Source organism: Rhodococcus sp. 05-340-2, assembly GCF_002258915.1.
Lineage (GTDB): Bacteria > Actinomycetota > Actinomycetes > Mycobacteriales > Mycobacteriaceae > Rhodococcoides.
The window spans coordinates 1-54,936 of record NZ_NOYU01000032.1; the positions used below are offsets into that span (position 1 = coordinate 1).

64 protein-coding genes and 1 pseudogene (1 of these 65 only partly in view) are annotated in these 54,936 nt (G+C 64.2%); 31 read left to right on the forward strand and 34 right to left on the reverse strand.

Features of this window, described 5'->3' with window-relative positions; all coding sequences use genetic code 11:
• The first annotated feature begins 294 nt into the window (after positions 1–294).
• The 4 genes from CH271_RS28915 (at position 295) to CH271_RS19605 (ending at position 2,142) form a co-directional block, all read left to right on the forward strand.
• The gene (locus CH271_RS28915) at positions 295–468 is read left to right on the forward strand and encodes a hypothetical protein (protein ID WP_176457430.1); all 174 of its coding nucleotides are present in this window, start codon (positions 295–297) and stop codon (positions 466–468) included.
• 78 nt (positions 469–546) lie between these two features.
• Positions 547–1,401: a hypothetical protein gene (locus tag CH271_RS19595; protein ID WP_094618302.1), complete on the forward strand. Its 855-nt coding sequence runs from the start codon at positions 547–549 to the stop codon at positions 1,399–1,401.
• A complete protein-coding gene (locus CH271_RS19600) occupies positions 1,398–1,742 on the forward strand; it encodes a hypothetical protein (protein WP_094618303.1) in 345 nt (114 codons plus the stop codon). Before CH271_RS19595 ends, CH271_RS19600 begins: the two co-directional genes overlap by 4 nt.
• A gap of 46 nt (positions 1,743–1,788) precedes the next feature.
• The gene (locus CH271_RS19605; RefSeq protein WP_094618304.1) at positions 1,789–2,142 is read left to right on the forward strand and encodes a hypothetical protein; all 354 of its coding nucleotides are present in this window, start codon (positions 1,789–1,791) and stop codon (positions 2,140–2,142) included.
• A gap of 96 nt (positions 2,143–2,238) precedes the next feature.
• Here CH271_RS19605 and CH271_RS19610 read toward each other — a convergent pair whose 3' ends face one another.
• Positions 2,239–2,439, reverse strand: a complete 201-nt coding sequence (locus CH271_RS19610; RefSeq protein WP_094618305.1) for a plasmid mobilization protein — start codon at positions 2,437–2,439, stop codon at positions 2,239–2,241.
• Between the two features lie 114 nt (positions 2,440–2,553).
• Between CH271_RS19610 and CH271_RS19615 the strand changes: the two genes are divergently transcribed.
• From CH271_RS19615 to CH271_RS19655, 10 genes are all read left to right on the forward strand, one after another.
• A complete protein-coding gene (locus CH271_RS19615; RefSeq protein ID WP_094618306.1) occupies positions 2,554–3,498 on the forward strand; it encodes a hypothetical protein in 945 nt (314 codons plus the stop codon).
• 143 nt (positions 3,499–3,641) lie between these two features.
• Positions 3,642–3,962: a hypothetical protein gene (locus CH271_RS19620; protein WP_094618307.1), complete on the forward strand. Its 321-nt coding sequence runs from the start codon at positions 3,642–3,644 to the stop codon at positions 3,960–3,962.
• Positions 3,959–4,372 carry a hypothetical protein gene (locus CH271_RS19625; protein WP_094618308.1) on the forward strand — a complete coding sequence of 138 codons (414 nt, stop codon included), beginning with the start codon at positions 3,959–3,961 and terminating at the stop codon, positions 4,370–4,372. The genes CH271_RS19620 and CH271_RS19625 overlap by 4 nt, the downstream gene beginning before the upstream one ends.
• Entirely contained in the window at positions 4,369–4,701 is a 333-nt protein-coding gene (locus CH271_RS19630; protein WP_094618309.1) for a hypothetical protein, read from the forward strand. The genes CH271_RS19625 and CH271_RS19630 overlap by 4 nt, the downstream gene beginning before the upstream one ends.
• Positions 4,698–5,099: a hypothetical protein gene (locus CH271_RS19635; RefSeq protein ID WP_094618310.1), complete on the forward strand. Its 402-nt coding sequence runs from the start codon at positions 4,698–4,700 to the stop codon at positions 5,097–5,099. Before CH271_RS19630 ends, CH271_RS19635 begins: the two co-directional genes overlap by 4 nt.
• A gap of 31 nt (positions 5,100–5,130) precedes the next feature.
• On the forward strand, positions 5,131–5,652 hold the full coding sequence (locus CH271_RS19640) for a cytochrome d ubiquinol oxidase subunit II (protein ID WP_141216019.1): 522 nt from the start codon (positions 5,131–5,133) through the stop codon (positions 5,650–5,652).
• Positions 5,653–5,694: 42 nt separating this feature from the next.
• A complete protein-coding gene (locus CH271_RS19645; RefSeq protein ID WP_094618312.1) occupies positions 5,695–6,036 on the forward strand; it encodes a hypothetical protein in 342 nt (113 codons plus the stop codon).
• Between the two features lie 489 nt (positions 6,037–6,525).
• On the forward strand, positions 6,526–6,816 hold the full coding sequence (locus tag CH271_RS19650) for a hypothetical protein (RefSeq protein WP_094618313.1): 291 nt from the start codon (positions 6,526–6,528) through the stop codon (positions 6,814–6,816).
• A gap of 35 nt (positions 6,817–6,851) precedes the next feature.
• A complete protein-coding gene (locus CH271_RS28920; RefSeq protein WP_155289314.1) occupies positions 6,852–6,992 on the forward strand; it encodes a hypothetical protein in 141 nt (46 codons plus the stop codon).
• A 49-nt stretch (positions 6,993–7,041) separates the two neighbouring features.
• Complete coding sequence (locus tag CH271_RS19655; protein WP_094618314.1) at positions 7,042–8,061, forward strand: DUF4192 family protein; 1,020 nt, start codon at positions 7,042–7,044, stop codon at positions 8,059–8,061.
• 179 nt (positions 8,062–8,240) lie between these two features.
• On the opposite strand, the gene CH271_RS28925 is transcribed toward CH271_RS19655, so the two are convergent.
• Positions 8,241–8,411 carry a hypothetical protein gene (locus tag CH271_RS28925; RefSeq protein WP_176457431.1) on the reverse strand — a complete coding sequence of 57 codons (171 nt, stop codon included), beginning with the start codon at positions 8,409–8,411 and terminating at the stop codon, positions 8,241–8,243.
• Between the two features lie 496 nt (positions 8,412–8,907).
• On the opposite strand from CH271_RS28925, the gene CH271_RS19660 reads away from it, so the two are divergent.
• The 7 genes from CH271_RS19660 (at position 8,908) to CH271_RS19685 (ending at position 11,814) form a co-directional block, all read left to right on the forward strand.
• A complete protein-coding gene (locus tag CH271_RS19660; protein WP_094618315.1) occupies positions 8,908–9,141 on the forward strand; it encodes a glutaredoxin domain-containing protein in 234 nt (77 codons plus the stop codon).
• A gap of 36 nt (positions 9,142–9,177) precedes the next feature.
• The gene (locus CH271_RS29340) at positions 9,178–9,312 is read left to right on the forward strand and encodes a hypothetical protein (RefSeq protein WP_254925549.1); all 135 of its coding nucleotides are present in this window, start codon (positions 9,178–9,180) and stop codon (positions 9,310–9,312) included.
• 78 nt (positions 9,313–9,390) lie between these two features.
• Positions 9,391–9,984 carry a DnaB-like helicase N-terminal domain-containing protein gene (locus tag CH271_RS19665; protein ID WP_094618316.1) on the forward strand — a complete coding sequence of 198 codons (594 nt, stop codon included), beginning with the start codon at positions 9,391–9,393 and terminating at the stop codon, positions 9,982–9,984.
• A gap of 72 nt (positions 9,985–10,056) precedes the next feature.
• Positions 10,057–10,245, forward strand: a complete 189-nt coding sequence (locus CH271_RS19670; RefSeq protein WP_094618317.1) for a hypothetical protein — start codon at positions 10,057–10,059, stop codon at positions 10,243–10,245.
• A gap of 109 nt (positions 10,246–10,354) precedes the next feature.
• Positions 10,355–10,624 (forward strand): hypothetical protein, encoded by a 270-nt coding sequence (locus CH271_RS19675; protein ID WP_094618318.1) that lies wholly within the window; start codon positions 10,355–10,357, stop codon positions 10,622–10,624.
• Between the two features lie 60 nt (positions 10,625–10,684).
• Entirely contained in the window at positions 10,685–11,005 is a 321-nt protein-coding gene (locus tag CH271_RS19680) for a ribbon-helix-helix domain-containing protein (RefSeq protein ID WP_254925550.1), read from the forward strand.
• Positions 11,006–11,007: 2 nt separating this feature from the next.
• Positions 11,008–11,814 (forward strand): hypothetical protein, encoded by an 807-nt coding sequence (locus CH271_RS19685; RefSeq protein WP_094618333.1) that lies wholly within the window; start codon positions 11,008–11,010, stop codon positions 11,812–11,814.
• A gap of 85 nt (positions 11,815–11,899) precedes the next feature.
• On the opposite strand, the gene CH271_RS19690 is transcribed toward CH271_RS19685, so the two are convergent.
• The 6 genes from CH271_RS19690 to CH271_RS19720 all read right to left on the reverse strand — a co-directional run bounded on the left by CH271_RS19690 (position 11,900) and on the right by CH271_RS19720 (position 16,983).
• Positions 11,900–12,229 carry a hypothetical protein gene (locus CH271_RS19690; protein WP_094618320.1) on the reverse strand — a complete coding sequence of 110 codons (330 nt, stop codon included), beginning with the start codon at positions 12,227–12,229 and terminating at the stop codon, positions 11,900–11,902.
• Entirely contained in the window at positions 12,226–12,645 is a 420-nt protein-coding gene (locus CH271_RS19695; protein ID WP_094618321.1) for a hypothetical protein, read from the reverse strand. The genes CH271_RS19690 and CH271_RS19695 overlap by 4 nt, the downstream gene beginning before the upstream one ends.
• On the reverse strand, positions 12,642–13,454 hold the full coding sequence (locus CH271_RS19700; RefSeq protein ID WP_094618322.1) for a methyltransferase: 813 nt from the start codon (positions 13,452–13,454) through the stop codon (positions 12,642–12,644). Before CH271_RS19700 ends, CH271_RS19695 begins: the two co-directional genes overlap by 4 nt.
• A 258-nt stretch (positions 13,455–13,712) precedes the next feature.
• Entirely contained in the window at positions 13,713–14,135 is a 423-nt protein-coding gene (locus tag CH271_RS19710; protein WP_094618324.1) for a hypothetical protein, read from the reverse strand.
• 190 nt (positions 14,136–14,325) lie between these two features.
• Positions 14,326–15,510: a hypothetical protein gene (locus CH271_RS19715; protein ID WP_094618325.1), complete on the reverse strand. Its 1,185-nt coding sequence runs from the start codon at positions 15,508–15,510 to the stop codon at positions 14,326–14,328.
• A 219-nt stretch (positions 15,511–15,729) separates the two neighbouring features.
• Positions 15,730–16,983, reverse strand: coding sequence for a PIN-like domain-containing protein (locus tag CH271_RS19720; protein ID WP_254925553.1), 1,254 nt, complete (start codon positions 16,981–16,983; stop codon positions 15,730–15,732).
• A 446-nt stretch (positions 16,984–17,429) separates the two neighbouring features.
• On the opposite strand from CH271_RS19720, the gene CH271_RS19725 reads away from it, so the two are divergent.
• The 3 genes from CH271_RS19725 to CH271_RS19735 all read left to right on the forward strand — a co-directional run bounded on the left by CH271_RS19725 (position 17,430) and on the right by CH271_RS19735 (position 22,384).
• Entirely contained in the window at positions 17,430–17,810 is a 381-nt protein-coding gene (locus tag CH271_RS19725; protein ID WP_032393565.1) for a plasmid mobilization protein, read from the forward strand.
• Between the two features lie 26 nt (positions 17,811–17,836).
• Positions 17,837–19,525, forward strand: coding sequence for a relaxase/mobilization nuclease domain-containing protein (locus tag CH271_RS19730; RefSeq protein ID WP_176457432.1), 1,689 nt, complete (start codon positions 17,837–17,839; stop codon positions 19,523–19,525).
• 72 nt (positions 19,526–19,597) lie between these two features.
• Positions 19,598–22,384 (forward strand): hypothetical protein, encoded by a 2,787-nt coding sequence (locus CH271_RS19735; protein ID WP_032393566.1) that lies wholly within the window; start codon positions 19,598–19,600, stop codon positions 22,382–22,384.
• Positions 22,385–22,571: 187 nt separating this feature from the next.
• Here the strand turns inward: CH271_RS19735 and CH271_RS19740 are convergent, their stop codons facing one another.
• The gene (locus CH271_RS19740; RefSeq protein WP_032393567.1) at positions 22,572–24,044 is read right to left on the reverse strand and encodes a hypothetical protein; all 1,473 of its coding nucleotides are present in this window, start codon (positions 24,042–24,044) and stop codon (positions 22,572–22,574) included.
• A gap of 216 nt (positions 24,045–24,260) precedes the next feature.
• Here CH271_RS19740 and CH271_RS19745 point away from each other — a divergent pair, with 216 nt between their 5' ends.
• On the forward strand, positions 24,261–25,055 hold the full coding sequence (locus CH271_RS19745; RefSeq protein WP_143546911.1) for a hypothetical protein: 795 nt from the start codon (positions 24,261–24,263) through the stop codon (positions 25,053–25,055).
• Between the two features lie 102 nt (positions 25,056–25,157).
• Here CH271_RS19745 and CH271_RS19750 read toward each other — a convergent pair whose 3' ends face one another.
• The 19 genes from CH271_RS19750 to CH271_RS19840 form a co-directional block, all read right to left on the reverse strand.
• A complete protein-coding gene (locus CH271_RS19750; RefSeq protein ID WP_032393569.1) occupies positions 25,158–25,595 on the reverse strand; it encodes a hypothetical protein in 438 nt (145 codons plus the stop codon).
• Between the two features lie 41 nt (positions 25,596–25,636).
• A complete protein-coding gene (locus CH271_RS19755) occupies positions 25,637–26,506 on the reverse strand; it encodes a hypothetical protein (RefSeq protein WP_032393570.1) in 870 nt (289 codons plus the stop codon).
• Between the two features lie 52 nt (positions 26,507–26,558).
• Positions 26,559–27,170, reverse strand: coding sequence for a DUF4913 domain-containing protein (locus CH271_RS19760; RefSeq protein ID WP_230596587.1), 612 nt, complete (start codon positions 27,168–27,170; stop codon positions 26,559–26,561).
• Positions 27,167–29,074: a type IV secretory system conjugative DNA transfer family protein gene (locus CH271_RS19765; protein ID WP_032393571.1), complete on the reverse strand. Its 1,908-nt coding sequence runs from the start codon at positions 29,072–29,074 to the stop codon at positions 27,167–27,169. The genes CH271_RS19760 and CH271_RS19765 overlap by 4 nt, the downstream gene beginning before the upstream one ends.
• 270 nt (positions 29,075–29,344) lie before the next feature.
• Positions 29,345–29,938, reverse strand: a complete 594-nt coding sequence (locus tag CH271_RS19770) for a hypothetical protein (protein ID WP_032393685.1) — start codon at positions 29,936–29,938, stop codon at positions 29,345–29,347.
• Positions 29,935–31,593: a peptidoglycan DD-metalloendopeptidase family protein gene (locus CH271_RS19775; protein WP_094618327.1), complete on the reverse strand. Its 1,659-nt coding sequence runs from the start codon at positions 31,591–31,593 to the stop codon at positions 29,935–29,937. Before CH271_RS19775 ends, CH271_RS19770 begins: the two co-directional genes overlap by 4 nt.
• Positions 31,594–31,597: 4 nt before the next feature.
• Positions 31,598–31,906 carry a hypothetical protein gene (locus CH271_RS19780; RefSeq protein ID WP_032393572.1) on the reverse strand — a complete coding sequence of 103 codons (309 nt, stop codon included), beginning with the start codon at positions 31,904–31,906 and terminating at the stop codon, positions 31,598–31,600.
• Positions 31,903–33,612, reverse strand: coding sequence for a hypothetical protein (locus CH271_RS19785; protein WP_176457433.1), 1,710 nt, complete (start codon positions 33,610–33,612; stop codon positions 31,903–31,905). Before CH271_RS19785 ends, CH271_RS19780 begins: the two co-directional genes overlap by 4 nt.
• 28 nt (positions 33,613–33,640) lie before the next feature.
• Complete coding sequence (locus tag CH271_RS19790) at positions 33,641–35,128, reverse strand: SCO6880 family protein (protein ID WP_032393573.1); 1,488 nt, start codon at positions 35,126–35,128, stop codon at positions 33,641–33,643.
• A 65-nt stretch (positions 35,129–35,193) separates the two neighbouring features.
• Positions 35,194–36,771 carry a hypothetical protein gene (locus CH271_RS19795; protein ID WP_032393574.1) on the reverse strand — a complete coding sequence of 526 codons (1,578 nt, stop codon included), beginning with the start codon at positions 36,769–36,771 and terminating at the stop codon, positions 35,194–35,196.
• Entirely contained in the window at positions 36,756–37,625 is an 870-nt protein-coding gene (locus CH271_RS19800) for a hypothetical protein (RefSeq protein WP_082322349.1), read from the reverse strand. Before CH271_RS19800 ends, CH271_RS19795 begins: the two co-directional genes overlap by 16 nt.
• Positions 37,625–38,299, reverse strand: coding sequence for a hypothetical protein (locus CH271_RS19805; RefSeq protein ID WP_052049177.1), 675 nt, complete (start codon positions 38,297–38,299; stop codon positions 37,625–37,627). The genes CH271_RS19800 and CH271_RS19805 overlap by 1 nt, the downstream gene beginning before the upstream one ends.
• Before the next feature lie 47 nt (positions 38,300–38,346).
• The gene (locus tag CH271_RS19810; RefSeq protein ID WP_032393575.1) at positions 38,347–38,583 is read right to left on the reverse strand and encodes a hypothetical protein; all 237 of its coding nucleotides are present in this window, start codon (positions 38,581–38,583) and stop codon (positions 38,347–38,349) included.
• Positions 38,584–38,593: 10 nt separating this feature from the next.
• Positions 38,594–38,875, reverse strand: coding sequence for a hypothetical protein (locus CH271_RS19815; protein ID WP_032393576.1), 282 nt, complete (start codon positions 38,873–38,875; stop codon positions 38,594–38,596).
• Positions 38,872–39,522 carry a DUF6668 family protein gene (locus tag CH271_RS19820; RefSeq protein WP_052049178.1) on the reverse strand — a complete coding sequence of 217 codons (651 nt, stop codon included), beginning with the start codon at positions 39,520–39,522 and terminating at the stop codon, positions 38,872–38,874. Before CH271_RS19820 ends, CH271_RS19815 begins: the two co-directional genes overlap by 4 nt.
• A complete protein-coding gene (locus tag CH271_RS19825) occupies positions 39,519–40,406 on the reverse strand; it encodes a MinD/ParA family ATP-binding protein (protein WP_052049179.1) in 888 nt (295 codons plus the stop codon). The genes CH271_RS19820 and CH271_RS19825 overlap by 4 nt, the downstream gene beginning before the upstream one ends.
• A complete protein-coding gene (locus tag CH271_RS19830; protein ID WP_052049180.1) occupies positions 40,403–41,179 on the reverse strand; it encodes a hypothetical protein in 777 nt (258 codons plus the stop codon). The genes CH271_RS19825 and CH271_RS19830 overlap by 4 nt, the downstream gene beginning before the upstream one ends.
• Positions 41,180–41,237: 58 nt before the next feature.
• Positions 41,238–42,809 (reverse strand): cutinase family protein, encoded by a 1,572-nt coding sequence (locus tag CH271_RS19835; protein WP_052049181.1) that lies wholly within the window; start codon positions 42,807–42,809, stop codon positions 41,238–41,240.
• Positions 42,797–43,879, reverse strand: coding sequence for a hypothetical protein (locus CH271_RS19840; RefSeq protein ID WP_141216002.1), 1,083 nt, complete (start codon positions 43,877–43,879; stop codon positions 42,797–42,799). The genes CH271_RS19835 and CH271_RS19840 overlap by 13 nt, the downstream gene beginning before the upstream one ends.
• A 1,181-nt stretch (positions 43,880–45,060) precedes the next feature.
• Here CH271_RS19840 and CH271_RS19845 point away from each other — a divergent pair.
• The gene (locus CH271_RS19845) at positions 45,061–45,504 is read left to right on the forward strand and encodes a helix-turn-helix transcriptional regulator (RefSeq protein ID WP_176457417.1); all 444 of its coding nucleotides are present in this window, start codon (positions 45,061–45,063) and stop codon (positions 45,502–45,504) included.
• Between the two features lie 173 nt (positions 45,505–45,677).
• On the opposite strand, the gene CH271_RS19850 is transcribed toward CH271_RS19845, so the two are convergent.
• The 3 genes from CH271_RS19850 to CH271_RS29345 all read right to left on the reverse strand — a co-directional run bounded on the left by CH271_RS19850 (position 45,678) and on the right by CH271_RS29345 (position 48,608).
• Positions 45,678–46,712, reverse strand: coding sequence for a GAF domain-containing protein (locus CH271_RS19850; protein WP_230596589.1), 1,035 nt, complete (start codon positions 46,710–46,712; stop codon positions 45,678–45,680).
• 41 nt (positions 46,713–46,753) lie between these two features.
• Complete coding sequence (locus CH271_RS19855; protein ID WP_032393579.1) at positions 46,754–48,145, reverse strand: cytochrome P450; 1,392 nt, start codon at positions 48,143–48,145, stop codon at positions 46,754–46,756.
• 154 nt (positions 48,146–48,299) lie between these two features.
• Positions 48,300–48,608 carry a histidine kinase gene (locus CH271_RS29345; RefSeq protein WP_306436876.1) on the reverse strand — a complete coding sequence of 103 codons (309 nt, stop codon included), beginning with the start codon at positions 48,606–48,608 and terminating at the stop codon, positions 48,300–48,302.
• Here CH271_RS29345 and CH271_RS29350 point away from each other — a divergent pair.
• The 4 genes and pseudogenes from CH271_RS29350 (at position 48,489) to CH271_RS19880 (ending at position 50,862) form a co-directional block, all read left to right on the forward strand.
• Positions 48,489–48,764, forward strand: a complete 276-nt coding sequence (locus tag CH271_RS29350) for a hypothetical protein (protein ID WP_230596590.1) — start codon at positions 48,489–48,491, stop codon at positions 48,762–48,764. The genes CH271_RS29345 and CH271_RS29350 overlap by 120 nt on opposite strands.
• A gap of 292 nt (positions 48,765–49,056) precedes the next feature.
• Positions 49,057–50,160 (forward strand): annotated as a pseudogene (locus CH271_RS19870) (tyrosine-type recombinase/integrase).
• A complete protein-coding gene (locus tag CH271_RS19875; RefSeq protein ID WP_032393581.1) occupies positions 50,157–50,495 on the forward strand; it encodes a helix-turn-helix domain-containing protein in 339 nt (112 codons plus the stop codon). Before CH271_RS19870 ends, CH271_RS19875 begins: the two are co-directional and overlap by 4 nt.
• Positions 50,485–50,862: a hypothetical protein gene (locus tag CH271_RS19880; RefSeq protein ID WP_032393582.1), complete on the forward strand. Its 378-nt coding sequence runs from the start codon at positions 50,485–50,487 to the stop codon at positions 50,860–50,862. The genes CH271_RS19875 and CH271_RS19880 overlap by 11 nt, the downstream gene beginning before the upstream one ends.
• Positions 50,863–51,112: 250 nt before the next feature.
• Here the strand turns inward: CH271_RS19880 and CH271_RS19885 are convergent, their stop codons facing one another.
• From CH271_RS19885 to CH271_RS19895, 3 genes are read right to left on the reverse strand one after another with little or no spacing between them, the layout of a single operon-like run.
• On the reverse strand, positions 51,113–51,955 hold the full coding sequence (locus CH271_RS19885) for a fumarylacetoacetate hydrolase family protein (RefSeq protein WP_094618272.1): 843 nt from the start codon (positions 51,953–51,955) through the stop codon (positions 51,113–51,115).
• An 11-nt stretch (positions 51,956–51,966) separates the two neighbouring features.
• The gene (dapA, locus tag CH271_RS19890) at positions 51,967–52,899 is read right to left on the reverse strand and encodes a 4-hydroxy-tetrahydrodipicolinate synthase (RefSeq protein ID WP_032393584.1); all 933 of its coding nucleotides are present in this window, start codon (positions 52,897–52,899) and stop codon (positions 51,967–51,969) included.
• Positions 52,899–53,870, reverse strand: a complete 972-nt coding sequence (locus tag CH271_RS19895; protein WP_052049220.1) for an ornithine cyclodeaminase family protein — start codon at positions 53,868–53,870, stop codon at positions 52,899–52,901. The genes dapA and CH271_RS19895 overlap by 1 nt, the downstream gene beginning before the upstream one ends.
• 136 nt (positions 53,871–54,006) lie before the next feature.
• Between CH271_RS19895 and CH271_RS19900 the strand changes: the two genes are divergently transcribed.
• On the forward strand, positions 54,007–54,936 hold the 5' portion of the coding sequence (locus CH271_RS19900; RefSeq protein WP_032393585.1) for a LysR family transcriptional regulator. It continues 12 nt past the right edge of the window; only the first 930 of its 942 coding nucleotides appear in the window; its start codon is at positions 54,007–54,009; its stop codon lies beyond the right edge, outside the window.

Below are 54,936 nucleotides of genomic sequence, written 5' to 3' on the forward strand. Positions count from 1 at the left end.
GCACGGGCTGGAATACCACCGACAGCACTGTCGTTGTAGGACTCGACGGCGTTCGATCCCAATGCCCCGGGTACCAACCATCAGCCGCTACGAGCGGCCGCCTGCCGAGAGGCGCACTGGCGAACACCGTCACCCAACATCGACCAGGGCCACGCATCACGGATGCGTGGCCCTGTCTCGTTCGAGACGGCCCGTCGACGCGGCCATCGCCGCGCCTCCGAACCTTCTCGGCCAGTCATTCGAGTGAATGACTGTTGCCGGAACCGCCGCGCCACCCCGTGCGTCCAATCAGACATGGACGACGACGAGCGTGCAGCCATCCGATCGGAAGGCCACGACCCCGACCACCCGGCCGTCTCTCACGCCCTCGACCAGGTCAAACACGTCCTCCACCGGTACCGACATCTCGCCTGGACCTTCACCAAGGATGACCTCGACGGTGTCTCCGTTCCCCGCCGAACGAGCTGACCAGCACGTTCGACAGTCGAACATTCGTTCGACTATTCTGGCGGTAGTTCCTACCGGCACGGCGAAAGGTCGATCCACATGGCCACCGTCGACGCCATCCCCGACCTCACCGGACTCGACAAAGCCACCCAACTCGACGTCCTACGCAGACGGATGGCCACCGTCCCCGGCGGCCGCCGCGACCACGCACCCACCGACCTCCCCACCATCACCGCACCCGAACCAGCGGCACCCACCGCAGGTAGTACGAACCTCGCGGGCGAGGCCGACGACTCGGAACCGCTCAGTGCGGCTGTACGCGGCAAAACCCTGCGGACCATGCCCGTGCCCCCACCACTCGCGGCGCTGCTCCCACGGCGAGCCCTGGCCCGCGGAACCGCCGTCACCGTCACCGGCGCCGGGTCCATGCTCATCGCCCTCGTCGCCGAAGCATCCGCAGCCGGCCACCACGTCGCCCTCATCGGCCAACCACGCCTGAGCCTGCTCGCCGTCCACGAACACGGCGGGGATCTCGCAAAAGTCCACCTCGTCGATCCAGGGGCAGGGGACCCGCTCGACGCCGCCTCGATCTGTCTCGACGGGTTGGATTTGGTCGTCACCACCGTGCACGGCCGAGACGTACCACCAACGCGCGCAAGGGCTTTGCTCGCCAGGAATCGTCGACATGCCAGCATCCTGGTCCTGACGGATGGACACATGCCCGGTACCGATCTCACGATCGCCTCCACCGTCGCCGGCTACGGCGGAATCGAGCAGGGGAGAGGGCGCATCAAATCCATCACCCTCGAAACCACCGTCCACGGCCGCGGAACACCACACCGCACCGGCCGCTACACACTCACCGCCCCCAGCTTCGGCGAGACAGGGCTGCGCTGGACACCCGCACCCGCCGCCGACCTCACCGTCCACCGGCCCGTCGCCGTCGCGCAATGACCACCGACGACGAGGCCGGCATCTTCGATGCCTGGCCCACCACCTTCGAGCCACCCACCCGGCGCATCGTGGACCCGCCAAAATCGGTGAACGTGAATATCGCGCTTGCGATCGGACGATCCGGAGTCGGGCGATTCCGCGACACCACGGCGTTGAAAGTGAGGGCTGAGGGCTTGGCCATGGACACCATTGTCGAAGGGACCTTGTTCGCGTGGGCCCGGACCAGTGTGGGGGATTGGCTTGCGAGCGTGTCGTTTTCGATACCCACGGGCAACAAGAAGGGGCGGCTCGACCTCGATCGGCAGTGGGTTCCCGCCGATGCGGTCACGCCGATCGCTTAACCGGTCCGGTATTGCGGTACACACTGTGTACCGGCATACTGGGCGCATGACATCCACCAACGACGTCGACGCACTCACCGAACAACGCCAACGCTCCCGCTTCTTCGTTCAGCACCTCACATTCCTCGCCGACAACTACGTCGACCAGGCGCTGGTCAAAGCCGCACTCCTGAACGGCCTCAGTCAATCCGAGACCGCGAAAGCGCTCGGCATGAGCAAGAAGACCGTCAACACGCACTCCCGACGCCCCTGGGTGCCGACCGCAGCCGGGAAAGGGATCGACCTGCCCGACGCCAGGCCGTTCTACCGCTACATCTTCGGATCCGACGACGCTGCAGCCGCAGCCTTCGCCGCCTGCAAACGATACGATCGCGAACGTCTCCACATCGAATCATTCTGAGGCGCAGCGCAATCCGTATCGTTCATCGGCAAACCCGACCTCGACACAGCCGCGCAATGGTTCGCCGACGTCCGAGCCCAGCTCTAGCCGCAACTGCTACTCGTCCGCCGAATCGGCTTCACGCTTGAGGGCCCGCTTCGCCGCCGCCAGCCCGCGCGCCCGCAGATATGCACTCAACGGCACACCCTCCGCCGCCGCCGCACGAGTGACGTCGCTGTGTTCGGAATCGGTAAACCGCACCGGCACAACCCGATCCCGAAGCGGCTCCACCGACTTCGGCCTACCACGCTGACCCATGCACGCCATATTACCCGACTACGATAAATGGTTGTCACGAACTATTTATTCGACTACAGTAAATGGCGTACAGAGTCGGAGATCGGCTGCAGTAGGCAATGATTCGGGGAACTCATGCAAAGCAATTACGACGCCACGTCGAGCGATCAGTTCGTCGTCGTCCTCTCGTACGCCCTCTGGGGATGCACCATCGTCGGTCTCCTCGCCATGATCTACGGCTCGGTCAAGGTCTTCTGGCCCGGTCACTCAGGTGGTGGTACCAGGGAGGGCCTATCGATTTGCGGGGGAGGGCTCGTCGTCGCTGTCGTCGCTGTCGCTGCTGGAGCAGTCCGTGCGGTCCTCCCGGCGGTGTCCACCGAGGAGGCGACGGACGTACCTGCCGCCGACCCGCCCACGATTCCCGACTCCCCGACACCGCCCGTGGTCGATGCCGCACCCGACGCTCCGACGGACTGGACGCCCCTGGTCTGGATCTTCGCCGCAGTGCTCGCCCTCTCACTGGCCACGTACCTCATCACCCGCACCCACAGTCACCTCACAGACCGCCGCAACGCCAAGAAAGCACTCGACGCCGACTACGCCGCCGCCCACGCCGTCTACAGCGAGGTCGCGGACGCCTACGCCGTCTATCTGGCCGACCCGTACTCCATTTTCGTCAGGCCGCTGCTCGACGACCTCACCGAGCCCCGCACCGCAGCGTTCATCGACGCCTTCGCCGCAATGAACGATGTTCGGCCCGACCAGTGCCCCGACACCCCAGAGCGCGTGCAGGCCTTCGCCAGCGCAGCACAGAAAGCACGTACCGCCTGGCGCAGCGCCGACGGCTACGCCCGCACCATCGGAATGCGCGTGACCAGCGTCGATGATCAACGCACCGTGCGGCGGATCCACAGCGCCCTGGAGCTCGCCCTCGACGACGCGGCCACCGGAGAGGAGCGACAGACTGCCCTCGATACCGTCGAGCGACTCGCGGCCGGCATCGTCACCATCCCCGACCGCATCTACGACAACGTCAAGATCGCCATAGAAACCACCACACGCAAACAACTCACCAGCTGACCCCAACCCGGCCCCGGTGGCGGTCGACACCCAGCAGTATGTCGGCACCACCTGGCAACATGACCCACCAACGACACAACAACGGACACAACTGTCGATCACGACAGAACTCGATTCACACCATGCAAGGGGGGTCAGACCACATGCTCACCACCGCCGGACTAGCGGTCGTCTTCGCCGCAGCAGTCGCCACTCTCGCTCTTCGTACCAAAGGGAAGACCAAACTGGCGAACTGGGCATTCCTGCTCATGATCGTCGGCAACATCATCACCATCGCAGGTCTGTGGACCCAGCTCGACGACCCACACAACATCGTGCACTGGATCATCAAAATCGGCGGCACCGCAGCAGTGGCCATCATCGCCGCCGCAGGCGTCTACGCGGTGTGCCTCACCGGCCCCGCCGCCTTGCTCGGCCCACAACGCAACAGCGCCGCCGATCGGACCTCAGGAGAAGGACAGTGAACGTTCAGACCTCGCCTACCGAACTGACAGATCTGTTCAGCACCGCCGAACTGATCTTCGGCGCAGGTGCCCTGGCACTGTTCATGGGCTTCGCGATGATTCTCACCGGACGAAACAGTGCCGCAGTGGCAGGAGCCGCCGCCGCAGCGACCGGAATCGTAACCATCGCAGTCGGTATGACCTGGTCCGTCGTCGGCTCCTTCGACGACATCATCAACATATTCTTCGGTGGTGACCCGGCCCCCGAGTTTCCGGTGCTCGGTTTCGTCTCCGCCATCCTCCTTGGTGCCCTCGTATTCGCGGTCTGCGGAGTCGTAGTGCTCACCGCTATCGCCGTCTCCGTATCGGTCGTTCGACGCCGCATCCACGGAGACGAGCTCGTCACAGCCATGAGTGGAGAACGCCCGTGAACCTCGTCAGCACCACAGCCTTCATCGTGTTCGTGGTATTCGTCACCGGGGCCTACGCCATCAGCACCCGCTACATACGCACGCCGTCACGAACCGCACTGCACGCCACCGCACTCGCCCTCATCGGCCTCGCCGTCATCGCGTTCAGCGTCTTCGCCCTCACCTACCCCGACGTCGCCTTCGAATGGCAAGCCGCCCTCATCGCAGGCTCCATCCTGTTCGGCTACCTGACCGGACGGCAGCTCAACAGCACCCGCGCCGAGTACCAGGAACGCCAGCAACACAGCTTCACTCAAGCCACCCTCGACGACGACAGGGGCAACCGATGAACCTGCTCAATACCAAGAACACCCACGCCGCTAGAGCCGAGATGGAACGACTCAACCTCGACCTCCTCGCCAACTACACCAAAGAGGGAGCAGGTCTGTACCTCAGCGCGGCCCGCGCCTGTCGCACACAACGCGCAATACAGCTCAAACGACTACTCCATTTCAACCTCGCCCTCTCGTTCATTGCCATCATCACCAACACCGTCAACAACATCGTCGGCGGTGAACCGTCGACCATTCTGTGGATCGCCTCCTGCGCAACTGTTCTCGGTGTTCTCTACAGCGGCTACAACCTGTGGCGCAACGCAACTCACGACGAATTCGTCGACACCATCGGTGCCCAAGAAACTGTCGTCGACGCACACGAACTCCACCACAACCGCCAACGGAACACCTGACCCGCCACCCACACCACAGCGAGGGACCGACATGTCACCAGCAATGCGCTACACAATCATCAAAAACAAAGACGCCATCGCACGAAAAGCCGCCCGCCACTACAACATCAAGACCGCCGCCGCACTGACTGTCGTCCTCGCCCTCGGAATCGGACCCCTCGGCCCAACCATCGGCCACTGGCTCCTACGAACCGTCGAACACACCGACCCCGCCAACCCAGTCGCCGCAGTCCTGACATTCGCCCTCGGCATCCTCAGCCTCCTCTTTACCGTCGCCCTACTCCTCGCGCGACTCGCAACCATCTTCATCATCACGCCCGCCCTCGCGGCAGCATTCGCCGTATACACATACGACCGATTCGCCAAAGCAACCGGGCGCTGGCCCTACGACATACCACCCCTCGGAGTCGAAACACTCCGCACCAAACACGGCAACGACACCCCCATCGAATACGACCCCCACACCGGCACCAGCACCGCCTACCAACCCAACGGCCAAGTACTGCAACAAATCCAACACGACACCGACAAAAACCACCCATACCGACACTGACACCGACCACGCCACACTCCGGCCCACGATTGGTGATCGAGCATGAACCGCACAGGACCGACAACGACCACAATCGACTGGTACCAACTGGACTGCCTCATCTGCAGAGACCTCCGCAAACTCCAAGACCACCTCGAACGCGGTCTCGACAGCAGATTCCCCATCTCACCCGATGCACAACACCGCATAGTCGACGGCAAAGTCCAAATCCAGAACTGGCTGGCCGCTCTACAACACCTACGCAACGACGCCGCGCGAAACACCACACCCGAACTCATCCAAGAATGGGTGCAATTGCGACAGCAGATGGTCATGAGAGGCCCCTTCGGTATCCGCTCCTCCCTGGTCCAACACCGCAGGCGACACTACGAACTCGACCACTGACAACCACGAGCTACCGCGACACCCAGCGTCGTCACCCTCCGTCGCTGCCGCACAATCACCAACCAGCCGTACCCCACTACCGCGCCGCCGTAGAGCACCAGCTCCGGCGGCGCTTCGCGTTCCACCACCCGGGGCCGGCCACGTACACAAGCAGGCCCTAGCGGGCCACACGCACCCCTACGGGCTGCCCCGAACCGAACTCCGCTTCGCTCCGCACTCAAAAGAGCGAAAAGAATCAATTTCTTTCGACGTAGGTGGCTTCTCCGAGCATCCATCACCCGTGCCCGCCGGCTCAACCCCTCGCTCCGCTGCGCTACGGCCAAGGCTCCGAACACTTTTCGTCCCGTAGTCGCTGCGCTCCCACGAAAACTGTCCGGCCGAAGGGTTGCCCCGTCGTTCCCGTGCGCTGGTTTCTCTCCCCAGCCACCACGGCGAAAGAAATTGGCAGGGCGAAGGTCCGGCCACCAGTCGAGAGGGAAGAGGCACGTCATGCACGAGGACCACACCACAGCAAGCGACGACAACACCGACACCACCCGGCTCTACGCAGGCGCGCTCTGCGACTGCCGCGACTACAACTGCCCCGCAGGTGCCATCCCCGACCTCCCGTGCATCAACGAAGACACACGCGGCGCTCCCGACAGCTCGCCATGCGAAGACCACGACTGCCCCACCTGCTACGAGCACACCATCGACTGGTTCGACGTAACCGTCACCGGCCCGCCGTCCATCACCGAAAGAATCCGCCGCTTCCTGCGCAACCTCACCCGCACACGGTGAGACCCCGCACCAGCCAGCAACAGGAAAGGACCGTCATGCGAGCACAACACCCCACCACCGCCGACGAAATCGACATCATCGTCCACCGCAACGGCAGCCGGAAAGTTCGCCGCACCGTCAAACGCGCCAGCGCACGACGCGACCGCCGCACCGCACGGCGCGAACTGCGCCACTGAAAACCGCTCCACCCCAACTCAACCCGCACACACACTGAAAGGCATCACCATGACTCAACGTCGTATGTCCCTCGCCACCGCCGCCGACACCCTCGCCGCCATCCCCGCCCTGCTCGGTTACACCCCCGACAACTCCGTCATCGCCATCACCCTGGCCGACAACGGCAACGGCTCGCACGAGGTCGTCACCGCCGCCCGTATCGACGCCGTCCAGGCCGAGGCCGGAGCCGACAACGTCGCGACCCCACTGTCCCGGCACACCGTCCACGGACGACCGGTCACCGCCGTGATCCTCGCCGCGATCGCAGACACCGCCCATGCAGGCGCTGCCCTGATCGGGCTCGACGCGATCCGCGACGCGTTCACTGCACGCGGAATCCGCACGATCCGCGCCCTGCACACCTACAGTCTCACCGCAGGAACGACGTTCACCGACCTCGACCGCTTCACCGACGGCGTCCTTCCCGACCCTGCCACCACGGCGCTTGCGGCAGCTCTCACCGCACGCGGAGCGGTCATCGCCGCATCACGCGCCGACCTCGAGGCCCGATACGCCCCCACCGCCGAGATTCCCGAATCCCTCGCACTCGCCGCCGCTGCCACGATGGGTGCCGATTTTCTGCCCGTCACGTTCGACGAGCTCGCAGCCGTCATCCATGCCCGCGAAATCCCCAGCGTCGACCTCACCGCCCGCGTCGGCCTCGCACTGGCCACCGGGCACACCGAAGTCCGAGACGCCTTCATGGCCCTGCACGTCCACGGTGACCACGACGCCGCCGACGCGTTCACCCGCATCGCCGCCCCGCTACGTGGCACCGCCCGTGCGAACGCCCTCACCATCGCCGCCTACTTCCTGTACTGCACCGGCGACGGCGCGGCAGCGCACGCAGCCCTCGAGGCCGCCGAGCGGACCGCTCACCGCGCCGACCTCACCCTGCCGAAACTGGCGGTCCTGCTCTCGGCAGCTCTCGCTGCCGGAATGGAGCCGACCGAGGTCCGAGGGCTCGGCGAAGTCATCACCCCCGACTACGTCGCGGCCCACATCGGCAGAGTGCAGAGCTACACCTGACGCCGCTGCTGAGCGTGGCCACCGGTTCGAGGTGGCCACGCTCGGCAATCGCAGGTCGCGGGCGCGGGGCCGGTGCATCGGGCATCGAGCCCTCACACCGACAGGCGCGCCCAGCAGCGTCCTGCCTGCGCGGAGCGGGCGGCCGTCGGATCAGGGGGAGGCCGAGATCGGAACTGCGCTCAGAGGGATGTCGGATCGGCCGGCCACACCATGTCGACGTCGGCGGCGGTGGGTCTGGTGTCCTCGACCGGCACACCGGCCACGATCGCATCGAGCGCTAACTCCGACGGCGGTGGGGACGCGTTCACTACAGCTCTGGACAAGGCATGTTCGATTCGCGAGCGCTCCATACCCCAGCACCCTACCGACCAGCACGAACACAACTGCGGCTACGAGCTCGGCGCTGACGACGACAAGGGAGGGTTCTTTTCGGTCCGTCTGGCTGCGCAACGAGAATGCATCACCCGTCGTCTCCCGGATCAACCCCTGACTCCGCTCACGCTCCGGCCCATCGGGCCCAGCACGACTGTTCGCCCGACCCGTAGTCGCTGAGCTCCCCGGCGAACACTCGCACCGGTCAGGCATTGACCGTCGACACCGTGCGCCGCCGTCTCTTTTCCGCGCCAGCCGGAAGCGAAAAGAACGCAGTAACAGAAGAGGCAGGGAAGGTGCCCTATAACTGTATTTCAATTACCCTGACGAGTAAGCGGTACTGTCAGAGTGAGCAATGAAACTGCAAGTGCAGCAACATGAATGGATGATATTGAAGACTATTAACCCTGGTGTATGCGCCGCTATTGACGTAGAATGGAAGTCAACGCAAGCAATTCCGAAAAGGAGAAAGCTATGTCGATCACTGTGTACACGAAACCCAATTGCGGGCAATGCGACGCAACGAAACGACGACTCGACAAACATGGTCTCGTATACCGGACCGTCGATATCACGCAAGACGACACCGCTCGCCACTTCGTGAGTTGCGAACTCGGCTACCTCCAGGCCCCCGTCGTGTATGTCGACGAGGACACCCACTGGAGCGGATTCCGGATCGACGCCCTAGACGAGCTCGCCGCCGCCTGAAACCCACAAACCCACAAACACAGAAGAGGCCCCACCATGCGACTCGTACCCGCCTACACCCCAGACCCCGACTACATCGACCGCCAGATCGACGCCGAGCTCACCGCAGAACACCCCACATCACGCCAGACCGACAGTGAGCACCCCGAGATCGACAAAGCCGCATCCTGACCACCGACGCGATGCATCACAGCCGGTAGCACCTCCCGCCGGTGCGACGTCCGACCCGACACGAACACGAGGCCCACGATGAACGCACTACGCGCAGTCCCCACACCCGGCGACGACCCGGCAGCGCAGGCACGCGCGGACCTCGCACCCGTCGAGGACCTCGACACAGCCGTCGAACCCGGATACGACCCGGCCACCGACCCCGAAGCGATGCTCCTGTGCGCCCTGATGGACGTGCGTAACCAGTCCACGGACGGTGGGGACGTCGAGCGGATCACCAGCACGCTCACCGCGGCGGACTTCGAGGATCCCGCGCACGCACGCATGTACGGGCACATCGTCGACCTCATCGCCGCCGGCCAACCCCACGACTTCGCCTCCGTCACCGGTGCACTCATCCGATCCGGAGCTGATGGCGCGAAAGACGCTCCGCTACGCAAACGCCTCATGGGTATCGTCACCGCCGGCGCGCACTCCGTCGCGGCCGTGCACTACGCCGACAACGTCCTGTCCCAGTCCTACCGCCGCAGCTTCCACATTGCCGGCCAACGACTCACGCAGGCAGCCGAGCAAGGGCCCGAGGACGAATTGTTTGACTACATGGTCGAACTCGGCACCCGGCAGCGCGCAGCGTTCAACCGGCTCAACGCTTTTCGGCAACCACAGAACTGACCGTCACCATCCCGGCGGCACATCCACTTATTCTCGGTGCCGACAGCGCACCACAACGGACGGAGACCGGCCATGCCCGCATCCTCACCAGCAGATCGCGTCAATGTCCGGGCAGGCTTGATCGCCCTGGTGCTGCTCGTGATCGCAGTCGTGCCACTGGCATTCGCCGACGTCGAATCGACGTTCTACCGAGTATGGCTACTCGTCAGCGTCGTCATCGCGCTGGCCGTGATGTACCTGCGTCAACGCCGCCGCCGATAGCCGTAACCGTTGCTCGGCAGTCGGAACACGCGCGGAGCCCGCAGGGCAGCGCCTCGAGTCAGTAGATTTTGTAGTACACAAAGCGGTAGTTTTGTAGTACAATACTTGTATGGCGATCGAATGGACCGACAGTGCCGACAAGCACGGTATCGACCACGCCGACGCGCTCCATGCGATCGAGAACGCGTACTACGTCGAGCGGGAGTTCGACGAGCCGCGCGTGCCGGGACATGCGAAACCGTGGCTGTTCATCGGTCCACCTCGCACACTGGGGGGAGCATTGTTGGAGGTGATGGTCGAGGTGATCCCACCACGAGGAATGGTCGTCTTCCACGTCATGGAAGCCCGACCCAAACACCTCGACCGCATGACCGACTGACACCACACGATCGACGTTCCAGCGGCACAACCGCACAACTCCACTACAGAGGTGAACATCATGACCGAACGCACTGACCACCAGGCCCTGTCCGAGTGGGCCGAGAACGAGATGACCCTGCCCACGCACTCGACCACCGCTCTGCGCGGTGCCGACGCGGCAGCAGCAGGGCGGGCACTGCTCGAACGCGCCGGAGGCGGGCGGCCGCCGTTGGACCCGAACGCCCAACCCGGCGAAGAGTCCCCCCGCCGCCAGGTCCGGCTCCCGAAACCACTGAGCGACAGTGTCGACGCCATCGCCGAACGGCAGGGCCGCAGGCCCGCCGACGTAATGCGCGAGGCCATCGCTGCCTACGCCGCCAGCCACAGTTCCCCCGCGTGAGCATGACCGCCGTGGACGCCGCTGTGCTCGGTGCCGGACTGCCCGCGCACGTACGGGAGCAGATCGCTGCTGTCGTCGACGCGGCCGGCGACCTCGAGCACGTCCCGCCCGGTAGCGGCGCGATGACGGTGCAGGTGTGCTCGGCATCGGCAACGTCGTACGACGCCGCGACGTGGAGCACCCTGGGCACCTACCAGGCCGCCGACGCAGCAGTCCTGGCCGAACGTCTGCTCGACGCTCTCGGGGACAGCGCGAACATCGGCACCGACCTCGGCGTCCTCATCGTCACCCACACCCATACCGACAGCCTGGAGGCACCGGCCATGACCGCACCCACCGCACACGGAATCGGCGGAACCCCCGCCCCGGCCGCGCCGCTGCTCACCCTCGACACTGCCAAAGCCGACGTGCTCGACGACGACTTCGAGTGGCCCGAACCTGGCAGCGCGCAGGCGTTGTGGACCCCGCACTGGCTGCTGCAGGCCGCGATCAACTCCGGGGCCGTCACCTACGATCGGCGACTGTGGGGCGAGCTCGCACTGTCGGCCGAGTTCACCGCCCCGAACCGGCACGAGCTCCAATTCGTGATCACCTACGAAATCGACGGCGCACCGAACATCGTCGACGGCGACACCACCGACTACCCCGCCGACTTCAACGAGCTCTCCGACGAGGAACAGAACGCCGTCCCTTCCACGCTGGTCCCGAACCCGGAGACCGCCACGTCGTGGTTGACGTACCTCGTCGACGCCTTCAACGCCGTGCACGCGAGCACCGACAAGCTCGTCCGCGGCTGGCCCCAGCACTAGTTCCCCGGCGGACAGCAGAAAGCCCCGACCATCATGCGTGGTCGGGGCTTTCTGCTGTCTCGCGGACCGATGCAGGTGGCGTAGGTCAGTCCTGGCGGATGGTGCGTATCAGCTGTGCGAGCGCGAGCGCGGTGATCGGATCGTCGAGTGTGGGCGCGGCTGCGACGACCAACGCGAGGTCGCCCGAGTCCTGCACCGCGTCGAGCAGATCGAGCGATGCCTCGACGGCGAAGTTCGGGCCCGAGATGTCGTTGATGATCGCCAGCAGCTCGGTGAACCGCGACCCGGTCTCCACCGGAACGGCGGCGTGCAGCATCTCGAACGCGGCCACCGCTTCCGGGGAGCGCAGTTCGGCAAGGATGTCGAGCTCCACGGCGTCGAGGTCGGAGAGGGCGGGGGAGTCGGGTGTGCTCATGGTGTGGGTCCTTCGGTCGGTATGTCGCCGGTGGGCGGCGAGGTGGGAGGGACGAGAAGCAGTCGGGACACCGCGGCTTCGGTGGTCCCGAGATGCCCGGCGACGGTGGCCACGGAGTCGGTGGCCACCAACTCGGTGACCAGATCGTGTTGGATCAGGGCGGCGAGGTGGTGCTGATGGGCAAGGTAGGCGAGCAGCTCGGAGGTGAGCAGTGCAGCGCCGATCGGTCCGCCGTACTCCTGCGCCCAGTCCTCGCCCCCGCGCTCGGGGGCGTACAGCAGCGATTCCGGCGCGCAGAGAACCTTGTCGAGGATCTCCGCAGTGATCCCGCACGCCTGCAGGCGCTCGATCACACCGGGGATCTCGTCGGCCGTCCGGTGCCCGACAAGGCTGAGATACCACCCGACGTCGATCACGCCACTGCGCCCGATTCGTCGTCGAACGACCGGCGGGTATGGCTCTCCAGGACGTGGAGCTCGGCAGTGAGGCCGACTGCGCATTCGGCGTCGGTCACCGGATCGAGGGCCGCGATGTTCGCCCGTAGTTGCGTGATCCTGGTGTACCGGATGACAGCTGCGGCGTCGGTGTCGGAGAGCTCCGCCGGGTGTTCGACGACGAGCCTGCGTTGTCCGGGGACTGTTTTCACGGTCGCCTCGCTGTGGCCACCGCTGCGCATCGTGATCTCGCGGGCGAGAGCGCCGGCGAAGATGTGCGCCGAGTGAGCGGGGAAGTCGCCGGCCACCGTGTTCGAGTCCGGCAACGGATCGGGCCGGGTCGAGCGCACGGCGACGTCGATCAGGTCGGACGGGTCGACCCCGGGAAGCGGCTCGATCGGTGTGGCGGTCCAGACCCCGATCGAGGTGGTGACGTAGCCCGGCGGCGGCAGTTCCGCCGAGCGGACACCCGGTGCGTAGGCCGACATCGATGCGAGGGCGCACGCGATCTCACCGGGTGTCCCGATGAAGCAAAGGGAGTCGTCGACGGTCTGGATGAATGTCGCGGCGACGGTATCGACCTGGTGGAGGTCCGCGACGGTTTCGGCTTGGCTCACCGCGAACCGTGCCGCGGTCGAGGGCGAGTAGAAGTGGCCGCGGGTGTGTACGAACCCGGGGTCGCCGTGTTGGTCGAGGGTGGAGATCTCGACTTCGATCAGCGTACGAGTCGCGGGCGCGGCCGAGTGCGGATCTGCGGCCGGCGGGACTGATTGGGGATCTGTGGTGTCCATGTTGGATGCCTTCGAATAGGGCGAGACAGGTCAGAGGGCAGGGCCGAGAAAGACCATGCTCGGCAGGAGTGAGACGACGATCGAGAGCACAGCGCACACACCAGCAATCCACATCAGGTATCGACTGGTGCGGTCCTCCGTGGGACCACAAACGGTGCGCGAGAAGAGCAAGAGACAGAAACGAAAACCCAGGGTTGCTATTGCAACGCCGGATGCGATCGCCAGTGCAAAGTTCAGCCAGTACAGGAACGTCATCGGTCAGCTCGCGTTCGCGTAGCTCTCACCGGACGAGTTCTGCTCAGCCTCCGAGCCGCCCGAGTCGGGAGTGTCGTTCTCGTTCTTCGTCGGTGTCGATGACGGTTGGAGTCGCGGCGGCCGTGTCGACGTTTTGGTGGACGCCCCACTGTTGGTCTTCTTGCCGGCCGCGGCGGAGGTGGGGACTTTGAGTCCGGCCTTGCGGAGTTCGGCGGCGGACCAGCCACCGTCTATCGCAGCTTTGATGGCGGCGAGCTCTGTCGCGGCGGCGGCCCGTTCGGCGGCCTGTGCTTCGGCGACCTTCGTCGCGGCGAGGGTGCGTTCGTTCTGGGCGGCGACGATGGCGTCGATGAGTCCGAGTCGGGCATCGAGGGCGGCCTGAGCGGCGGCGCGAACGGTGGTCGGATCGAGAGCAGTGCTGGACATGTGCGGACCTTTCGGAGACGGCGTGCAGCGCACACGCAAACCGATGCGTGGCGCTGTTGTTGACGCGGTCTCGGGCGGCCCGCACGGCTGCCCGATATCCAGTGATGACAATAGACGAGGTCGGGCGGCGAGCGCACGTGCTGGCGCGCTCACCGCCCGAACTCGTTGTGCGCCCGGCGGGCGCGTGGTGTCAGGAGATGTGGAGCTCGAAGGACCAAAGGTCGGCCGAGTCCGAGGACGAGGTGCACGACCCGACGAGCCCGGAGCGTTCGTTTTCTCCGGCGGTCGGTGTCGAGCAGTGCCAGATGCCGTTGTCGCGGTGGACGGCGTTGCCGCCGGCGGGAAGATCGCTGGTGTCGTATTCGTTGCGGTATCTCTGTGCGTCGGCGCAGGAGAGTGTGCCCGCGACGATGTCGATGGTGGTCGGTGTCCCATCACGTAGCGGCGGCCCAGGGCACACCGCAGGAGTGGCGGGCGGCGCGGTGCTCCCTCCGACGAACGGATCGTTCTTGTCGCTCGCTGTGCGGTCGATCCGTCGTCCGATGTCGGTGCACTCCCATCCGCTTGTCGGGCTGGTGGCCAGGCCAGGTTGCACGTAGCCGGTGTCGCTGCCCGCGTCGGTCCACTGGCCGGTGTCGGACCAGCGGTAGCTGTTGGTTTGGATGCGCGTGCCGTCGACGTTGGTCACCGATTCCAGTGGTGCGGGTGGTGTGACGCCACGCTGGGTCGGGGCGGGGCAACGGTAGTACCCGGTGTCTCCGCCGTCGCCGGTGTAGGTGGCCCACACGTCGTATCCGGTCCACATGCTGGCGATCGGGGAATCGATGACGTTCAGGTTGGTTCCGTCGAAGCCGAGGACCCGGAACTCGTTGTGACTGGGGAACTGACCGGTCGCGAGGATCAGCTCCGGTCGTCCGTCGCCGGTGACGTCGGCGACGGCGGTCAGATACTTGTCCTGCCTGCCAGCGAAGCTGGTGTCGTCGGGACCGAGTCCGCCCTGTCCGCTGGTCGCCCCGGGGTAGAGGGAGTGGACTGCGACGCCTCCGCCGGCGAGCCCGACCCGAACGTCTATCCGTGGGGAGGTGGTGATCGCGACTGCGATGGGGTTGGCGACTCCGCTGGCGGGATCGAGTGGTGCGGTGGCCACGACTCGGCACATCTCGTAGCCGTCTCGGACCGGCTGGCACGGGTCGGTGTCGATCACATTCAGTTCCGCTGCCGGCGCGGAGGAGGTGGTCTCAGGTGGACTTGCCAGCGAGGTGGTCGCAGCCGGTTCACCGGCCTCCGGGGTCGGCGCGTCGTTGGTGGACGAGCAGCCCACCAACGTCAGTGCCGCCAGGGCGGTGGCTGCGAGGTATCGGGCGTGTGTGCGCATGTGAGGGCAGACCTTTCAGGGGAATGCACGCCGAGAGGTAGTGCGAAATTTGGGCATGCCGATGGCTGCCCGGCGGCAGGAATGGGTCATCGGATGATGCCCGCACGACGCACCCGATGGCGTCACTGTAGGAGAGCTCGCTAGCGGCTGCAACGGGGTCGTCTCGCTGGATCGTGCAGCCGCATGCCCATAAGCGGATCGGGCCATCGGCCTACGCGCTCAGTCGTTGTTCAACTGGTCGTCGTTGCCGTCGTTCGATTCCGGCTGGTCGTCGAGATCTTCGGCGTCGGTCGGTGATTCCGGCTGGTCGACAGGCTGCTGCGCGCTGCGCGAAGTGTTCGACCATTGGACCGCGTCGAAGACGTTCCCGGACATGAGTGGGTTGTTGCGCCGCAGCTCATCCCACCAGTTTGTTGTATTGACGTTTGCAATGGCGGCAAGTAGATCGGCATTTAGCGGTGGGACACCCAAATTGCCGATGTTCTCGCGCAGGTAAAAATTGTGGGCTATGCCGTTGGTGTCTGCCCACAAACGGGCATTGAGAACGGCGCTCAGAAAATCGGCGTTCTGATCTTTGAAAGCGGCGAGGGCACCCAATCCCTCCGAGGCCGCGATGATGTCTTGAATAGTGGCCTTGGGTTGCTCGCTGACGCTCTCGATTGTTTCGTCGGTGATCTCGGCGGAGAGGTGCTTCTGCGCGAGCCGGAGGAAGGTCTTGAGTGTGATGTGGTGGTACTCGGCGTCGGCCTTCGATCGCATCTCGTGCACCAGCTCGCGGCGCGGGTTCCCTCTCCATGACCAGTCGTCCTTGAGATCCTCTGTCACGAACAGCAGGGGTTGCTGGGACGCGCGGGCCTTGTCGAGTAGTTCGCACCAGATGAAGTAGTCGCCGTACATCTTGGGAGCGCCTTTGACTACATCGCAGTATCCGGGCGGCATCTGCTGCCGCGCACGTTCCTCGAACGCGGCGGCTCGTTTACGGGATTGTCGGGAGGTTGGTTCGGAACCGAGTCGGTCCGGGGTGAGGAGGGCGTCGAGACCGTCGCGAACGTCATCGTCATCGTGGGTCAGGTCGTACTCGTCGATCAATTCCGCTTCGAGTTCGCCGACCGCGTGGCGGGCGGTCTCCCATGTCGTCCGAACACGCGCCTTCACCGCCTTGTCGTTGAATGCGCGTGCAGCGTTGGTCTGCGCTGACTCGAAAGTCGAGACGACGCTCGTGATGAGGTCGCGTTGGTCTTTGATCGCTCCCTCGCGTCGTCGCTGGTATTCCAACGCCGCCTGATATGGGACGAAGAGCCTGTCGCCGAGCAGGGTGAGGGCCCCGAGGATCTGGGCACGCTCCGATGCGTCCGAGCGGTAGAGCTCGAGCAGAGCGCTCGCGTCGAAGGCAACCGTCGCCTCCGTGATGAGCCTGACCAACGCATCGTTCCCGTCGCCGTCATCCGAGGTTCGGTACCACTCGGGAAACATCGACTTCACAGGCCTTGGTCCTCTGCTCGTACCGGACTTTCTGACGTCAACTCAAGCACATCGAGGTTTCACGTCCGAGTCTGCGCGCGGTTGCCCCCAATTGTGGATCGGACTGTGTCCTCATGTGGATGTCCGAGAGTTCCCAGGCCGCTCCGCTCGGTCTCAGGCACCCACAATCGGGTCCGGATCCACAACCGGGGACAACCGCCGTCCGCGCACCTGGGGTGCGCGGAATCGGAACTCGCGGCGCTCGTCCTGAGCGTCTTTTCTGGTGACCCACTGCGCAGGCTCCGCGAGCCACCAGCGTGCCCCTGGCGGAGCAAGCTATAACTTAGGTGCCCTAAGTGTGGATTTCCTGACGGAAATCTGACACGCTGATCGCGTGCTCCCCAGGTCTGGGGTCGCTGCGCTGGGCCGAAGTGAGGTACGGACGGGAGGAGCGGGTGATGGCAGAACGCAAAGCGGGGTGGCTGCGCACCCGTCAGTCGAACGTCGTCGGCGGCCGTGAGTACCGGCACGTGGTGAAGCTGACCGCCGAGCAGGAGATGGCGGTCCAGGCCGCTGCCCGCGTCCAGGGCGTGACGGTGGCAAGGCTGTTGATCGACTCCGCGCTCAAAGCCCCGCGTTCGACGGTCTCGCGTGAAGATCTGACGGAGTTGTTCGCCGCGACGAAGCTCATCGCGGCACTCGGGCGGAACCTGAATCAGCTCGCGAAAGTGGCGAACGCGACGGGTGAAGTTCCACCGGAAACGACGGCAGCGATTGCGGCGGTGCGGCAGGTCTTCGATCGGGTGAACCGGTTGCCGCGTGATCTGGTGGGACGTTGATACCGAACATCACTCGGGGCGCGAAGATGACCGGGCTGGTGGTGTATCTCGCCGGTCCGGGTAAGTCGAACGAGCACGAGAATCCGCACGTCGTCGCCGGGCACGAGAGCATCGTGTTCGCGGCCCCGGCGGGCGAGCTGTCGCACGAGGACGCCATTGCGTTGGCGGGTGAACTGGACACTGCGCGTGTGGTGTTCGGTACCGAGGTGTCGGTGACGAGTCGACGCAAGATGAACGCTGCCATCGACGACGGTGTCCCGCGATCGGTGGCGTTGGCCGACGCCACGTCGGATCAGAACGTGTGGCACTGCTCGCTCTCGCTCAAGCCAGAGGAGGGTGAGCTGTCGGACGTGAAGTGGGCGACGATCGCGGTCGACTTCATGAAGGAAATGGACTTCGACGACGCGGACTCACCACGAGCCCCGGCTCGCTGGGTGGCGATCCGGCACGGCAAGACCAAGGCCGGCGGCGACCACATTCACATCGCGGCATCCGCTGTCCGCGAGGACGGTACGAAGGTCAACACGTTCAACGACCGGAAGCGGGCGCAGGCCGCGTGCAACACCCTCGAACACCGGTACGGTCTGGAAGTTCTGCAGTCCCGCGAACAGCAACTCGGCGGCCGCGGAACCAAGCCCGCCGAGCAGGGCCGTGCTGACCGAGCGCACCTGCCGGAGACCGGTCGAGATGTGTTGGAGCGTCGCGTGCGTGCTGCAGCTACCGCCTCGAAGACCGAAGCAGAATTCGTGCGTCGACTACGGGGCAGTGGAGTGTTGGTGCGGCCACGATTCACCAAGGGAACCACCGACACTGTCGAGGGCTACTCGGTGGCGTTGCGACCCAATCAAGGTGAGGGCACGGTCGCCGCTGTTTGGTACGGCGGAGGAAAACTGTCGAAGGACCTGACGCTGCCGCGACTGCGCAGCGAATGGGATTCCTCCGCAGAGGAATCGGCGCGCGCCGTCGACGAATGGACTGCAGCCAAAGCAGGGAAGCCCGCCAAGCGGAGCGGGCCGGAAGCTGTTGTGGCCGATCCGAAATTGCTCGCGCGAGCAGCGGAAGATCTCGAACGGTGGAACGACTACCTCACGAGAATTCCGGTTACTGATCGCGCGCAATGGGCGCGCGCGGCAGGCCGGACCGCTGGCGTGTTCGCAGCGTGGTCGGCGAAGGTCGAGAATCGTCCGGGGCCGCTCGCACATGCGTCGAAGCAGCTCGCCCGCGCGGCGCAGTTGCCGGCGCACCAACGCGCCGCAAAGTCGGCCGGTGTGGTGTCGGCCGGCGGCGCGGCATTGATCGTCATGGCGTGCAAACCAGGACTCGACGCCACCACCGGATACATCCTGCTGCTGCGGCAGTTGATGAAGGCAACCGAAGCGATCGCGGCGGCGTCACGTGCGGCCGGTGACGCGGCGTACGCACGCGACCTCGAGGTCGTCACCCGGGAACGGCTCACCGCGATGCATACTCGGCTGGAAGTTATGCAGTCGACCGTAGATCGGACCGCGGTTGACGTTGTTGCGAGCGGGAGTACCCCTGTCTCGGGTTACACCGCTGCTGAGCTCGCGGACGCCGAAGAGGCGGCACGCTTCACGCAGAGCGCAATCTCCACGTCAACCTCCTCTCGGCCGCACATCGCGAATGACGTTGCTCAAACTCGACCGCCTCTGTCGCGCGCGCGTAGTAGCGATCGAGACGGCAGAGACACTCGCTGAGACGGCAAATCGTTTGTGAGCGATCTGCAGTCGCCATGCACGACTGTCCGGAACTGACGACATAATGCGTTGATGCGGCCGGAGCTCACACACGTACTGTCGTTGCCGAACCCCATCATCGTGGTCAGCGGTGACACTGGCACCGGAAAATCCTCGATACTCGGCGCGCACCAAACACATCGCGCGGCCGGCGGCGTGATTGCACCGCCACCCACCACATGCTCGTGGGACGGTGGCGCGCTGCAGGTGGCACTCCTCGAGGGTCTCGTCTCTGCTCTCAGCACGTCCATCCTGGACCGTACGTTGTGGCGCAAAGTCCAACACCGGTTCGACATGGCGAGCAAGCAGATGGCTGCGGAGCTAGGAAAAAGCTTCGCGAAGGCTGTCACTCAAGAACTGATGGCCTTGGTCAAGGGTCGTCTGGGCGAGCATGTTGGCGAGGGGGCTGCCGCGTTCCTCAAAGGACTCCGGCGTGACACCACCGAGGAGATGCGGCGAGATCTTCAGACCCGCAGTGATAGCAACGTCGTAAAGCTTCTCGTCCGTCTATGCGACGAGGTGGCCAGCGTTTTGAAGCGAGATTTGATCCTCGCGATCGACGAGTGCCAACGACTGACAGATGATGATCAGCGCACATTGGCGAGTCTGGTTCTGGCACCGCCTAAACGAACGCAGCTCGTCCTAGGCTGGTCTTCTGCAGCCCACCACCCGCAGGTCGGTCTGGCACGTCTGCGCGAAGCAGGATGCGGCGAAGCGGTCGTAGACGGACTCGACCATGCAGGTGTCAGATCCATGCTGACACGAGCTGGTCTTTCGACGACTCATACAGACCGAGTTCATTTTCTCAGCAACGGATTCCCGCTCATCATCGAAGGTTTGATCGGCCAACTTCGTAGTGGAGGATCCCTCGACGAATACACACCCCCTACCGCCTTCGTCCTGTCCCTCGAACACGCACTGGCCCGACTTCCCGCAGACGCACAGGTCGCAGCCCGCCAACTAGCGGTCTACGAGCTGCCCCCAAACGAACGCACCATCGCCAGCTACCTCGACCTCACTGCGACCCAATGGGGCGTCTTACGGACAGCTCTCGAACGAGAGAGCATTCTCAGTATCGACCGCAACGGACAGATGTGGTTTCACGAGAGCCGCCGTGGTCATCTCTGGAACTTCATGCTCAGCGATACTGAACGCGAAGAGATTGGCGAACCGGCGTACCGAGCCCTCCTCGACGAGTACCGACGAGACAGTATCGAATTCAGTGGTTTGATGGTGCCGATCGCACGGACAGCCGCCTTCGCGCTCACCAGTCAAGTCGACAACCCCGCCCTCAGTACCATCCTGCGGTTGAACTCGGCGGAGCTGGCAGTTCTTGCAGCTCTGATCGAACTGGAGACCACTCATCCGGGTGGCGTGTGGACCCCTCCCGAACCAGCACTGATATATGCGCACAACAGGTTCGGGGCCGATCGTGGAGAAGCGCTTACGGCAATCCCAGTGCTACTAGAACAGGGCCTCATCGCGACAGCTGATGAAGACATTCAAATCAATCCGGACCCGCATGTTGTGGTCACTCTCGATGCAGATCCGGACGACCAAACTCGAATCGTTCTACACGGACGAATCCAAGATGTTTTGGGGAAAAGCATGGTCCCTCAGATCACCAACCGGGTCGTGCACGAACATTACGAGCAGCTGCGAGTTGAATCGACGTTGGTGCTGACCGACCCGGGACGTACCGACGCAAGCGAACTATTGGACCGAGCGAACGAGCATCCGTTGTATCGATTCAACATGCTGACTGGATCCGTCTATCCGGTCTTGGCTGTGTGGGTCGACTATGGAGGCCAACCCATCAGCATGTCGTCAATTTTCAACAACACGGTGAATCGACGAGACGCGAAAGCATCAGCGCTGACTGTCGATACCGTCGCATACGGTCGCCGCGTCAAAACGGTCAGAGTCTTCGAGGACCAGGCATCGACCATCCCGTCGCATCGGCTATTCCAAGCAGTTCACCTGGCAACAGGACGACCCATAGCGTCCGACGGCGCTGAGAAGTGGTGGATGGAGAACCCGGGACCTGCATTGCCGATGCGTGAATACGCCTACCGTCGCGCCGCACTCGTGGACATCCTTCGCAACAACGTCAGCGATGTCGAACGCGAGATCTATGCGCTGACCGAGCCCCGTGGATACGCCGTAGGACAAAGCCTCGACGAAACATACTTCTTCGTCGAACTGCGAGGAACATCTCGAGTGATCGAGCTGACGGAGTCGCAGCTCGGGATCTTGCAGGACGACGGTCCTTTCCGTTTTGCGCGGCTCGAACACCATCTCGCCTTGAGACCCGGAGAGCGAACGCATCACATCAACGAACGGGTCCAGCCTGCAGGACTGATCGACGATCCCGTCGTCGACCTTCTGGAAGACTTCTGGAACACCGCGCGGCGGTTCAACCGACTTCAGCCACCCCAGAAGATCAAGATGAAAGCTGGTGGGCTCAGCCAACTCCTACGTTCTGCACACATCAGAACAGCGGCTCTTGCTCGAACGCTGTCGGAACAACTTACGATCGGTGGAGAACGGGGACATCGGCCCCAACACGCGCTCCGGGTTGCCGTCCATCTCGGGAACACGGAAGTCCCATCACTGGTCGCATACAGCCAGCCAATCGGGGACCCCACCGACGTCCAGATCAAATTCGCGCAGCGGACATCCAACCCTAGGAATGCTGCTGACCTCTACTCGAATTTGTACGGCGACGACGAATCGGTAGACATCTACGGAGACGAAGCGCAGGCCGCCATCGCGACGCTCCTCGGGTTCAACTCCGACGAGATCGAATTGATTGCGTGAGTCTCGCCGCGCTTGAGCAGGGCCTCCGGGAAGACGGTAAAACCCTCTGGTGCAGTGGCAGCCGCACAACTGCTCGTTGCAACGTCCACGTGAACCGTCCGTTGAGGTAGCTCAGTGGCGGAATGGAAGACGTGACTGGTTCTGAAGTCTTGTAAATCGAAAGTCGGCATTGCTCTGCGCAACGTCGTCACCATCGGACCGTTCGAGCTTCGGACCCGTCGGGGCGCAGGACGTATCCACGGGTGAAGCCGTGACGCCCCGTGACTTCGTGCTCGTATTCGATCTCGATAACACGTTCAGGCTTGACCCAGGTGAAGTTCTTTCCGCCGATGTCGGATGAGGATGAGAACGGAGAATCGTCTTGCTTTATGAGATTCAAGGCAGCTATGAGGCCGCCGATCCGTTTGTCGGCCCCGGTTGCGCCTCGCGGTATGGCGTTGGCTGCACCGAGGTACTCGAATCGGGTAGCGGTGATGAATTGTCCGGTGAGAATCGTGAGTACACGACCCTCGGCGTCGGAGGTGTAGCCGCCGACTACTACTTTCTTCCGGGGGTACTCGAATTGGTCCTGGATCCATTCGGGCGCACTGTCGAGGTCCACGGCTTCGCCCCGGCCGTGATCGATCATCAGCTTTCTGGCTGCCGCTTTGAGATGGTCGACGAACTTCTTCGCATCGTCGTCCCCGGGGCGGGTAGTGGCGGAAACCCAGTACCAGAGACGTTGACCGTCTTTGTTTACGAGGGGAATCCATTTCTTCTTCTCAGCGCACCCGCCCCCGAGCAAACCGTTGGCATCGAACTGCAATGCGACGTCACTAGGTAGGACGGGGGTACCCATTCCGTGCGCGGCGGCCATCAACAGCACCTTCGACTCGAATTCGGATCGCCGCTCGGTCAGATGGACGCTGGCGGCCTTGGCAGCGGCGTTGAGCGCTTGGCGTGATCGGGTTTCCTTGGGAGCGGTGAGGATGGGGACGCCTCGCAGATCTTCGATCGGGTATTCCGATCGCTGGTCGATCTCGTCGACTTGAACTTCGAGCCAGGCCCGGTACAGGTCTTCTGTGTGGATTTTATGCCTGAGCTGTTTGTACTGGGGGGAGTCTTTCGCGTCGCGAACAAAGGGAAGTCCGACCACGACGTCGTAGTAGCCGGCGACCATCGGTCGGATGCCGCGGGCCATGAAGTGGTCTGGTGCCCGATGATGCTCACCGAGAACTTTCAGTTCGGTCCGATAGTGGCTCGGTCTGCTCCCATCGGAGGCGTTCTTCGAGACCACTTTCTCGAATGTCAGCGCGGCGGGCGCTACAGCGGGCGTGTGATGCGGGAGGTGAAGGACTCGGACGTGTTGTGCTGGCCGATTCTCGTGGAGCGAGTTCAGTTTGTCGATGATGTCAGCGAAGTCTTGACGCATCTTCTGCCCGCGTGCGGAAAGCGACAGTTCGTCACCGTCGACGTTGCGTTTGACCAATGCGAGCTCGGGGTTGCTGCTGCCGAACAGGCGCTCCACTTTCGTGATCCGGTCTTCGACTGCTTGCGTATTGATGCCGAGAGCAGATGCGACGGACGAGAGATCCTTCTTGGTGTCGATGACGTCGAGAATTGCGAGTGCCGGATCGTACAGCGACTCGGGCCTACTCCAGTCGATCGGGCGTCTTCCCATCCGCTGAACGGTAGCGGTACGGCCGGTGCGGTGCGTTAAAACGAGGGATCGGTTTTTGAAAATAAAAAAACAAGTTTACTCATTTTATTCAGCCGGCAAGCATGCATCGTCCCTGGTCAGTCGGCATTTTTGAAGGTAATAATTGACGGCACACCCCCATGGCCGGGGGTGTGCCGTCCGATTCAGCTCTCCAGCCTTCTACGACGAGGAGTAGCCATGCTTCATCCTATGCGGATTGGTTCGATTCCGATCCCCTTCAACATGTACTTTCGTGGGCGCACCGTGCGGGCTGCGGTGCGCATTCCGATCCTGTTTCCTCGAGCATCGTTCCAGGCAGCGGGGGCCGCCCACTCCATCTGGATCGCATCGAGCATGGCTGGGACCACTCTGCTGACGAATCAACTTGTTCCTGTCGTACTGGTGGGGATGATCGCAGTGATGATGGCAGCGGCTGCGAACAGGTCGCGCCTCGCGATCGTTCCGGTGTCAGCAGCGGCGGTCAACGTCGCACTCTGGGTCCACCTCGAACAACCTCTCGTCGCCCTGATCCTGGTGGTCCTGATCGCGGCGTCAGTTGGCGTCGCGGCCGCCAGGAGGCGACGCCCATCATTCGAGATCAGGGTGCCTTTCTGGTTCACCGACGCCGTGGGCGGACGCCACACCGCTGGCGATGGGAATTCCGCTGCCTTCGGCCTCACGATTCACGTCCCCAGCGCGACGTTCCAAGCCGCAGCAGCTGCCCACTCGCTGGCGATTGTCGCAGCCATGGCGGGGTTCGATCTCGGTAACGTCCAGGTGGCAGGAGCGCTCGGTGGGCTAGCACTCGCCATCGTGTGCATCGCGTACAAGACGTCGTTGCTCGCGATTCCCGCCGCGGCAACCGTCGTCAACGCTCTCCACTGGCACCTTGCAGGCTCTGACGCCCTCGCCCTCGTACTCGGTGTTCTGCTCATCGGAGCGGCGAGTATCGCGGGGGTCCGGCACACGGTGATCCGCCTGCTGGCCGAGTAGTCGCGGCGTACCGGATGTTCTAGCGCGTTCACGTACATTCGCCCCCCTTGCCCCGTGTTCCCGGAACCCTTTGAGGTCACGGAACACGGGGCTTTCGTCGTTCTACGGAGCGATCCAGATGTAGTTCGATACGGCGAATGCTCGCTGGGGGAGTACGGAGACGGTCACCCAGCTTGCGCCGAGTCCGGCGTCGACGGTGATGGTGGCGGGGCCTCCGTCGAGGGGGAGTTGTGCGGAGTGGGTGAACGGGGCGATGCCGTTGACCCAGTCGACCTGGATGGTCGTTCCGCAGCCCGGACGTGCTCCGAGGTCTCCGCGGGGTGTGGCGGTGATGGTCAGTTGGCCGGGGTGGGTGCGGTCGGTGGTGCGGTCGATGTGGATGGGTCCGTTGCAGCCGCCGTTGTCTCCGACGGTGACGATGTCGTCGCCGGTCAGGCTCGGGGTTGCAGGTGGCACGTCCGCTGCTGCGAGACCGGTCCCGCCGATCAATGCTGCGGCGGTGATGGCTGCGGTGGCGACAGTGCGGGTGATGGTGTTCATGGGTTCTCCTGTGTTGGATGGGTGTTGGGCGTGAAAGAAGGTCAGCGGCCGGAACGTTCGCGGTCGGTGTGCTTTCCGTTGCCGGGACGTCCTTTGCGTGCTCGAGGTGATTTCGTCGAAGGCACTGTGATGGCTCCGGCGGGTGCGCCCTGGCAGATGTCTGCGGAGATCCGCGCGGCGATCGCTTCGTCGTCGACGCCGGCCGCGCGCATGTCCGAGGCGAACTGCTCGCGGCGTGCGGCGCTGTCGTAGCTGTGATCGGCTTCAGCACGTCGGTCTGTCTCCTGCGACCGCTCAGTGTGCTCTGAGTTCTGGTCCCGGGCCTCACGTTCGCTCAGCGGCTGGGCCTCTTCGTTTTCTATGCCAGGGCCGGATCCGTAGCCGTCCTGTGCGTGCCGCTGCTGCGTTTCGGCGTCCTGGTGCTCGGCGTCGGCGATGAGTGCTGCGGCCTGGGCGCGATCGAGTCCTGCCGCTCTGTCGGAGTTCTGGGCGAGGGCATGTTTACGCTGGCTGTCGTCGATGAACGCTCGGGCCCCGCGGTCATCGGTGATGTCGACGCCGTATCGACGATGAACTTCGCTGCGGACCGTTGCTGCGGCTTGCGTGGCGATCTCCGACTCGCTTTCCCAGGCCTTGGCCTGCTCGTAGACGGTCGTGATGTCGTGAGGTGTCGCCCGGTCCCACCACTGAGGGTCGAGAGGCCTGCGGAGCTGGGTTTCGGCGGCGATCCGTTCGGTGCGGAGCCGTTCGCTGTATTCGCGCGCAGCTTGGTTGCTGTGCTGTTCGGCCTCGCGTGACTGCTGTTCACGTCGGCGGGCGCTCTGTTCGGCGAAACGGGATGCGAGCTGCATCCCGACGCGGAACACCATCCCCACTTCTCTACTGGCGGAGCCGAGCTCGTCATCGGACATGTGGTGTCACCTTTCAATTGGCGGTCCGGCTCGTTACCGGATCGGATGGGGGTCAGCGCTGTCGCTGGTCGGGGAACATCGCTGGCGGCGCGGGGTCCACGGGCAGCGGATGCAGCCGGTCGGAGTGTCCGGTGCGGGTATCGCAGTTCTGGAAGGGGCCGTCGGAGGCGAAGAGCTTTTCCATGTGGTGGTCGGCGTGATCGCGCAGCCACACGCTCATGCCGGTGTGTGGGTCCTTGCGCAGGTGCTCGAACGATCGCCACAGCGCTTCGAGGCGGGCGACGGCTTCGGCGTGCCGCCACCACTGCGGGCACCAGCATCGGTGCGGTACGTCTTCGACCTCGCGGCGGTAGAGGACGGCGAGGTGGTCGCGCACGAACTCCTCGACCGACCCGAACTTGAGCGGTTCGGGCTCGTTGCCGGCCGCGTCTATCGCGGCGTCGAGCTCGGCTTCCATCCGAGCCCGTGTCGCCTCGGCGAGCTGGTGGTGCAGCTCGGGGGTCAGGAGCTCCTCGAACTGTGCGGCGGCGATCGCGTCGACTTCGGCGCTCAGGCGTCGGTCGACGCCCGCCTGGACCCGGGCCCGCATCGGCTCGCTCAACGATCCCGCGGCCGCTTCGGTGGCTGTGTCGTCGAGGCCGTCGAAGCTGAAATCCTCGCTCACGCTGCACCTTCCTTGGTCAGGTCGACGCTCCCGACGAGGGTGACTGCGCCGGCGAGGGTGCGATCGGCTTCGGGGTCGTGGACTCTGATGGACGCGACGACTGCGGCCTGGTTCGGTCCTTCCCACCACGGCACGGTCCGCACGAGAACCGGTGTGTTCCCCGATGACCGGACGATGGCGCGTCCGCGGGGGAGGGCTTCGAGTTCGGCTTCGGTGAAGGTGCGTTGTTTGGTACGCGAGCGTGAGACGCTGCGGCCATGATCGCTCGTGGAGACCGATCCACTGATTTCCCAGTGATCACCGATCGCGGTGGACATGTTGCGGAGGAATTCGCCGTCGTCGATCGCGACGCCGCCGCCGTAGACGCGGACGTTGGCAGCGGACCAGAGCTTGCGCATTCCTTCTGTGCCCCAAACATTTACACCTTGGGACCAGGACTGGAGGACGGCCATGATGATGATGCCGCGGGAGCCGTAGTGGCTGTAGAGGCCGGGTAGTTTCGCCCAGCGCACGACGTTGGCGACCTCGTCGAGCGGTGCGAGGAGAGGGACGGGGAGACGACCTTTGGGGGAGGTGGTGGCGAGCTGTTCGGCGGCGTCGATGATGGCCACGGTCAAGGCGGTGACCAGGGGACCGGCGGAGCCGTTTCCTTCGCGGGAGAGGCTGTACATCGTGCCGCCCTCGGCGACGAACGCCCGCGGGTCGAAGTGCGGGCGAGTATCGCCGGGTCCGCTCGCACGGATCCACGGGTGCACTGCGGAGAGCTTGAGCGATCGAATCATCTTCTTGGCGGTGGTGAAGACGCCGGATCGCTGCTTCTCGGTCTGGTTGTACTGTGCGGCAAGGCCATCCGCTTGCAAGCGGTATCGGCCGTCGGCGGTCCCTCGGAGGATCTCGACGGGCTCCTTGTTCTTCTCCTGCGTTGCCCAGGTGTAGACGTCGGTGATCGGGCGCCCGGCCACCGCGGCGGCGAGGATCAGCCCGGCGAGCAGGTCCTGGCCCTCGGGGTCGAAGAACGGGTCCTTCTTGGCTTCGACCCCGTCGTCGCCGGAGGCGAAGTGTTCGGCGAGGTCGGCGGCCTTGACTTCGTCGGTGACCCAGGTCAGCGGGTTCCACCACCAGCTGGGCTGTTCGTCGGCGACCTGCTGCGGGTCGAACACCCACACCGGGCGCCGCTCGAGGGACTCGACGGACACCATGCCCTTGGCCGGGACGGCCTTACTGTCGCCGTAGGTGCTCCAGTCCACCGCCGCGGCCTTGACCGGTTCCCCGGTGACGCGGTCGAGAAGGCGCACGCTGCGCCAGAGCCGCGTCGCGTCGACGACGTCGCGTTTGTTGGAGGTGGTGATCACCCCGCCCGGGGCGTCGAGAATCGCCGGGATGACCCGCGAGGAGGACTTACCGGTCCGCGGCCCCCAGATGTCGCAGTGCAGATCCTCGTAACTGCCGCGCAGCATCTGCTTGGAGAGCAGGTGACGGCCGACCTGGACGCCGGGTACCTGTGTGGGTGTCAGCTCGATCGCCAGGTCCGCTGCTTTGCGTCTGCATCCTTTCTCGCTGAGCGATTCGATGTCGCGGCCACGGCCGAGGTGGCGGGCCTTGTCGTCGACGCGGGTTTTCTTGCTCCGGTAGCGACCGAGCAGCACCAGCGCTCCGACCGCCGCCGCGAGCAGCACCAGTGCGGAGAGGACGACGACGATCGTCGAGCCGGTCTGCCATACGAGATCGCCGCGGAACAGGCGTTTGGCGATGGCGATGGGATTGTCCGGGGCGGGTTGGTCGGTGCCCAGGTGAATGCCGGCCCACAGTCCGCCTCCGGCGAGGGCGGCGACGGCGGCACCGAAGCCGAGCAGGACCAGGGAGCCGTCGGTGGTGGCGGGGTCTTTGACGCTGCGAGTGCTCATGTGGGGAGTCCTTCTCGTTGGTGGGCGGGTGTGTCAGGAGACTTCGACGATGGCGGTGATGGTGACGGTGAAGCCGGGGGCGGTGCGTCGATCCCGGTGGATCGGCTACCTGGAGCGGTGTCACGGCGTGCGAATGGCCCTGTACGGCAACGAATGTGTGGCCTCGTTCGAGCTCGTCGATGTAGCCGACCATGGTGTCGGCTGCGATCTGCAGGGCGGGGGCGGGAGAAGGCCCGGCGGCGGTGCCGTGGCCGTAGAGGACCAGGAAGCTCATCGCACAGCCACCGCGTTGACGCGCCACACGCCGAGTTTGGTTGCGGTGAAGTATGCCGCGAAGGTGTTGGTTCCCAGTGTCTTTCCGTCGGGGGTCGTGGCGGTTTGGGTGACGGTGACCACGCGTGAGACTCGTCCGCTCTGATCGGCGGGATGGTCGTCGCCGCCGATCGCGGCGACCGCGATGACGCGGGCACCTGCCTGTGCCCAGTCCTGCCACTGGTTGCCGGTGATCGGGGCGAGGGCGATGAACGAGGCGGCGTTGTCGGCGTAGTAGCGCTCGTCGAACAGCGGCTGCGCCCGCTTCGCTGCGGCGAGCTGGTTGGGCTCGTCTGCCGGGGTGTAGGAGAACAGAGTGGTCGCGGCGGCCAGCATGACCTGTTCGGGATCGGTCTGGTCGACCCCGGCGAAGGCCTGTGGCAGGTCCGGGGTCGAGGGCGCGGGTAGCGAGGTCGTCGGTCCGCCGGCATCGAGAGGATGGTCGCCGGTGTCCTGACCGGAGTCGTCGCTGCCGCAGCCGCCGATGACCAAGGTGAGGGCCGCCAGCAGGGCCAAAGCGGCGCGTCGGTGGGTGCGTGGTGTGGTGTTCATCCGAATCTCCTGACGTACATGTCTTCTCCGGCCCAGCCGGAGAGCGGCATGATCGAGACGGTTTGGCCGGACTGGGGGGCGTTGAGGAGCATGTCCTGGCCGCCTTCGGTGCCGGTGTAGATACCGACGTGGTGGGTGTTGCCTCCGGAGCCGAAGTAGATGAGGTCTCCGGGTTGCTTGTCCTCGAACGGGATCGGTTGTCCCCGTGGGTCGCCCAGCTGTCCGGGGTTGGAGGTGTCGCCGGTGTAGTGCGGGAGTGTGATCTTTCCGCCCGATGCTTGGAAGACGGCGTAGAGGGTCAATCCGGAGCAGTCGAATCCGGTTTTGGAGGTGTCGCCGTTCGCGTCGGCTGCGCCTCCGCCGTCGCTGATTCCTCGGGTCGGACCGCTCGAATCTCCGCCTCCCCATGCGTAGGGTGTGCCGATCCATCTCGACGCTGCGGCAATGACATTGGCTCCGAATGGACCGCCGGGGACGAAGGTCGGTCCTCCGCTCGATCCGCCGGCAGGCGGGGTGCAGGCACCGGGGGCGGTACCGCCGTCGACGACGGCGGTGGCCACCGCGCCGGTGCCGTTGTTGGCGATCGCTGCGAGGTCGTCGGCGGTCAGGTCGGCGCGGGCACCTTTGAACTGTGCGTAGAGCTGGCGGGCGAGTGGTTCGTCGTCGGCGTAGGCCCCGGGGTGGCCAGACCCTTGCACTGATTGGGCGGCGTCGGTGACAGCCATCGACTGCCAGCCGGGGATCTTCAGCAGGGCGGTATAGAACTTGATGTTCGCGGTCACTGGATTCATCAGCTCTTCCGTCGTGCCCCAGATCGTCACTTGTTGCTGAAATTGATTGACCGACAGGTGATCCGATCCAATGCCGTCGTGGGGGTAGTTCGTGGAGTCCGGGACATTCGAGCTGGCGAGCATCCGATAGGTCGACTCCTGGCCTTCGGTGGCGAGCGCGACGACGATGCCCTGTTCGGGTACCCCCATCGCCTCGCCGATGGCGACGGTCTGTTTCGCCAGTGCGAGCTGTGCGGCATTGAGGCCGCCCGTTCCTGCACCGGGGGAGCTCGAGGTCTGTGGCTGGGCGGCGGTGCCGGGCTCGGCGGCCTTGGCGACCCACGGCGCGGGGTCGAGTGCGGTTCCAGCACCATCGGGGAGCCGCGCGCCCTCCCACACCTCGAAATGCAGGTGTGCGCCCGTCGATTCGCCGTCGTTGCCGATCTTCCCGATCTCCTGGCCGGCCGAGACGTGCTGGCCGGCAGAGACGAGGACACCGTCGGCGAACATGTGACCGTAGACGGTGGAGTAGGTCCGGCCGTCGATCTCGTGGTCAAGGATGATCCAGTGCCCGAATCCGGCGGCCTCCCCGGCTTCGGCGACACGTCCGTCTGTGAAGGCGTAGATCGGGGTGCCGACCGGGCCGGCGCGGTCGATCCCCTGGTGGACGGTGCCCCACCGGGGGCCGAAACCGGAGCTGTCGGTGGTGGTGTCGCTGGCGGTGGGCTTGACCAGCGACCCGGCCGGCGCGATCGCGCCAGCCGCGGCACCGGACGGGGGAGCGCAGGCGATGGTCGTCGACGCCGGAGCGAGGATCACCACCACGATCAGGACCAGCCCGAGAAGTGTCGCGGCGGTGGCGACGAGAAGTTTCTTGGCGTCCACGTCGCTATGCGCGCCGACCGGTGTGCGGGCCCATTCCTGCAGTCAGGGTGGCGATCAGCTCCGTCGCTGCCGCGAGCTGGACCTTGTGTTCGCGGGCGCGGCGCTCGGCTTGTTCGGTGGTGACGGGGGCGGCGTCGCGGCCGGCGGCCACGACCCAGTTGCGCAGGGTGTTCGGGTGGACCTCGAGGGTTTCGGCGACGAGCTCGATCGCTCTCCACCGGGAGGACACCTCGGTGGCGACCTTGGCGACGGTCTGTACTGCTGCTGCCCGCAGTTCGAGGGTGAGGCGCTTGTACTTTCGTTCGGCGATCATGCGGGCGCTCCTGCTTGCTCAGGGGCGGCGATGTCGGATTCGATGACCTCGCGGACGAGGTTCGCGTCGGCGAACTCACTGAACCGGGAATTGGTGTCGTGGATGCCGGCGTCGATCTCGGCGGCGGAGAAGATCAGCTGTACCGGGATGCCGGGGCTCAATTCGCTCTCGCCGATCTTGATCAGGAACTTGCCGAGTCCGGATGGGGGCTCGATCGGCTCGTCGTGTTTGCGGCGATCTCCGGTCATGGGCGGCGGCGCGGACCATCCGCTGACCATGTCGGATTCGGTGGCCGTGAACTTGACGATGCCGGCCAGGCGTTCGACTTCTTTTTCCGGGATCGGGCCGATGACCTTGACGCGGGCGCGTTCGAGGAAGCCCAGGGCTTTGTTCGCCGATCCGGTCGTGGACTGCGATTCGAGGTCGGTGATGGTGTGGGTGATCATCCACAGCGCGGTGGCAATGGCTCGGTTCAAGCGGGTGAGGGCGTTGACGCGGTCGACCATGAAATCGCCCAGACCCAGGACCTGCCAGAGCTCGTCCATGATGGCCTGGAAGTAGCGCTGCGGTCCCAGCCCCGCGTCGGCGAGGGCGTGTGCGGCTTCGATGGCGGCGAAGCCGTCGGACCAGCACACGAGCATCACGGCCGCTTTGAGTTTGGTGTCGCCTTCGGCAATGTGCGAGACATCGATGCAGATGGCGACGGCGTCGATATCGATTTCGGTGGTGGTGTGTCCGTTGAACACTTCACCGAACCGGCCTTTGATCAGCCCGCGCAGTGATTGCCGGAGGCGTTTGGTCGAGCGCCGGTACTCCTCGACGGTGTCTTCGCCGGCGTCGGCGATCAGTTCGGGGTGTCCGTCGATGACGAGGGCGAGCAGGTCACCGAGCAGGGGCGGGCGATCGGGGGTGTAGCCCATCTCGCCGTAGAGCAGGTTCAGCGAGGTCGCGAGGATCGTTTCCTCGAAGTCCTGCACCGGGCCGCCGCGGGAGAGTTCGATCAGTCCCGAGACGACCTGGACCTGGCGGCCGCGGAGCTCGGCGAGCATGCGGCGCTGCAGGTCGGGGAACGCGGAGAGCGTGGGGATCACCGATCCCAGGACCCCACCGGCGAGCGGGTTGATGCGTCCGTATCCGTAGCCGAGATCGATCACCTGGCCCCCGACGGCTTCGATTTCCTTGCGGTAGTCGGGCTTGACGTCGGCCAGCACGAGGGTGGTGACGTTCTGTGCGATACCGCCCAGGACCACGCGTCGTACGAACGAGGACTTGCCGTAACCGTTGAGTCCGAGCACGAAGCCCACCGGTGCGGTGATCAGACCTTCGATGAACCAGTTGAGCAGGTCGAAGCAGACCGCGGCGCGGGTGAGCAGGTGTTGCCCGATCGGGGTCCCGATCAGTGGTGCTCCGGCACCGACCGACCACGGCCACAGGCCGGCAGCTTGGACGGAGGTGGCGCGGTACTCGATCTGTCGGCCGACGGTGTTGGTGCGCCCGCCCCCTGGACCGGCGAATCCGCGGTCGGTCAGGCGTAGGGTCGAGCGGGCGAAGCCGTCGGCCGAGGACGAGTAGTCCGCGGCGTCGCGGTTGCGACGGCGGCGGTCGTCGGTGGCGAGCTTGTGTTTGGCCCACATGCTGCGTACGCCGGGACGGTTCGCGGCGACGACCAGGGCCGCGCGGGCGGTGTCGTCGAGGATCTTGACCATGGACGGGTCCCCTTCTCGTCTCGGGTGCTTATCCGGCGAGTGCGCCGGGGAGGGTGGCGTGTTCGGGCAGCACTGCCCCGATGCCGAGGGAGCCGTAGAACCCGGCGGCCTGCCATCGGTAGGCGCGGCGGATCTTGAGACGGCACTGCACCGACAGATCGCGGACGATGGCTTCGATGGCCGGGATGTCGCCGGTGAGGGGCTCGGTGACGGTGATCAGCACCCCGAAGCGCACCAGTCCGTGGCCACGGGCCTGCTCTTCGCGGGCGCGGGAGGTCGATTCGACCTTGATCGAGGCGGTCACCGATCCGATGCCGCGCCCGCCTTGCTCGGCGATGAGTGCGTTCTTGTAGTCGGTGTCGACGATCTTGACCGCATCCGCCGCGGTGTGCGGTCGGTAGACGATCGCGACACGTTTGCGAGGCACGTCGGGATTGGGAGCGAGAATGCGACGAAGGACGCCCTCGTCGACGGCGCTCGCGGGAGCGGAATCCATTTCCCAGGTCACCGACCGGCCACCGTCGTGGACGTACTGGTCGAACTTCTCCTCGTGCGAAACCGGTCCGGCGTCGTCCCAGTGAAGTCCGTGTCCGGCCGAGCTCGACGACGCGCGCTCGAGATCCGCCTGTGAAGCGGGATCGGTGGAGCGCCGGACGAAGGCGACGATGTCGGCCGCAGGCATGGGCCGGACCATCACCGACGCCGATTTGAGGGCCGCGCACAGCCCGGGTAGTCGACGGCTGATCTCGACGGCCTGCTCGGAGGGGTCCTTCTTGCGGGCATCGGTGGTGGCGCGGAAGGTCACTGCGATCCGGGCCTCGAGCTGGACCTGTTCGGTGGGCAGCGACTCGGCGAGGTCGTACATCGAATGCTGAGCCAGGGCAGGCGCATTCGGCGCGGTGTTGCGGCTGACTTCGGCGAGCAACCGGTTACCGGTTTCGGGGACAGTGTCGATGACCGGGACGACGGCCACGATGTCGGAGGTCTGGCCCATCGCGGCGAGTACGACTCCCCATTCGCCGACCCAGTTGTTGATCAGGGACTGATCGACTGCTTCGTCGCCCTGCGGCCAGGCGCGCAGCACCACGGTGTAGCAGTGCTTGGCGGGCATGTGGATCATCCCGAACCGGAACCCGGCGGCATCTTCGCCTTCGTAGAGTTTGGTCGGGGCCATGATGCCCGGGAGGAACGCTTTGCCTCCGGGTAGTTCGGAGAACAACCCGCCTCGGTAGATGTTCTCTTTCCTGCGTCGTGCTCGTATCCACTGCATTCTCAGCACCGTCATTTCGTATCCGGATCGACCATCTCTGCTCCACACCAGCGGTGCGGCAACAACTGTCGCGATTGATGCGACGACCACGCCTGCGCCGAAACCGGCGAACATCATGGTCACCATCACCGAGATCACCAGGACGAACCCGATGATCGTCGCTGCCCATGTCGCACCGAACAATCCGGTGTTTCGAGGCTTGGTCCACCCGTGGTAGAGCAGACCTGCTTCGGTTCTCGTCGCCATCTACTCACTCCTCGGATAGGAAAGAACACGTTGCGCCACAACCGGTGTGGCCGATGTCGGGGTGGTCATCGTGGTATCGCGTGTCGGCTACTGCTGCTGCTGTTGTTCGAGGTTCGGCCACCGGCGAGGTCGTCAGCCGAACGTCCTGCGTCCGCAGCTCCGGATCCCACCGCCTTGGCTGCCTTCGATCCCGACCCGCCGCCCGAGCTGCCGCGAGATCCGTTGGCGCTCTGACTCTGTCGGCCTGATGCCGAGGACGGCGAACCGCCTGGCGAGGGTGGGGTCAGGTTCGGTCGTGGGCTCGTGCGACTTCCACCCCCGCCGCCGCCACCACCGCCACCACCGCCGCCGCCACCGCCGGCGAGTCGTCCGGCACCACCGGCCCCTCCGGAGAACGCTGCCGCGCCTGCGCTGCCGCCACCGACTGCTTTGCCTGCGGCCATGGACTTTCCGCCCGTGGCGACCGCAGCTCCGGCCATCAGAGCTGTTCCTGCTGCGGCGGCACCGGATCCACCCGAGCCGACGGCCGCGACCGCCGGCACCAACAGGCGCATCATCGCGGGCAGAACCGCCGCGGCCATGGTGAGCATGACGATGCCCAACAGCGATTGTTGGAGCTGGTCGATGTCGGGGATCTCGCCCTCGGTGACGTTCGCCGAGTTCTGTGCGGTCAGGAACGCCATCGCGTAGACCAGCGCGCCGACGGGCTTGAAGAGCAGGAACGCAATGATCCAGGCCACGATCTTGTCGTAGGACTGTGAGCCGACCGAGGTACCTCCGGCCGCGGCCGCGAGCGGTGCGGCCGCGACAGCGGCAATGAGAAGCACCTGGCGGGCCACGAGCATCACTGCCTGCGCGATCGCGCCGAGAAGGCCGACCAATCCGATGATCAGCATCAACCCCGGGGTGGCGCTGCCGTAGGAGTTGATCGAGAGCATCGAGTCGACCATGCCCACCGGGTCACGGTTGGAGGTATCGGTGATCAGCCAGTCCGAGAACGCGTCCCCGGCACGGGTTCCCGCGGCGACGACGACGGAGAACATCGTGGCGGCAATGATGGTGCGGGAGAGGGCCTTGTAGGTTTCTTCGGCTTCGTTGAGCAGTGCGTGACGCCGCGCAGCCGCCAGACGCAAGGCCAGGAAGATGATCGTCGCGACCAGCAGTGCCAGTTGTATCCAGCCCGTGTACTCCGAGATCGTCTGCAGCGGAGTGAAATTCTGCAGATCCGGGTTCGGGATCTTGATCCACCAGGTCATCGCCATGGTCAGTACCTGCGCCATGCCGGTGAGGATCGACTGCACGATCTCCCCGAACTGCGATTCCCACATCTCCGCGAACTGACTGGTGGCGAAGTTCTTGGCTGCGTCGAGGGGGTTGCCGTCCGCTGCGCACAGTGCGCCGCTCGCGCCGCCGATCAGATCGCCGATGACCGGCAACTGCGTGCCCAACACGTCACCGACGACGTCGCCGGCGGTGTCGCACGCGGTGGTCTGCGCCGAGTCCGTCTGTGCCGTGTCGTCCGGAGTGGGTTCCTGCGCGGCCGCGATCGCACTGCCGGTCAGCATCACCGCAAGCACGATCACCAGTGCCACTGCTGTCGACCGGAGGCACCGGAGGGCGAGGGTCGTCATTTTCCGGGCCATTGCGTCCACCCCGCCAACGTCGGGGTGTTGCCGACCTTGCCCGCCTCGGCGAGCTTGAGGGACCAGTCGCCGCCGCGCCAGAGCAGCTCGATCGGCACCGTGGTCCAGCCATTGCCGGAGACGTTCTTGCCGGCGTATTCGATCACCGCATAGTCCGACGAGTAGTAGGTCAGGCGGTAGGCCTCCTGCCGAAACAATGGCTTGGCCGGCGGCGCGGTGTTGCCGGCCGCGATCTGACGTTGGGCGTTGGCGAGATTGCGGTCGAGCTCGGTCTGCAGCTCGGGGGTCGAGGCGACCGCTCGGGTACCCATCACTGCCGCTGCACCCTCGAACGTGGATTGGCTGCGGTTCACCAGCTGCAGTCCCGCCAGGGCCGCGCCTTGTGGGGTTCGAGCGAAGCCGGTGGCGAGGGCACCGTCGACTGCGGTGGGCCCGTCGGAGGCGGAGAACGGGAGGGGATAGTTCTGCACTTTCTGCCACATCACCCCGGCAGGCGGGGCGCTCTGGTAGTCGGCGGAGCTGGGATCGGGGCGAGAGCCGGGGTCTTGGTCGAGGGCGATGCCGTTCGGGTTCGGGGGCACCTCGACGCGGAAGCCGAGTTCGTCGAGGTAGGGCAGTCCCCAGTCGGCGCGGTTGCTCTGGGTCGGCTGCGGCGCGGCGGGACTGGCGGTGTCGGGTTGCGGCGCGGAGATCTCGCGGGCGCTGCGGTTGATCAGGACGGCCGCGGTGCCGCCGACGACGACGAGAACGATCACGATCACCGACAGCACCAACGTCCACCGGCGTCCGCCCAGGACCTGTCCGTCGTCATCCGGGGACGACGGGACGGGATTGTGTCGCGGTCCTGTGCTCATCACGATTTCTCCAAGGGTGTTGCCTCTTCCGGTACTTCGGTGATCGAGCGCACTCTGACGGTGGTGTCGCCGGGCTCGGGAAGCAGTAGCCGCCAGTCCTCGCCCGACCACACGACGGCGGTGTCGGATGCGGCGATCGATTCGTCGGGGAAGGTGGTGTAGATCGTCAGAGCCGCCCGCTCGACGGTGTAGTCGGTGATCCGGTACCCGGCGATCGAGGGACGCTCGTCGGCGGCAGGGGGTGCGGTGATCGAGATCAGTTGCCGGTTGACGGCGAACGAGTCACGTGCAGGTCCGGGAGCGACCGCGGCATTGACCACCGATGGCCATTGGTAGTCGGGAGCGACCGAGATCCGCACGGTCTGTTGCAGTGCTGCCAGGGCCGCACCCTGCGGGTCGTGAGTGAATCCGCCGACAGGGCCGCTTCCCGGATTGTGGGCCGGGCCCTGATCGCCGACAGGCAGTGCGATGCCTTGGTAGTCCTGCCAGCGCACCCCGGTCGGTGGTGCGGACGGATCCGGGGCCGTCGAGGTGGTCGGAGCCGCCGTATCGGTGGCTTCGGTGCCGCCGGAGCTGCAGGCCGTGGCCAGTGCCGCTGCGAGCAGCCCGACGGCTATCCATGCTCGTGCCCCGCGGATGCGGGGTGCCCCGTCGTCGGGTGTGGATGCGGTCATGGTCGGAGATACCTCTTTCGTTACGCGATGCTGGGGCGCTCGCATGGTCAGAACGTCAACAGGGCTGCGGCGATACCGGTTGCGGCAGAGGCGAACACGGCCGAGATGAGCGTGACCACGATCGATTGAGCGGCGTCGGTCTCGTGGGGGGACTCTCGTCGGGTGTAGGCCAAACGTCCTGCGGCCCAGATCAATCGGATGGTGAATATCGCGAAGGCGAACCAGAGCAGGTATTGCAGCAACTGCACCAATGGTTCGGTGACCTCGGTCGGTGGTGTCTTCACCTGTGCACGCTCATCCGGCGACGCTGGTCATGATGGTGCCGGCGCTGGTGGCGATGACACCGCCGATCAGGGCTCCGACGACGATCTTCGGCGATTCCAGTGCCCCGCCGTTGTACTTCTCCCAGCCGAATTTTCCGCCGCCGTAGACCAGTGCACACACACCGGCGAGAAGGACAAACCAACTGAGCCAGCGGCCCAGGCGTAGGAAGCCGTCGGACTTCGGTGGCGCTTCGGGGGTGAGCTCGATCTGGGCGAGGATGTCGATTCCGGTGTGCAGGCTGTGCAGGATCATGGCTTTCCTTCTGTCGGGGTGGTGGAGCGTCGAACGTCGAGGAGGATGGCCTCGCGTAGTTCCGATCCGACGGTGGCGATGTCGGCGGGAACGTCTGTGGCACTGCGCTTTTTCTCCGGTTGCGGATCGAACGGTGACCAGACCGCCAGGCCGCTGGGATCTCGCGCGAGTGGGTACTGCTCGACCCAGCCGATGCGCCAGTCGCGGCCGACGAGTGCAGTGACGACGTCGCGGGTCTGCTGGATCTGTTTGGGCAGCTTTCGACCCGGTCGGTCGGCCACGGTGATCAGGCCGATGATCGTGGAGGGTCCACCGTGGCCTGCGGTGTGTTGACGAAGCAGTTCACCTGCTTTGACCAGTCCCGAGACGGTCTCGCGGGCAACGATCGCGACGTAGGGACTTTGCTTTCCGTACCCGCCGGGCCAGCGGTCACCGCAGTCGCCGGCGGGAGCGAGAACGTGGGCGAGGGTGCTCACGCCTGCGCCGCCGTGTGCGCCGAGCAGCCAGAGCATCGGGGACGGGGAACGATCCGGTAGTGGTATCGGCCTGTCCCATATCGGGAGCTCGCGTTCGGGTAGGCGCATCGAGAGATCTCCCGCACCGCGGGGTGTCTGGTTGCCGGGGGTCGCGAGGTGGGGAATGCTCACCGGCCCTGCCCTCCGGCGGCAGCGCGCACGGTGCTTGCCCGTAGCTGCTCGTAGGCAGCGGACGTCGCTGGGTTCAGCTCGTCGGCCGTAATCGGCAGCCCGGTGGCCAGGTGAGGGTCGTAGGGGATGTCGAGGACGGCGAACACTCTGCCGTGCAGGTGGTTTCGGAGTTCGTCGAGGTCGATTCCTGGTGTTCCCGGGAGCTGGTGGGATATCGCGACGATGGTGCGCAGTGGGCCTGCATCCGTGGCGGTGTAGCGGATGGTTTCCAGTGCCGCGCGCATCCGATTGACGGCATCGGCGCGGGCATGGACGGCCAGGACTATCGCCGCCCAGGGCTCGGACCGCAGCGGATCGGCTGCGGCGCGGCCGAACCCGCGGTGTCCGAGGTCGTAGATCGAGGTGTCGACTTGGCTGCGGAGGTAGCGATCGATGCCCCGGTATGCCGGCTCGACCGACTGCAGCCAGGCGCGCCCGAGTATGTGTGCTCCTGCCGAGGTCGCGGAGGTGCAGTCGGCGACCGAGGCCGGCACGTTGTCGGGGTCGGAGCTGTCGAAGGCGGTTTCGATGACGGTGTCGCTGACCATGGAATCTGCGCCGCGTTCGACCAGATCACCGCCTGCAGGTGTGGCGTCGACGACGACCACGTCGTGGCCGCGAGCAGACCATGCGTTGCCCAGTCCGAGTGCTGTGGTGCTCGCTCCTGCGCCCCCGCAGGCACCGAGGACCAGAGTCATCGGTGGTATCGGGTCGGGGGCGGGCACCGGTTCGGGGTGAGCACGTAGGGGAAGGACCCGTGCGCCCTGGTCCGCGGTGTCGGGTAACGGGCTCTCTGGGGGCGGGGTGAGCCATTCGCTCATCCATTCGGCGCGCTCTTCGGTCACTGTGCTGCTCCGATCGAGGTGATGAAGGTGCGGCCACCGGCGTCGGTGGTGCTGATGGTCTGTTTGTCCGTGGTGCGAGTGCCGTCGCTGTAGCGCTGCTCGAGGGTCACGGCGTAGGTGTTCGGGGCGGCGGCCCGGATGCTCACGCAGTGCTCAGTACCGGCGGGGATGGTGTCGATACCGCGTTGGAGCTCGTCGGCGGTTGCAGACTTCAACTGCGCGTTCGGGGCGAGGATCTCGCGGGCGGCCGCGCCGCTGCGTTCGACGTAGTAGGCGTGCTCGAACGCCAGGATCGCTGCGCTTCCCGAGGTGGTACCGCCCGGGCCCGCGCCGGTCACCACCCCGTCGGTCACCGATTCGGGGCACCAGGATTGGGCGAGCGCAGCGGTGGTGGTCGTGGGCGCGGGCAGCTCCGATGTCGAGGCTGGGGTCGACACGGCCTCGACCTCGGGCGTGGTGTCCGGGTCGGAGGTGAAGACAGCGACCGCAAGTGCTCCGACACCGACTGTCATCGCGACGGCCGCCGCGGTGATGCCGAGCGCGCGGGCGTTGACGGAGCGGCGTCGAGCGGGTCGCGGTCGTGGCGCTGCTGGCTGTGGGGGCGCGAGAAGCCAGTGTGACCCGTCGGCGGCGGACCGGGTGTCATCGGGCTTGTCTGCTGCCGGAACGTTCTGTGGCGGTGTGGCATCGGCCGCCGGGGTGGCGTCGAGGGGATCGAAGGGTGGAAACCAAGAGTCGAGGGAGGTCGATGCTTCGTTGTTGTATGTCATCATCTTTGGTTCCTCTCTTCGAGAGTCCCTGGCGCACAGCAGGTGTGCGCCAGGGGCTTTCTCAATTCGGCAGAGCAGCCGGAGTGGTCGTCGTGGTCGGCCTGGTGCTGGCCGGTGGTGTGACGACGGCGGTGGTGATCGCAGTGCTCGGGAGCGGGGAGCTGGGGTCGGCGTCGATGCCGCCCGTATCGGTCGAACCGTTAGCCAGGTCCTTGGCGAGCGCGACGAACCAGTCGGTCACGAACGCCGTCGCCGATTCACCTGTCGGGGTGGTCGGTGTCGACCCGTAGGAGCCGTGCTGAGCGATGGTCGACGAGTACTTCGTCAGGGTCGCCAGGTTCAACAGGTCCTTGTTGTCGGTGATGTTGTCTTTGACAGCGGTGAAGGCCTGGTTGGTCAACCGCGACGTCGTGGCCGGGGGAACGAGCTTGGCGGCCGCGCCGAGGAGCTTGGTTCCGAGCAACCCGACCGCGGCGACGGGGTTGGACATCCCGACTGTGGCGAGTTCGGCGATATTCGCCGGCGTCAGGATCTCTTTCGCCACCGTTTTCACGGCGTTGAACCCGATCGTCCCCACCTTGAGCAGAGCCGAGATCGCCTGGTCGGCAGTCGGTAGCGGAGTATTGGGATCCGATGCCGCCGCGAGACGCTCGGACAGGGACTTCTTCGGAGCGATCGACAGGTTCGCCAGCGTCGTTCCCTTGATGTCCTCGTTGACCACCGTCACTGCCGTCTTGATCGAGGTCATCGCCAACGCTTCCGCGACCGAGGACAGGGACCGAACCGGGTCACCGGCCGAGAGCTCGGACTGACCGGCGATGTTGGTCACCACCCGCAGGATCGGCGAATCCGACGGTGCGTCACACGCGAGATCTCCGGACTGGCAGAAGCTCGCGACCCGGCCGGTCAACGCGCCGTAGTTGCTCACCGTGTCCGACGTGGGCGCGATACCTCCACCGGTCGGCGCGTTCTGGTCGAGGGCCTCGATCTTCGAGACCTCTGTCCCTGCGGTGCCGGGTGCAGGCTTTGGGGTCGTCTGCCCTGGTGCACCGGGAAACAGCGGTGCACCCACGGCCCGAGTCGGGTCGCCGAAGGTGGCGACCCCGACGAGCTTGGCGGCCGGAATCGACCCCTGACCGGCTCCGACTTTCTGTGCCCACGTCGAGACCGCGTGAGCGCCCTGGCTGTAGCCGGCGGCGGTGAATTTCGTCTCCGGGCATGCGGCAGCGACCTCCGCAGCCATGGCGTCGATGCTGGTCTCCGCACCCTCGACCGACTGTGTGTAGGGGACGTTGCCGCCGGGCACCGCGCCTCCGAACCCGGCGTCGTACGGCACATACGCCCGCCCAGCGAGCTCAGTACCACCGGATACGGCTTTGGCCAGCAGAGGCATGAAGACCTGCGAAAGCATCCCGGTATCGGTCGTCGGCGCGGCATCGGGGGCGGACTCCCCGGTCCCTTGCACGCCGAGGGCGAACAGCGCCGGGCACGGCCCCGTGATGAGGTCCGTGCCCGACTCGCTCGGAGCAGCCAACGCCGGCGACGTGGCATTGACCACGACCGCCACAGTGGCGGCCGCAGCCAACGCCACGCGAGCAACGCGGAGCCGAGGACGCGAGGTCACAGGTGCCATCCAGCAGGGGCAACCGAATCCAGGAACGATCCCGCCTGCGCTGCAACGGTATCGGCGGCGGCGAGTACATCGGTACCGCCCGGCTGCGCAGCGACGATCTCCCGCACCTCCAACGGAAGCGCGGGTGCGATGCTCGCTGCCTCCGGAGGAGTCCACACCGGGGCCGCGAGTGGCGCGGGAGTAGGGGCTGGCGTGGGTGCCGGGGCAGGTGCTGGGGCGGGCGAAGGTGCTTCACCGAGGTTTTCGCCCGCACCGTATGCGCCGCCGACGACACCGCCGATGACCGCTCCGGCTGCGCCGACACCGGCCGCTGGAATCAGCGCTGCAGCAGCGCCGACCGCTGCACCGATCGCTGCACCGCCCGCTGTGGCGGCGACACCCACCGGGACAGCTCCGACACCGGGAATCAGAACCGACCCGACTCCTGCGCCGGTGATGCCGCCGATGGTGCCGCCGATCAGGCCACCGGCCAAGATCGCCGCCGGTGCTACGACTGCGTAGGTCGTGACCGCGGAGGTCGTTCCTCCGATGAGCACGCCCGCCGTGGTGCCGGCCGCCATCCGGTCCGAGCGTGTCGTCGGAATGCCGAGGTTGTTGAAGTACGTCGCGCCCTGGGCTTCGAGCACAGCGGCGGTGTTGTTGACACGGTCCGCGTCGTCCTGACTCAACCAACTTGGCTTCTCACCGGAGATTGCACCGAAACGAACGGTGTTGTCCGGAGCCTGAATCGGAGCAACCGGCGTACCCGGTGCTACGACCGTCTCGTCCTTATGAGGTTCGGGTACAGCGTCGGTCGAGGGCTGTGGGGCAGGCTTCGACGGCGTCTGCTCGACGGTGGGTTCGCTGTAGTAGACCGGCGCGTTGTAGTTGGGAACCGAACGGGTCGGTGCGTTGCGGTACTCCGCCGGTGGCACGTACGGGCCGACGTACTGCCAGTCCGCTGTCGTGCCTGAATCCTGATGCAGCACCGACGGGGACGGTGTAGTGACGCTCGGCTGGCCGCCGGGAACTTCTGTGGTCACCCCGGGCTGCCCTGGCGCGGCAACGGCGAATCCAGCGGTGGTGAACATCGTGGCCACCGTCAAAGTGAGCGCTGCTGTCGCTGACGCTGCGACAGGGCGAGGGATCGTACGGTGGCGTGCTTTAGTCGAAGAGCGAGTCGGCATTGTGGTGTATCTCCTTCGAGATTTGTTGTTCTACAACAAGTTTGGGTCTTAGATCGGTCGAGCAATTCAGCTAGTGACCAGCAGGGAGGCTATGTGGGGCAATCGGATCGGCATGTGTGGATGTCGATTCGATTGCCCCACGTCCTCAGTCAGAGCCAGCCGAAGATGACGGGCCAGATCCACAGCTGCTGGAAGATCCACATGGTGGGTCGCTATCTCCTTTCTGCGAGAGATTTTTTGGGCAGCGGTGTGTTCTCCCGCCGGGTCGCGCAGTTCGGTACACGACGAGGTCGAAGCGTTGCAACTGGCCTTCGCGTCGGTCCGTCAAGTGAGTTGGCTCGGCAACAGCCCCAGGGCGGTGAGTCCGTTGGCGAGCCATCTCGCGGTTGGCGTCCGAGCGGACGCCAACCGCGATCGGGGGCTACTAAGCCACGCGGCTCAAAGAGTGGGGCTGTGAGCGCGGCTTTCGGAATGTCAGATCTGAGTCTGTCCATTCGCTGATTACTGACCCGGTCTCATCGCATAGAAAGCGGTGCCTGCTGTGGCGGGGCTCGGATGGCAGTGAGCACACGGCAAGGCCGGCGACGCGGTCACTGACCGAGCGGCATGGGGCGTAGCCGAGATTCCAACTGGGAGTCATGTGTAACGTCGGCGCTTGCACGACGGATGTCATAGGTAATCTCCGATCCGATTGCGGTTCTGCAAGATCCGCATAGGCTGGGAGAGCCACTGCGGATACAACTCTGGCCCGATATTGGGCTCGTTCCGTAGGTGGAGAGGACTCCGGATGCGTTTCGGGACGACCAATCACGGCGCATCTGGGGTCTGCTTAATCGAAGCACTCTATTCGGGAGAAACCTCACCTTCTTTGCTGCGCCATACGACGCGTAGCCGTTGCATCTTGGGGGGAATGTCTTGTTGTACGACTCGTGCCGTGGACGAGCTCGCGCGGTGGCGCATTCAACGGCCTGGAGTCAGCATGTCCAGTATCTAAACAACCAATTCTATACATTAGCAGCTAAACATGCTTTATGTGCTACCAAACTGAGACAAGTGACATCGTGTTCTCCTGTGAGGTTCCATCGGTGAGGCGTCGGTTGCGTGGGTTCGCACCTGACAAGCTGCGTGCACGGAGAATTGAACTCAAGCTGAGTGGTGCTGAGGTTGCGCGCGTTCTCGGAGTTGCTCTGACGACGTACTCACAGTGGGAGCGAGGCCAGTCCCATCCCCGTGTAGACACTCTTGCTCGATGCGCCGAGGAATTCGGGAGCGAGATCAGCGACTTCGTCTCGGTGCCGGAGGACGAGGAGTACCTCGGTGATCTGCGAATATCCAGAGGGCTGACCCAGGGAATGCTAGCGAGTGAAATCGGCGTCAGTAGCCAGTACATCGGGGCGCTTGAGCGCGGGCAGAGCAAGCTGAGCGCGCCGGCCGCCCGCCAGATAGCTGAAGCGCTGGAGTACCCGACGCAACGGGTCAACGAGGCATACGAGCGTGCGCGGAAGCGGCCGCGGGGCGAACCGGCTTGATTGCGAAGTTGACTCTGGGTCGGCATTTTGGCTCCAAGACGCATGCTTGTTAGCCACGTGAAATGTGATCCACGTGGTGCTCAAAGGCTGCGTCTGAGGGCCATGCGGCCGACAGGAAGTCTTCGACTCTCCGGGAGAGTCGAAGGTGCCGAGGGCGAAGCTATCACGATCTTTCAGGGAGTGGGAACCTCAAGCGCCTGCTCGGAAGGTTGTAGCGCGGGGAGCACCGCAAGGACCAGCCGGTCGCCAAGTTGCCCGGGGTATGGCCGCAGCTCAAGTCGGGTCTGCTGCCACTTCCAGTCGGTCGCGTCGCCGCCGTCGATTGCACGGATGCGTACATCAGCTGACACGGGAGACGTGTCGTGAGTCCACTTCTCCAGAGCGTCAGACAGTGTCGCCCGGTCGTCGTCGTGCAACACGCCGCAACCGCTTGAGAGGTCACGCCATTTCACCCAGTTTGGAGCTTCCGGTAACCACATCGTCAAAATTCCGGTTCGGCCGTCGAATACCGCGATGCGTGTTCCACCGCTCTCAAGGCCGCTCGGCATTCCCAGCTCAGCCAATGTTGGTTTGTCGGGTTCCGTTGTGTCTGTCACGTCGTGCCATAGCAGCCTGAGGCCGACGTTGGGAGGGTCAGTTCTCCCTCTGCCCCAGCAATGCCAACGCATGACTCGGCCATCTGCATGGAGAACGGACATTGGGCCCTCCCACTTCTGACCGTGGGTAGGGACCAGTGCCTGGGCGAACAACTCCTCGGACCCGTCGAATTTGACGGCTTTGGCGTTGTATTCAGCCGGGGTTCGTTCCGGTACGTGATCAGCAGCAGAGACGCCGGACATCGCGGAAGCCTCTACTGTCTGCTCGATGACGGTGCGTTCGAGCAGCCAGGCTATTCCGGAAACGGTTCGCGCAGGATCGGGTTCGACCTCCGGGTCCCCCACCCAGACCTGTATGCCGTGGGTTTCCCCAGACGGCCCCAGAACCGGTACTGCGCGAATGCGGGCTTCGCGCCGACGGCCTTTGAAGAGCACAGCTTGCTCGGCGCAAGAACGACGTGTGAGTTCCAGAAATCCATGCAGATCGAATTCGGGCCCAGGTGACAAGCGGTCGATTTTGGTCCAATCTCGGACCTTCCCCCCAGTGCTGATGACTGTCATCTGTCCTGGAACCAAGGTTTCCACCAGGTGCCAGCTGTTCACGATGTCCACAGGTTCCCCTTCCTGATTGATCTAGACAAACGACGGTACAGTCAAGAGCGTCGCGAGATCGAGAGCTTCACCCCATGCGGCCTTAAGGTCACAGCTTCGCGGACATCGAGCTGATAACTGGGATCCGCCTCCAAGTCGTATCGGCGAACGATGGATGCCAACGCCAGCACAACCTCATGCAGGGCGAATTGCCTACCTATACACGCGCGCAGGCCGGTGCCCCAAGGTTTGTAAATGCGTTGATCGGACTTACCCGCATTGCCTGCAGCGAATCTGCTGGGATCGAAGTCACGTGCGGTCGGCCCCCAAGCTGCAGAGCGATGCAGCTGCGGAAGAAGGACGAAGACCCATCCCTCCGGAACGTGATAGCCGCCGAGGGTGGTCGCGCCTCGTTCACGGGCTTTGCGGAAGTAGCCGGGTGCCGCGGGCCAAAGCCGTAGAGTTTCATCGATTACGTGGCGCGTGCGCCGGAGTTTCGGCACGTCCTGAAAGCCGATGTCGATCTCGGAGGGCGCGATCTCGTCGATTTCAGTCCGTAGTTCCTGAAATATGTCGGGTCGGCGGCTCAAGAAGTGCAGGGCGAAAGCAGTAGTAGAGGCAGTCGTCTCGTTACCAGCGACTAGAAATGTCACTATCTGATTTCGGATGTTCTCTGGCGTCAGGTACTGGCCGCTAGACGGATCCGGACTTTCAAGCATGTGCTGCAACAGATCTGGTGGCGACTGACCTGAGCTTCCGTTCGAGATTCTTCGATGTATCAACGCGTCGACGGTGCTGCGGATAAACAAAATGTCGTTCTGGTGCTGACGGAGAGCTCCTCGCCCAAGCACGGTCCGAACTGCTGGTATGTCGTTCGAAGACCGGTTGACGAACTGGAGCGCGCGGGTGACGGCGTCCGCAAACGGTACAGGCTGGCGAAACGAGCCGAAGTCGTGTGAGACGGCGCATCGTCCGATCACATCGAAGGCCAGTTTGGAGCATTCTGCGTAAGCATCGATAGGTGTTGACCCAGCGTGTCTATCCCAGGCCTTCAGCAGTTCACTCACTGACTCCTGCATCGAATCGTGGTAGCCACGCATGGACGACTTGCTGAACGCAGGCCCCAGAACAGCATGTGCACGGTGCCAGTTCGGTTCTGAGTTGAAAGCAGTGAAGAGTCCGTCTTCGCCAAGTGCCCGTAGCTTTCGGTGAGGCAGAGCCAGAAACCTCGCCCAGTTCTCCTCGTCGTTGACTTGCGACACGAGCTCTGGATCCGAAACCACGACGAGTCGGTGGCCAAAGATCTTCCGCTCGTAGATTCCGCCGAGTTGGTCGGCCATCGCCATCTCTTTTTGCACCGGCTTGGCAGCATCAAGGCCAAGCACGTCTCCGGCAATCGGAAGCCGATACCGAGGATGCGGCAGTTTTGCTGAGGTCGCTCGAGCACCTTTCATGTGCGACAGTCTCTCGTACCTCGGTAGGCATCGGACGTTGGGCAGCCGCGTGCGACTCTGACGGGCCTAGGAGCTATTGCCTGATGGGAGCGTTCGTGCAGTGGGCGGCGGGTGCTTCTATGCAGTGGGCGAGTGGTGCGAGCGACGATTTCAGTCACCACCGTGTCTGTTCGGAGAAGTGTGGGCAAGCCGCCCTGTCAGGTGCGTAGGTGAGTCGGACGGGGATGCTCGCCCGTTCGGCCATCGTCGCGATCGCAGTGTGGAGACCGGCCCGATCGAGTGCGATCGGGTACACCCGGTTGGCGACCTCGCGCAGCTCGCTGATCGCTTCGTGGGATGCGACGTGGGCTTGGGTAAGGAGTTCGTGCACCTTGTCGGGCTTCTCGGCGCGACGTGCGCGGCCGATGAGCATTCCCAGGGCAACCAGTTGCTCTTGGACACCGTCTTGCAGGTCCCGCTCGATGCGGCGACGTTCGTTGTCGATGGCGTCGACAACGTGATCGCGGCTGCTCGTCAGCTCGGCAACCCGTTACTGCAGCAACCGGTCGGACTGCCGTCCGAGCACGTGGATGACGAACCAGCGGTCCAGCGATCCCACCCCGGCCACGTCTGTCGATAACGAAATTCGTTGCCGATAATATAGATTATGTCAGGTGGACCTATGCATGTTGCATCCGATGAATCATTCAGCTCCGGCAAACTGACTTCGTGCTTCTCTGGGTGAAGTACGAAATCTGTTCAAAATGAGGATATTACGTGCTGTTTGGCAGGTCGCCCGTTCGGACGCCCTTCTTGAGGCATCATCAGCCTGTAGTTTTCGCTGTTCAACATCACAGGCTGGCAGTGCTATTGGCAGTATTGATTCATCTGGTGAATCATTGATTCGTTGAACGAGACGAAGAATGGGTGTCATGGGGGTCGACAAGAGCGGACGCGTCGTCCTGGTCGAGTCGGTGACGGCACTGCATCCCGAGGAGCAAACGGTCAAAGACATGCTCACGGGATGGCGGAACCGGCAGCTCTGCCGAAATCTGTAGCTCGGTACCATCGAGCAACGGCAACAGGTGGTCGTGCGGTTCATCGATTACACCAACGAGTTCCCGTGGGCATGGACCCCGGCCATGGTGGAGGAATACTTCGGAGACCTCCGCTCGATTCGCCGAATCGCGGACTCGACGATCCGCAGCTATCAGACCTCGCTGAAGTTCTTCTGCTCCTACATCAGCCACCCCGACTACGGGTGGGATCGACTGTGTGAGAGCCGCTTCGGTACGCACCCCGCTCAGGTGTTCTTCGAGTGGAACACCGCAGCACACGTCCAGGACAACGAGCAGACACCGGCCAAGCGTGCCTTCACCAAGACCGAGCTGCAACTGGTGTTCGATCACGCCGACACCCAGGTCGACACGATCGCGGCGACAGGGCGCAAGGGGTGGCTGCCGGCCTACCGTGACGCGGTGATGCTCAAACTCGCCTACTCCTACGGGCTGCGCTTCAACGAAGTACGTCACCTGCAGACCGTCGACTTCGCCCGCAATCCCCACGCACGCGAGTTCGGCCGCTTCGGAGTTCTCAACGTGCGCTACGGCAAAGCCAACCGCGGGTCACCCCCGAAACGGCGCAGCGTGCTGACGGTCTTCGACTGGACCCCCGAGATCGTCGACGATTGGCTCACCCACGGCCAGCCCTATCTCGATGCGGGACTCCATCTGTTTCCATCCGAACGTGGTGCGCTGGTTGCCGAATTGACCCTGATACGCCGGTTCCGGCGCTACTGCACCGAGCTGCAGCTCTCGCCAGGGTTGGACCTGCACTCACTGCGTCGCGCGTACGCCACCCACCTGATCGAAGACGGCTGGGATCCGTTGTTCGTGCAACAGCAGATGGGTCACGAGCACGCCAGCACCACCTCCCTCTATACGTGCGTGTCGAGCGACTTCCGCACTCGCACATTGCGGCGGGCGTTGGATGCGACCGTGAGCGACGCTCTCGGTATGGAAGGAGAAATCTCGTGAAATGCACCGTCGACTACATCTGGCGCCTACCCAAGCTGATGGCCGCACACGGCATGCATAACAGCACCGACCTCATCCCCCGCCTGGTTGAACGCGGAATCTCCCTCTCCCGCCCGCAGGTCTACCGCCTCGTCACGCAACGACCCGAACGTGTCTCGCTGCAGATGATGGCGGCGCTCTGCGACATCTTCGGCTGTGGAATGCAGGACCTGGTCACCGTCACCGCAGCCGACGAACGCAAGAAGCGAACTGCGACGTCATCGGCACCGAACGTCGTGGAACTCAACAAGACAATCCGGCCGCGTCGCGCCCGGGTGATCCGCGATGACCATTGAAATCCAACCCCGCAACACCGTTCGAGGGCGACCGAGAACCGGTGGCGAATTCACCTGCGATCAATGCGGACGTGAAGCCGACAAACCGCGCGTGCGCTGGCCCGACGGCAAGATCTGCGGAACATGCTTCCACTCCGCGGTGCGCACCTACGGATACTGCACAGCATGCGGATTCGAGCGAATGCTCCCCGGACGAGTCGAGGACAGAGCGGTCTGTGTCGACTGCACCGGCATCGAGACCGATTTCCAGTGCACCGGGTGCGGCACCGAAGCCGAGCACTACCGACGCGGCATCTGCGCGCGCTGCGCACTCCGCGACGACCTCACCTCGCTACTTCTCGACAACCCGCCGATCCTGCTGCCATAAACACGCGTCAGCTGTCCGTAGGTGAGGGCATGCCCGGAGGAATGGTCGACGATTGCACGGAGGCTCTCATCTGGCGGCGCGATATCCCCGAGGATGTAATCGGCGAGATCTGTTTCAGGAATCGGTACCAGCGGAAAGGGGCTATCGAAAGGCAAAGTGTGCTCCGTGTTGATGAGAACCCGCGCCGGCACGTCTAGCTTGGCGGTCTGTGAATTGAATGTGCTTCTTGTCGAATCGAGTCCGGACAGGTTCAGGGGACAATGTCATCGTCGCTCACGTCGTTGGTCAGTTCGAGTAGCTCGGGGATCCGGACGACCAGCCGGTCACCGGGGGCGAGATACCGGGGCGGTGTCCGTCGGTGTCCGATTCCCGATGGTGTACCTGTCGCTATTACGTCGCCTGGTGCTAGTTCCGTAAAAGTGCTGACATACGCGATGATGGTTCCGATATCAGAGACTAAGTCGGCGAGCTTGCCGTGTTGGACCTGCTCGCCGTTCAGTTCGGTGACGATCTCGAGCGCCGACGGGTCCGGAATTTCATCGCGCGTGATGATCCATGGTCCCCATGAACCAGATCGGTCGAAGTTCTTCCCAGCGGTCGCTTGTTTGCTGTGCAGTTGCCATTCACGGATGCTGTTCTCCCCCATCACCGTGTACCCGGCGATGTGGTCGAGGGCTTCGTCGGCGGCGATATTACGCCCACGGGTGCCGATGACGACGGCGATCTCGCCTTCCCAATCGAGGGTATGGGAAACCCTGGGTCTTACCAACGGCTCGTGGTGGCCGACGAAGGATGTCGGGAATCGAGTAAACAAGGTCGGATGTTCACTGACCTCGGCTAGAACTTCACTGGCGTGAGTACTGAAATTCAAGCCTACGCATAGAATTTTGTTCGGTGAGGGGATCGGAGGCATCCACGATCCCCGATGCGCGTCCACTTCTGGATATGCGGACAGATCGATTCCAGTGATGTCGGCCAGATCAACCGAATCAAGAAGAGCCGCCAGCCCGTCGGGTCCGGCGTACGTCGAGATGTCGTGAACTGTGGCACCGTCGACGCTGGCCACCGTGATTTGCTGTCCGTCAATAACCATCGTGCCGAGTCTCATCGGCCCGCCCTCTCGTGTTCCATCAGACCTGCCGCCCTGGCGAGTAGGTGGTCAACTTTCGCGATACCGGAGGCTGTCGTCGAGATGAGCGGTGGGCGCACGTGCGCAGAGTCGATTCGCCCTTCGCGTTCGAGTACAAGTTTGGCTGTGGTGGGGTTGGTCTCGACGAATAACAGATCCACAAGAGGATGCAGCGCGTAGTGAATCCGTCGGGCTTCTTCGTACTTGCCATCCATCCAGTACTCGTACATTTCAGCGCATGCCCTTGGGGCGATGTTGGCGGTTGCGCTGATGAAACCGATGCCCCCGAGTGCCAGAAGAGGCAGACACAACAGTTCGATTCCCGACCAGACGAGCAACCCCTTGTCTGCTGCTTCTATCACGCGCGAAAAGTGCTCGAAATCCCTGGTCGTCTCCTTGATCCCAACGATATTGACTACGTCACGGTGTAGACGCGCGACCGTGTCGGGTGCAAGTTCGACAGCCGTTCGAGAGGGAACGTTGTACATGATGATCGGCAGATCCGGTGTCTCCGAGGCAACACGGTCGTACCATTCGTACAATGCCTGTTGGGTCGGTCGCGCGTAATAGGGGGTGATCACGAGCGCTGCATCCACGCCAGCACGATCGGCAGCCGCAGTGAGCTTGAGCGTCTCGTCGAGTTTAGCGGAACCTGTTCCAGCGATGAACGGCACGCGGCCCGCGACGGCGTCCGCTACCACCTCGATCGCTTCGATTCGTTCGTCGATCGTCTGAGAACTCGGTTCACCGGTTGAGCCGCCTATGGAAATACCGTGCGTTCCAGCATCGATCTGCCATTCCACCAACCGGCGAAGGCTGTCGGTGTCGAGTTGGCCATTGTCTTTGAACGGCGTAATCAACGGCGCGATCGACCCATTGATGTTGGAGGGATCGGTACGGAAACTCATCAGTTTTCCTTCGGGTCGAGTGTGTCGTGGGATCTCTTCCAAACCAGCGCCGCAAGAGCAAGGTCCGTCAGCCCGGAACCGAGCCCCTTGTACACAGTGAGCCGCGGATCAGTGGGCCTTTTCACGTCGCGGTCCAGGACCTCACCGAGCGAAAGGACCGAGCCAAGGTCGTTGCCGAAATGCTCCCGTAGTTCACGCGATCCGCGTGCAGCATTTTCGACGTCGTCGACTGTCGTGAAGTCGCTGAGCGGGAGTACTGAAGGGAGTAGTTCGGCCGTAGATTGCAGGATCGCGCCGACGGCATTGAGATGCGCGCCGCGTACCAGCCAGTCGCCGTCGAGAAACGGGTCGGACGCGCGGGTTACGGTCGTGACGATAGGCATGTCGCGGACCGCCGTGCGGGCGGAGTCGGCGACCTCGACTCTCAGGTCCAGCTCTGTCGCGATCCTGGACGCGAACTTGCGGCGGCTGCTTTCGGAAGGACTCCATATCCGAACCAGTCCGAGTGGCCGGATGGCGTGGATTGCGACGACCTGGTGGAAAGCTTGACGTCCGGTACCGAGTATCGCCAATTCTCCGGCTGATGGCGCGGCCATGATGTCCGTGGCCAATGCCGCAGTACCTGCTGTACGAAGCATGCCAAGCACTCCTGCGGCCATGACCGCCAGCGTTCGACCATCAGCGGAATCGAACAAGGTCAACACCGCAGAGGCTCCTCTTGGTGTATTGACCCAGCTCTTGAACGCAACGACATTGCCAGCACTATCCACCGCACCTAGAGAATGCGCAGTGCTGGTGTCGTCGAACTGCGACATAGTCTTGGGTATCGAGCGGGCCGTTCCGCGATACGCAGAGACGAGCACGCCGCGAAGTGCGGCGATTGCGTCGAGCTGATCGACAGCATCGACCACCTCGGCGTCGTTGAAGACCGAGATGGTTCCGCGGCCTGCAGCGTCGAGAGTTGAAGTCATGAGCACCTTTCGTGCTGAAGGTCGATGGCCCAAATCGGCAAGTAATGACGAGATACGTACAACGTTGATCTCACCTCTGATATAAATCAATTACGGATCTACGAATGCTGGGATAATTAAAAGGTTATGGTGCGGTATGGATACTCAGCTGTCATTTCGACGACTGGAGGTATTTCGGCTGGTCGTCGACGAACGCAGCGTCACACGGGCGGCCGAAATCCTGATGGTTGCCCAACCTGCGGTATCTGCACAGCTACGGGCGCTCGAATCGTGGGTCGGTGCAGCGCTGTTCGTTCGTCGCGGAAACCGGTTGGTGCTGACCGAAGCCGGGGAGAGGACGAACGAATGGGCAAAGAACGTACTCGCTGGCGCAGCGCAGGTACGTCGAGATGTCGGAGACCTCGCGTCGGGGGATGCCGGTCGTGTACTCGTTTCGTCAAGCATGGCTGTGGGAACCTATTTGCTTGCGCCCATCCTGGCGAAACTAGGAAAGCAACGTCCGAACGTCGACATTACAGTGTCGATCTCCCGGCCGGAGGAGTCGATTCGGGGCGTGGAGTCAGGCGAGTTCGATTTTGCTGTACTCAATTGGGACGAGCGGCACTTATCGGACTCGACAGAGTCAGAAGTGCTGCAGACGGTCAAACTGTCGGTCTATGCGACTGAGCATCTCGTGGCAATCGGCACTACCCTGACCGTTGACGAAGCGTTGGCGTTGCCTATGGTGGGGGCCCCGAGCGAAGTGGTCTATCAACGTAACTTGGTGGCCCAGCTTCGCGCCGAGGGATACGACGAACCGAGCTTCGTCATTCGGTTGGGGCATTCCGAAGCGATGGTCAGAGCAGCTATCGAGCACGATTGGGCCATTATCGCACCCTCATACGCAGTCGGCAGTGATAGTGCCCTAAGGCCCATCGATGTTCCCGATTTCTCACTCAAGGAACGTATTGTACTTGTTCATCGTAAGGATAAGCATTTCTCTCCGCTGCAGCTGGCAACGCTCGACGCAGTCCGCCACGGATTGGAGGGTGCCGCGGCGACCTCATCTCAACGACTAAATGAGGAC

Coding starts and splice junctions, on each gene's coding strand:
- CH271_RS19690 (WP_094618320.1), bottom strand. CDS start 12,229: ATGAGCACACCCGACTCCCCCGCCCTCTCCGACCTCGACGCCGTGGAG.
- CH271_RS19620 (WP_094618307.1), top strand. CDS start 3,642: ATGCTCACCACCGCCGGACTAGCGGTCGTCTTCGCCGCAGCAGTCGCC.
- CH271_RS19605 (WP_094618304.1), top strand. CDS start 1,789: ATGACATCCACCAACGACGTCGACGCACTCACCGAACAACGCCAACGC.
- CH271_RS19655 (WP_094618314.1), top strand. CDS start 7,042: ATGACTCAACGTCGTATGTCCCTCGCCACCGCCGCCGACACCCTCGCC.
- CH271_RS19830 (WP_052049180.1), bottom strand. CDS start 41,179: ATGATGACATACAACAACGAAGCATCGACCTCCCTCGACTCTTGGTTT.
- CH271_RS19835 (WP_052049181.1), bottom strand. CDS start 42,809: ATGGCACCTGTGACCTCGCGTCCTCGGCTCCGCGTTGCTCGCGTGGCG.
- CH271_RS19680 (WP_254925550.1), top strand. CDS start 10,685: ATGACCGAACGCACTGACCACCAGGCCCTGTCCGAGTGGGCCGAGAAC.
- CH271_RS19710 (WP_094618324.1), bottom strand. CDS start 14,135: ATGTCCAGCACTGCTCTCGATCCGACCACCGTTCGCGCCGCCGCTCAG.
- CH271_RS19745 (WP_143546911.1), top strand. CDS start 24,261: ATGCTTCATCCTATGCGGATTGGTTCGATTCCGATCCCCTTCAACATG.
- CH271_RS28925 (WP_176457431.1), bottom strand. CDS start 8,411: ATGGAGCGCTCGCGAATCGAACATGCCTTGTCCAGAGCTGTAGTGAAC.
- CH271_RS19840 (WP_141216002.1), bottom strand. CDS start 43,879: ATGTTCACCACCGCTGGATTCGCCGTTGCCGCGCCAGGGCAGCCCGGG.
- CH271_RS19895 (WP_052049220.1), bottom strand. CDS start 53,870: ATGACTTCAACTCTCGACGCTGCAGGCCGCGGAACCATCTCGGTCTTC.
- CH271_RS19685 (WP_094618333.1), top strand. CDS start 11,008: ATGACCGCCGTGGACGCCGCTGTGCTCGGTGCCGGACTGCCCGCGCAC.
- CH271_RS19615 (WP_094618306.1), top strand. CDS start 2,554: ATGCAAAGCAATTACGACGCCACGTCGAGCGATCAGTTCGTCGTCGTC.
- CH271_RS19700 (WP_094618322.1), bottom strand. CDS start 13,454: ATGGACACCACAGATCCCCAATCAGTCCCGCCGGCCGCAGATCCGCAC.
- CH271_RS19595 (WP_094618302.1), top strand. CDS start 547: ATGGCCACCGTCGACGCCATCCCCGACCTCACCGGACTCGACAAAGCC.
- CH271_RS19635 (WP_094618310.1), top strand. CDS start 4,698: ATGAACCTGCTCAATACCAAGAACACCCACGCCGCTAGAGCCGAGATG.
- CH271_RS19780 (WP_032393572.1), bottom strand. CDS start 31,906: ATGATCGCCGAACGAAAGTACAAGCGCCTCACCCTCGAACTGCGGGCA.
- dapA (WP_032393584.1), bottom strand. CDS start 52,899: ATGAGTTTCCGTACCGATCCCTCCAACATCAATGGGTCGATCGCGCCG.
- CH271_RS19735 (WP_032393566.1), top strand. CDS start 19,598: ATGCGGCCGGAGCTCACACACGTACTGTCGTTGCCGAACCCCATCATC.
- CH271_RS19765 (WP_032393571.1), bottom strand. CDS start 29,074: ATGAGCACTCGCAGCGTCAAAGACCCCGCCACCACCGACGGCTCCCTG.
- CH271_RS19600 (WP_094618303.1), top strand. CDS start 1,398: ATGACCACCGACGACGAGGCCGGCATCTTCGATGCCTGGCCCACCACC.
- CH271_RS19665 (WP_094618316.1), top strand. CDS start 9,391: ATGAACGCACTACGCGCAGTCCCCACACCCGGCGACGACCCGGCAGCG.
- CH271_RS19670 (WP_094618317.1), top strand. CDS start 10,057: ATGCCCGCATCCTCACCAGCAGATCGCGTCAATGTCCGGGCAGGCTTG.
- CH271_RS19770 (WP_032393685.1), bottom strand. CDS start 29,938: ATGAACACCACACCACGCACCCACCGACGCGCCGCTTTGGCCCTGCTG.
- CH271_RS19660 (WP_094618315.1), top strand. CDS start 8,908: ATGTCGATCACTGTGTACACGAAACCCAATTGCGGGCAATGCGACGCA.
- CH271_RS19740 (WP_032393567.1), bottom strand. CDS start 24,044: ATGGGAAGACGCCCGATCGACTGGAGTAGGCCCGAGTCGCTGTACGAT.
- CH271_RS19640 (WP_141216019.1), top strand. CDS start 5,131: ATGTCACCAGCAATGCGCTACACAATCATCAAAAACAAAGACGCCATC.
- CH271_RS19715 (WP_094618325.1), bottom strand. CDS start 15,510: ATGCGCACACACGCCCGATACCTCGCAGCCACCGCCCTGGCGGCACTG.
- CH271_RS19755 (WP_032393570.1), bottom strand. CDS start 26,506: ATGTCCGATGACGAGCTCGGCTCCGCCAGTAGAGAAGTGGGGATGGTG.
- CH271_RS19885 (WP_094618272.1), bottom strand. CDS start 51,955: ATGGTTATTGACGGACAGCAAATCACGGTGGCCAGCGTCGACGGTGCC.
- CH271_RS29340 (WP_254925549.1), top strand. CDS start 9,178: ATGCGACTCGTACCCGCCTACACCCCAGACCCCGACTACATCGACCGC.
- CH271_RS19645 (WP_094618312.1), top strand. CDS start 5,695: ATGAACCGCACAGGACCGACAACGACCACAATCGACTGGTACCAACTG.
- CH271_RS19805 (WP_052049177.1), bottom strand. CDS start 38,299: ATGACCGCATCCACACCCGACGACGGGGCACCCCGCATCCGCGGGGCA.
- CH271_RS19815 (WP_032393576.1), bottom strand. CDS start 38,875: ATGATCCTGCACAGCCTGCACACCGGAATCGACATCCTCGCCCAGATC.
- CH271_RS19800 (WP_082322349.1), bottom strand. CDS start 37,625: ATGAGCACAGGACCGCGACACAATCCCGTCCCGTCGTCCCCGGATGAC.
- CH271_RS19855 (WP_032393579.1), bottom strand. CDS start 48,145: ATGAAAGGTGCTCGAGCGACCTCAGCAAAACTGCCGCATCCTCGGTAT.
- CH271_RS19650 (WP_094618313.1), top strand. CDS start 6,526: ATGCACGAGGACCACACCACAGCAAGCGACGACAACACCGACACCACC.
- CH271_RS19675 (WP_094618318.1), top strand. CDS start 10,355: ATGGCGATCGAATGGACCGACAGTGCCGACAAGCACGGTATCGACCAC.
- CH271_RS28920 (WP_155289314.1), top strand. CDS start 6,852: ATGCGAGCACAACACCCCACCACCGCCGACGAAATCGACATCATCGTC.
- CH271_RS19725 (WP_032393565.1), top strand. CDS start 17,430: ATGGCAGAACGCAAAGCGGGGTGGCTGCGCACCCGTCAGTCGAACGTC.
- CH271_RS19730 (WP_176457432.1), top strand. CDS start 17,837: ATGACCGGGCTGGTGGTGTATCTCGCCGGTCCGGGTAAGTCGAACGAG.
- CH271_RS19610 (WP_094618305.1), bottom strand. CDS start 2,439: ATGGGTCAGCGTGGTAGGCCGAAGTCGGTGGAGCCGCTTCGGGATCGG.
- CH271_RS19750 (WP_032393569.1), bottom strand. CDS start 25,595: ATGAACACCATCACCCGCACTGTCGCCACCGCAGCCATCACCGCCGCA.
- CH271_RS19720 (WP_254925553.1), bottom strand. CDS start 16,983: ATGTTTCCCGAGTGGTACCGAACCTCGGATGACGGCGACGGGAACGAT.
- CH271_RS19790 (WP_032393573.1), bottom strand. CDS start 35,128: ATGGCGACGAGAACCGAAGCAGGTCTGCTCTACCACGGGTGGACCAAG.
- CH271_RS28915 (WP_176457430.1), top strand. CDS start 295: ATGGACGACGACGAGCGTGCAGCCATCCGATCGGAAGGCCACGACCCC.
- CH271_RS19785 (WP_176457433.1), bottom strand. CDS start 33,612: ATGGTCAAGATCCTCGACGACACCGCCCGCGCGGCCCTGGTCGTCGCC.
- CH271_RS19880 (WP_032393582.1), top strand. CDS start 50,485: ATGACCATTGAAATCCAACCCCGCAACACCGTTCGAGGGCGACCGAGA.
- CH271_RS19795 (WP_032393574.1), bottom strand. CDS start 36,771: ATGGCCCGGAAAATGACGACCCTCGCCCTCCGGTGCCTCCGGTCGACA.